41 protein-coding genes and 9 pseudogenes (1 of these 50 cut by a window edge) are annotated in these 48,905 nt (G+C 34.3%); 21 read left to right on the top strand and 29 right to left on the bottom strand.

What is annotated here, in order from left to right:
- The 9 genes and pseudogenes from wVul_RS07935 to wVul_RS10615 form a co-directional block, all read right to left on the bottom strand.
- Window positions 1-390, bottom strand: a 390-nt coding sequence (locus wVul_RS07935; protein WP_275451349.1) for a group II intron maturase-specific domain-containing protein, incomplete at its 3' end; no start/stop codon positions are given.
- Between the two features lie 218 nt (window positions 391-608).
- Window positions 609-950, bottom strand: coding sequence for a hypothetical protein (locus wVul_RS09370; protein WP_153295381.1), 342 nt, complete (start codon window positions 948-950; stop codon window positions 609-611).
- A complete protein-coding gene (locus wVul_RS09365; protein ID WP_161794179.1) occupies window positions 940-1,395 on the bottom strand; it encodes a recombinase zinc ribbon domain-containing protein in 456 nt (151 codons plus the stop codon). The genes wVul_RS09370 and wVul_RS09365 overlap by 11 nt, the downstream gene beginning before the upstream one ends.
- A gap of 61 nt (window positions 1,396-1,456) precedes the next feature.
- Window positions 1,457-1,603 carry a recombinase family protein gene (locus wVul_RS10355; RefSeq protein WP_153295385.1) on the bottom strand — a complete coding sequence of 49 codons (147 nt, stop codon included), beginning with the start codon at window positions 1,601-1,603 and terminating at the stop codon, window positions 1,457-1,459.
- Window positions 1,563-2,057 carry a recombinase family protein gene (locus tag wVul_RS09355; RefSeq protein ID WP_161794180.1) on the bottom strand — a complete coding sequence of 165 codons (495 nt, stop codon included), beginning with the start codon at window positions 2,055-2,057 and terminating at the stop codon, window positions 1,563-1,565. The genes wVul_RS10355 and wVul_RS09355 overlap by 41 nt, the downstream gene beginning before the upstream one ends.
- A 17-nt stretch (window positions 2,058-2,074) precedes the next feature.
- The gene (locus tag wVul_RS09350) at window positions 2,075-2,212 is read right to left on the bottom strand and encodes a recombinase family protein (protein WP_153295389.1); all 138 of its coding nucleotides are present in this window, start codon (window positions 2,210-2,212) and stop codon (window positions 2,075-2,077) included.
- Window positions 2,213-2,474: 262 nt separating this feature from the next.
- The gene (locus tag wVul_RS07920; RefSeq protein ID WP_202966467.1) at window positions 2,475-2,990 is read right to left on the bottom strand and encodes a reverse transcriptase domain-containing protein; all 516 of its coding nucleotides are present in this window, start codon (window positions 2,988-2,990) and stop codon (window positions 2,475-2,477) included.
- Window positions 2,991-3,450: 460 nt separating this feature from the next.
- Window positions 3,451-3,582 (bottom strand): hypothetical protein, encoded by a 132-nt coding sequence (locus tag wVul_RS10130; RefSeq protein WP_255351219.1) that lies wholly within the window; start codon window positions 3,580-3,582, stop codon window positions 3,451-3,453.
- 168 nt (window positions 3,583-3,750) lie between these two features.
- A pseudogene (locus wVul_RS10615) lies at window positions 3,751-4,399 on the bottom strand (IS110 family transposase); the annotation flags it as partial.
- 71 nt (window positions 4,400-4,470) lie between these two features.
- On the opposite strand from wVul_RS10615, the pseudogene wVul_RS07910 reads away from it, so the two are divergent.
- From wVul_RS07910 to wVul_RS09340, 6 genes and pseudogenes are all read left to right on the top strand, one after another.
- Window positions 4,471-5,158, top strand: a pseudogene (locus wVul_RS07910) (helix-turn-helix domain-containing protein).
- Between the two features lie 85 nt (window positions 5,159-5,243).
- On the top strand, window positions 5,244-6,317 hold the full coding sequence (locus wVul_RS07905) for an AI-2E family transporter (RefSeq protein ID WP_047759814.1): 1,074 nt from the start codon (window positions 5,244-5,246) through the stop codon (window positions 6,315-6,317).
- A 113-nt stretch (window positions 6,318-6,430) separates the two neighbouring features.
- Window positions 6,431-7,066: an HdaA/DnaA family protein gene (locus wVul_RS07900; protein WP_047759813.1), complete on the top strand. Its 636-nt coding sequence runs from the start codon at window positions 6,431-6,433 to the stop codon at window positions 7,064-7,066.
- 159 nt (window positions 7,067-7,225) lie between these two features.
- Window positions 7,226-7,618: pseudogene (locus tag wVul_RS10005) on the top strand (IS4 family transposase); the annotation flags it as partial.
- A gap of 371 nt (window positions 7,619-7,989) precedes the next feature.
- Window positions 7,990-8,181, top strand: a pseudogene (locus tag wVul_RS10610) (IS5 family transposase); the annotation flags it as partial.
- A 72-nt stretch (window positions 8,182-8,253) separates the two neighbouring features.
- Window positions 8,254-8,435, top strand: a pseudogene (locus tag wVul_RS09340) (transposase); the annotation flags it as partial.
- A 125-nt stretch (window positions 8,436-8,560) separates the two neighbouring features.
- On the opposite strand, the gene rsmD reads toward wVul_RS09340, so the two are convergent.
- From rsmD to wVul_RS07855, 8 genes are all read right to left on the bottom strand, one after another.
- Window positions 8,561-9,109, bottom strand: a complete 549-nt coding sequence (gene rsmD / locus wVul_RS07890; protein WP_047759812.1) for a 16S rRNA (guanine(966)-N(2))-methyltransferase RsmD — start codon at window positions 9,107-9,109, stop codon at window positions 8,561-8,563.
- A 105-nt stretch (window positions 9,110-9,214) separates the two neighbouring features.
- Window positions 9,215-9,844 (bottom strand): WD_0853 family protein, encoded by a 630-nt coding sequence (locus wVul_RS07885; RefSeq protein ID WP_047759864.1) that lies wholly within the window; start codon window positions 9,842-9,844, stop codon window positions 9,215-9,217.
- Window positions 9,834-13,055 (bottom strand): TrbL/VirB6 family protein, encoded by a 3,222-nt coding sequence (locus wVul_RS07880; RefSeq protein WP_047759811.1) that lies wholly within the window; start codon window positions 13,053-13,055, stop codon window positions 9,834-9,836. Before wVul_RS07880 ends, wVul_RS07885 begins: the two co-directional genes overlap by 11 nt.
- A gap of 91 nt (window positions 13,056-13,146) precedes the next feature.
- Window positions 13,147-16,077 carry a TrbL/VirB6 family protein gene (locus wVul_RS07875; protein ID WP_047759810.1) on the bottom strand — a complete coding sequence of 977 codons (2,931 nt, stop codon included), beginning with the start codon at window positions 16,075-16,077 and terminating at the stop codon, window positions 13,147-13,149.
- Window positions 16,074-18,485 carry a TrbL/VirB6 family protein gene (locus tag wVul_RS07870; RefSeq protein WP_047759809.1) on the bottom strand — a complete coding sequence of 804 codons (2,412 nt, stop codon included), beginning with the start codon at window positions 18,483-18,485 and terminating at the stop codon, window positions 16,074-16,076. Before wVul_RS07870 ends, wVul_RS07875 begins: the two co-directional genes overlap by 4 nt.
- A gap of 17 nt (window positions 18,486-18,502) precedes the next feature.
- Window positions 18,503-20,989 (bottom strand): TrbL/VirB6 family protein, encoded by a 2,487-nt coding sequence (locus wVul_RS07865; protein WP_047759808.1) that lies wholly within the window; start codon window positions 20,987-20,989, stop codon window positions 18,503-18,505.
- The gene (locus wVul_RS07860; protein ID WP_047759807.1) at window positions 20,982-23,387 is read right to left on the bottom strand and encodes a VirB4 family type IV secretion/conjugal transfer ATPase; all 2,406 of its coding nucleotides are present in this window, start codon (window positions 23,385-23,387) and stop codon (window positions 20,982-20,984) included. The genes wVul_RS07865 and wVul_RS07860 overlap by 8 nt, the downstream gene beginning before the upstream one ends.
- Window positions 23,388-23,396: 9 nt before the next feature.
- Window positions 23,397-23,693 carry a type IV secretion system protein VirB3 gene (locus wVul_RS07855; protein WP_047759806.1) on the bottom strand — a complete coding sequence of 99 codons (297 nt, stop codon included), beginning with the start codon at window positions 23,691-23,693 and terminating at the stop codon, window positions 23,397-23,399.
- 64 nt (window positions 23,694-23,757) lie between these two features.
- Between wVul_RS07855 and wVul_RS07850 the strand changes: the two genes are divergently transcribed.
- The gene (locus wVul_RS07850; protein WP_047759805.1) at window positions 23,758-25,335 is read left to right on the top strand and encodes a lysine--tRNA ligase; all 1,578 of its coding nucleotides are present in this window, start codon (window positions 23,758-23,760) and stop codon (window positions 25,333-25,335) included.
- 146 nt (window positions 25,336-25,481) lie between these two features.
- Here the strand turns inward: wVul_RS07850 and wVul_RS07845 are convergent, their stop codons facing one another.
- The 3 genes from wVul_RS07845 to wVul_RS07835 form a co-directional block, all read right to left on the bottom strand.
- A complete protein-coding gene (locus tag wVul_RS07845) occupies window positions 25,482-26,060 on the bottom strand; it encodes an RlmE family RNA methyltransferase (RefSeq protein WP_047759804.1) in 579 nt (192 codons plus the stop codon).
- A 76-nt stretch (window positions 26,061-26,136) separates the two neighbouring features.
- A complete protein-coding gene (locus tag wVul_RS07840; protein ID WP_047759803.1) occupies window positions 26,137-26,703 on the bottom strand; it encodes a DUF2497 domain-containing protein in 567 nt (188 codons plus the stop codon).
- A 19-nt stretch (window positions 26,704-26,722) separates the two neighbouring features.
- Window positions 26,723-27,958, bottom strand: coding sequence for a TolC family protein (locus tag wVul_RS07835; protein ID WP_047759863.1), 1,236 nt, complete (start codon window positions 27,956-27,958; stop codon window positions 26,723-26,725).
- Window positions 27,959-28,122: 164 nt separating this feature from the next.
- Between wVul_RS07835 and rplM the strand changes: the two genes are divergently transcribed.
- The 3 genes from rplM to wVul_RS07820 all read left to right on the top strand — a co-directional run bounded on the left by rplM (window position 28,123) and on the right by wVul_RS07820 (window position 29,486).
- Window positions 28,123-28,581: a 50S ribosomal protein L13 gene (rplM, locus tag wVul_RS07830; RefSeq protein ID WP_047759802.1), complete on the top strand. Its 459-nt coding sequence runs from the start codon at window positions 28,123-28,125 to the stop codon at window positions 28,579-28,581.
- Between the two features lie 10 nt (window positions 28,582-28,591).
- Window positions 28,592-29,029, top strand: a complete 438-nt coding sequence (gene rpsI / locus wVul_RS07825; protein ID WP_153295738.1) for a 30S ribosomal protein S9 — start codon at window positions 28,592-28,594, stop codon at window positions 29,027-29,029.
- Between the two features lie 145 nt (window positions 29,030-29,174).
- Window positions 29,175-29,486, top strand: a complete 312-nt coding sequence (locus wVul_RS07820) for an HU family DNA-binding protein (RefSeq protein ID WP_047759800.1) — start codon at window positions 29,175-29,177, stop codon at window positions 29,484-29,486.
- Here the strand turns inward: wVul_RS07820 and wVul_RS07815 are convergent.
- On the bottom strand, window positions 29,479-30,186 hold the full coding sequence (locus tag wVul_RS07815) for a pyridoxine 5'-phosphate synthase (RefSeq protein ID WP_047759799.1): 708 nt from the start codon (window positions 30,184-30,186) through the stop codon (window positions 29,479-29,481). The two genes, wVul_RS07820 and wVul_RS07815, sit on opposite strands and share 8 nt — an antisense overlap.
- 291 nt (window positions 30,187-30,477) lie before the next feature.
- On the opposite strand from wVul_RS07815, the pseudogene wVul_RS09995 reads away from it, so the two are divergent.
- Both wVul_RS09995 and wVul_RS07810 read left to right on the top strand, forming a co-directional pair.
- Window positions 30,478-30,775, top strand: a pseudogene (locus wVul_RS09995) (IS630-like element ISWpi11 family transposase); the annotation flags it as partial.
- 202 nt (window positions 30,776-30,977) lie between these two features.
- Window positions 30,978-32,180, top strand: a pseudogene (locus wVul_RS07810) (IS256 family transposase).
- 111 nt (window positions 32,181-32,291) lie between these two features.
- Here wVul_RS07810 and wVul_RS07805 read toward each other — a convergent pair.
- From wVul_RS07805 to wVul_RS07785, 5 genes and pseudogenes are all read right to left on the bottom strand, one after another.
- Window positions 32,292-33,026, bottom strand: a complete 735-nt coding sequence (locus wVul_RS07805; RefSeq protein WP_047759798.1) for a hypothetical protein — start codon at window positions 33,024-33,026, stop codon at window positions 32,292-32,294.
- 64 nt (window positions 33,027-33,090) lie between these two features.
- Complete coding sequence (locus tag wVul_RS07800) at window positions 33,091-33,480, bottom strand: phage tail tube protein (RefSeq protein ID WP_047759797.1); 390 nt, start codon at window positions 33,478-33,480, stop codon at window positions 33,091-33,093.
- Entirely contained in the window at window positions 33,455-33,856 is a 402-nt protein-coding gene (locus wVul_RS07795) for a hypothetical protein (RefSeq protein ID WP_047759862.1), read from the bottom strand. The genes wVul_RS07800 and wVul_RS07795 overlap by 26 nt, the downstream gene beginning before the upstream one ends.
- Before the next feature lie 309 nt (window positions 33,857-34,165).
- A pseudogene (locus tag wVul_RS07790) lies at window positions 34,166-34,697 on the bottom strand (head-tail connector protein).
- Window positions 34,698-34,801: 104 nt separating this feature from the next.
- Entirely contained in the window at window positions 34,802-35,095 is a 294-nt protein-coding gene (locus wVul_RS07785) for a hypothetical protein (protein WP_047759796.1), read from the bottom strand.
- Between the two features lie 676 nt (window positions 35,096-35,771).
- Between wVul_RS07785 and dut the strand changes: the two genes are divergently transcribed.
- From dut to uvrC, 7 genes and pseudogenes are all read left to right on the top strand, one after another.
- Window positions 35,772-36,233, top strand: coding sequence for a dUTP diphosphatase (gene dut, locus wVul_RS07780; RefSeq protein ID WP_047759795.1), 462 nt, complete (start codon window positions 35,772-35,774; stop codon window positions 36,231-36,233).
- A gap of 79 nt (window positions 36,234-36,312) precedes the next feature.
- Window positions 36,313-36,972 (top strand): hypothetical protein, encoded by a 660-nt coding sequence (locus wVul_RS07775; protein WP_047759794.1) that lies wholly within the window; start codon window positions 36,313-36,315, stop codon window positions 36,970-36,972.
- 230 nt (window positions 36,973-37,202) lie between these two features.
- A pseudogene (locus wVul_RS10345) lies at window positions 37,203-38,407 on the top strand (transposase).
- Between the two features lie 141 nt (window positions 38,408-38,548).
- Window positions 38,549-39,307, top strand: coding sequence for a hypothetical protein (locus tag wVul_RS07765; RefSeq protein ID WP_047759792.1), 759 nt, complete (start codon window positions 38,549-38,551; stop codon window positions 39,305-39,307).
- Window positions 39,308-39,351: 44 nt separating this feature from the next.
- On the top strand, window positions 39,352-40,191 hold the full coding sequence (locus wVul_RS07760) for a glycine--tRNA ligase subunit alpha (protein WP_047759791.1): 840 nt from the start codon (window positions 39,352-39,354) through the stop codon (window positions 40,189-40,191).
- Window positions 40,192-40,194: 3 nt separating this feature from the next.
- Window positions 40,195-42,303 carry a glycine--tRNA ligase subunit beta gene (gene glyS / locus wVul_RS07755; protein WP_047759790.1) on the top strand — a complete coding sequence of 703 codons (2,109 nt, stop codon included), beginning with the start codon at window positions 40,195-40,197 and terminating at the stop codon, window positions 42,301-42,303.
- Entirely contained in the window at window positions 42,287-44,113 is a 1,827-nt protein-coding gene (gene uvrC, locus wVul_RS07750) for an excinuclease ABC subunit UvrC (protein ID WP_047759789.1), read from the top strand. Before glyS ends, uvrC begins: the two co-directional genes overlap by 17 nt.
- Before the next feature lie 2 nt (window positions 44,114-44,115).
- On the opposite strand, the gene wVul_RS07745 is transcribed toward uvrC, so the two are convergent.
- Window positions 44,116-44,607 (bottom strand): Smr/MutS family protein, encoded by a 492-nt coding sequence (locus wVul_RS07745; protein WP_047759788.1) that lies wholly within the window; start codon window positions 44,605-44,607, stop codon window positions 44,116-44,118.
- 92 nt (window positions 44,608-44,699) lie between these two features.
- On the opposite strand from wVul_RS07745, the gene rlmB reads away from it, so the two are divergent.
- Window positions 44,700-45,467, top strand: a complete 768-nt coding sequence (gene rlmB / locus wVul_RS07740) for a 23S rRNA (guanosine(2251)-2'-O)-methyltransferase RlmB (RefSeq protein ID WP_047759787.1) — start codon at window positions 44,700-44,702, stop codon at window positions 45,465-45,467.
- 40 nt (window positions 45,468-45,507) lie between these two features.
- On the top strand, window positions 45,508-45,660 hold the full coding sequence (locus wVul_RS09315; RefSeq protein WP_153295718.1) for a hypothetical protein: 153 nt from the start codon (window positions 45,508-45,510) through the stop codon (window positions 45,658-45,660).
- Window positions 45,661-45,763: 103 nt separating this feature from the next.
- On the opposite strand, the gene wVul_RS07735 is transcribed toward wVul_RS09315, so the two are convergent.
- Together wVul_RS07735 and wVul_RS07730 are read right to left on the bottom strand one after the other, a co-directional pair.
- Window positions 45,764-46,549, bottom strand: a complete 786-nt coding sequence (locus wVul_RS07735; protein ID WP_153295715.1) for a hypothetical protein — start codon at window positions 46,547-46,549, stop codon at window positions 45,764-45,766.
- Between the two features lie 335 nt (window positions 46,550-46,884).
- Window positions 46,885-48,905, bottom strand: the 3' portion of a protein-coding gene (locus tag wVul_RS07730) for a peptidase M2 (RefSeq protein ID WP_047759786.1). Its footprint extends 1,381 nt past the window's final position; 2,021 of the gene's 3,402 nt are visible here — the last part of the coding sequence; the start codon falls outside the window, past its right edge; the stop codon is at window positions 46,885-46,887.

Here is a 48,905-nt window from a genome sequence, read left to right as displayed (position 1 = left end):
GATTTGGTCTACTCTTTGCGATCTTTCTAGTAACTTAGCTGCTTTGGTCTTATGCCTATTCAGCTTCTTGTACTTTGTCTGCAACCACTTTCTGAGTTTCCTATTAAACATTCTTATTATGCTATCTAGTGCAGTTATATGATGCTTCCCGTAATAGTTAAACCACCCTCTCAGGATTGGATTACATATTCGTGATATATCTTCTATTTCCAAGTTTGTTCTTCTAGCAAATTTCCAGCTTCTAATTTCTTTCTTCATCTTGTTCAGGCTTTCTTTACTTACAGTTGGAGTAAAACTTACAAACAGACTACTATCTTTTCTATTTCGTACAAGTCTTTTTCGAAATTCATATCCAAGAAATGTAAATGACACATTCTCATGATTATCCATTCGTTTTCCATCTTGACAGTAGATAATTTTGGTCTTTGTATGCTTTACTTCCAATTTGCAAATCTTCAGTCTCTGTTCAAGTTGAGTTAAAATTAGTTGTGCTTGGTACACAATGTATAACACCATCATCAGCATATCTTGCCCACTTTACACTTGGATATTCTCTTCTCATCCATGCATCAAAGCTGTAGTGCATGAATAGATTGCTTAAGATAGGACTAACTACCCCGCCAACAATGTTGCAAATTTTTCTTTTCTTCTCGATTATTTCCAGGAGAGTTTGGTAGCTCTTTTACACGAAATACCACATTTACGTCCTCAAGGTTAATTTCAATTCTCTTGACTAACGTTCTAATAATATCACGTTTAGTTAGCCAGCCTGCGTTATCAAGGTTTGATGTAATATTGGAAGAAAAGTCTTCTAAATTGGTTACAACCAAAGTTAATTCCTGTTTTAATTTCTTTTGATCGAATATCCTTTTCTTCTCCTCTTCAATTGTTTTTAAACTTTGTTTCATTGCTTTAATTCGTGGTTCAAATTCTTCTTGATTATTGAGCATAACTATCAATAAGTCTAGCAATACCACGTTTTAATTTATTTTCTTGTTTCTCTAGTAAATCGCTTTTTTGATCCCATGATGATTTTTTAAGCTCTGAAAGTCTACGCCTGTATTCTTCTAAAACCCTATTTGGATTTTTCAATAAATGCTTAACCTCTTCCCACACGGCTGTTTCTAATGCATCTGTACGAATGTGTTTATTATCACAAATTTTATTACCACCAAAACGGTAAGAATCTCTACCTATACAATGATAATAAGCATAATGATCAATTTTTTCTCCTCGCTTATTTCTTACAGGACTTCCGTAATATGCATAACGACAACGCTTACATACTTGTAGTGAATGTTTTGCTCCTCTTTCTCTTGTCCTTGCTATTTTTCTATTTTCAGCTAATTGTTCTTGAGCTATATCAAATACATCTTCGTCCACTATATTTGGCACTTTAACATAAATCCAGTTTGCTTTTTCAACAGAATAGGTAGAGTAATTATCTTTCGGTTGTTCACAAGAATGTTTCTGTGGTCTGATATGTTGTACCTACTTTTGTTTTACCAAAAGCTGCTTGTCCTTTGTAAGCAGGGTTTTTTAACATACCCCAAATCACACTTCTATCCCAGCACTTTTTTCCTGTTCGTGTTATAATAGACATAGTGTTTAGCCGACGACACACTTCCCCAACTTTCTCTTCCTACCCACAAAAATACTTTCCTAACAACATTAGCTTCTTCTTCGTTTATTTCAAATAAAGCTTGTCCTCCTCCCATATATTTATCTATATAACGATAACCATAAGGAGCTCCTCCCATTACGCTTACACAACCTTTATTAGCTGCGTAAATCTTTCCGCGACGACTTCGTTCCATAATTTTCGCTCGTTCATATTCTGCTATCATACCTTGCATTTGTAACAGTAACTGAGATTCTGGATTATTGTTAATCTCATAATTTAAGAAAACCGTTTCTGCTCCTGCTTTCTCAAATTCTTCAAATTTGATATGCATATTTCCTAGATAAGCGATCAGGTGAATGAATCTATCAATTTTACCTTCTGTTACTTTATCACGTAATTTTTCTAGATCAGGACGGACTAACACTGTAGCCATTGTCAATAAATTTATACTCACTTGTACCCATCCGTACTAATTTGCTTCTCTAAAGCTGCAACTTGACTTGCTATTGTATTTTCTTGTGCTTGTTTCCCTGAAGAAACTCTTGCATATAAACTCACTGTTACCATTTGATCCTCCTTGAATCCCATTTTTATGTTTTAAATTTTTTTGGCTTACTTGCTTTGACACGGCTTTTTCATAAGCATCTAACAAATACTTTTCTGCCAACTGGTTAGTTTCATAGCTACAGCTAATCCGTATAGCTAATCTCTTATTCCCCATGAACTTTCCTTGAAATAATATGTTCATATCATTCATTGAAACTGATGGTTAATTGATTGTTGGCACTATAAATAAATGGCACTCTTGTTTTTGGACATAGAAGTTTTCGAGAAATGCTTTTCTCTAATTTTACGTTTTTTGCAACATTGTTGGCGGGGTAATTACACCTCCCTGCGGCACTCCGCCGAGACGCTTTATCTTTGTTCCATCTTCAAGTTGCATATCTGCACTTAGCCATCTTTGTATGTATAAGATAACCCATTTGTTTGTAGTGTGTCTTCTGACTGCTTTCATCAGTAGATTGTGGTCTATGTTGTCAAACATTCCCTTGATGTCAAACTCTATTAACCAATTTTGGTATCGCTTCCTGGTTTGTCCTATGGCATCTAATGCTGATTTATTTGGCCTATAACCATATGAATCTTCATCAAATGCCTTCTCAAGTTCTGGTTCTAAAACACTTCTTACAACTTCCTGTGCTATACGATCCGAGACAGTTGGTATTCCAAGTGTCCTTGTCCCTCCATCTGCCTTAGTTATATCACAAGCCTTCACTGCAGGTGGAAAATAACTACCGGATGATAGCCTATTCCATAGCTTGTAAAGGTTCTTGCTTAAGTCTTGATCAAACTTTTCAATTATCAATACCTGCTCCTCCTCTGTTTTCTTTAACTCTTTTATAAGCCAAAAACACTAGAGATTTTGGTATGTTAAAAGGCTTTGTTCTTTCAATCATTTTCATCCTCCTTCAAGTTGAATGATTTACTAAAATCAACTAGTTCAACCCCTTTGCTCCATGGTCATTACAACCACTTCTTCACTACTACGCGCCCCAGTGATTTGCATCGCTACTCTAAAGCTTGAGGATTAGCCTCTTGCTTATCTCGCTTTTCATCAAATCGACTGGTTCCTGCAGTTCCTTATTAAAGCCCAGATCAGACTCGCGCTACCTTTATGCCGAACACCACCTACACAGTAATCAGGTTTCTTGTAAGCTCATTAAGAGGAGAACGACTCACTCCCCCTTTCGATGTTCACTTCCCATTTCGACACGTTCATCAGTGGTTCACTTACGTTCGCCTTTCTGATCCTCACCTTCCAGCTCTTACGCTGATTTTTCCTTAACGCTTATGACCCTATCTCTTAAATAGAGCCACTTAAGGTGGTTTGAAACCTGCTCCTGAAAACCGATTTCGAAGGACCTTCCTTCATCTTCAATAAAGCTTCTCACAAACATTATTCTGCTTGTTGCTGCAGCACACGATCATTGATGGAGTCATTTAGACTACCTCGGTTAGAAGATTGTACTATCAACCGTTCCAAGCTGAAGCGTTTCCCTATTACAAATTATATGTAGGAGTTACCATGAAAAAAGCAAAAAGATACTGTCTCTCATGTCAACTGATTATTTCACTAAATCACCATTAAATGGTTGATTATTTTTTAAAATACCAAAAACCACATGCATTAATTTTCTCATTAATGCGACAATTATTACCATTGGACATTTTCCTTTACTTGCTAAACGTTGGCAAAATTCTTGAAAGTGAGAATTATAACTATAGCTGGCATATAAAGAGCTTTACGAATACGCTCTGATCCTATTTTACATATTCGACTTTTTTTATTTACGGATGAACCTATGCTCAGGATTTAGACCAGCAAATTGCCTAGCATTATCAAAATTATCAACAGATGGCATTTCTGCAATAGCAGTAAGATATCCTATACCTTTTATGGTCTTGATGTTTTCTACCATATTTTTTAGGTGTGAGTAATTATTAACATGCTCATTAATTTCTTCCTCTATAGCAGAAATTTCTGTTTCTATTGTAGCAATTACCTTAAGTACAGCTTGCTTACAACGGGAATCCATATTTTTATTTTCCAAGCTGTTGTAACTTGTCGTCTTTAAGTGCTTGCAAACAACGATAGAGATCTCTTAAACGCCTAACTTCAGGAGGAGTAGGTTTCCAAAGATTAGGTTTATTGGCAATACAAAACCTGGCAATCTTGGCAGCATCTGACTCGTCTGTTTTGTTTCGAAGTACTTGTAATAGTTTAGACTTAATCTGATATTTTAAAAAAGTAAGTTATAAAATAATAAAAGAAAGGAGTGTTAGATATGAAAAACAAAAATACTAAAACCAAAGTTAGAGAGCTAGCAAAACAATTAGGAAATGTATCTCAAGCGTATGGGCTACTCAAGAGATACGTTTTATCGATTCAAGGAATTATATGAAAATGGAGGAGAAGAAGCGCTGCATGAAAGAAAAAACCACTTATGGCAAACAGAATTTCCGAAGACATAGAAAGAGCAGATCGCAACAAAATTTCCAGCATATGGAAAACAAAGAGCTGCAAATGAGCTGAGAAAAAGGGATTTCCGAAGATGGCGGTATGGCTAAGAAACGACATTGAAACGTTCAAAAAAAGACTTAAAGCCCTTGAAGCGAAGGTTGCACAAGATAGCATAATTTTAACTGAAGAGCAACTTGCAGCTTTAGAGAAAGTGAAAGAACAAAGATGGTGAAATTGAAACACTGGTTACTTGGGTTCTCAAGACACTTATTATGTAGAAGGGTATAGGGACCAGCAAACTTTCATTGATACCTATTCAAGGGAAGATCTTCAGATTGATGTCGATCATTGGTTGCGTTCTTACAATGAGAGCAGACCTCACTCAGGTAAATACTGCTATGGCTATGCAGACTTTTCTTGATAGCAAACACATTGCTTTTCAGAAAAATATTAGTAACATTAAACAAAAGCCTGATATTAGTTTTGACTACCTCAATTCTTCTGTCAGTTAATTCTTGTCTGTCAGATTAAGTTGTGTCTAGTACAACTTAGAAAAATAAATTGTATATTTTTTGGTAAATTGACTATGCTAAACACATGCAAAAACGTCATATAACTATTTGTTGTGTACTGCTTTTCATAATAGGAGCATTATTTTTGATACGTCCTATGGTTGTCCCGTGTCTCATATCTGTTTTTGTTGCACATTTGTTTAATCCGTTAGTAACCAAGTTTGAAAAATGTAGAATACCGCGTTCATGTTCCGTAATTTTTATAATACTTGCCTTATTGATAGCTTTTATATTAGCTATAACATTTGTTTTACCTATTATATATGTTCAAATTACTTTAATATTAAATTTCTTAGTGAATAAGGTACCTTCATTAAAGCTTAAAGTGATTCCTTCTGTATTAGAATTTCTTAATATAAAAACTGAAGATAGTTTATTTGATCACTTGTCTAAAAATCTAGTAGAAAATTACAGTGATTATATATCTTATTTTATAAATGCTCTTAGCATGGGCAGCAATCTTATAATTCAAGTGTTAAGTTCAAGCTTTAGCTTGATTTACATGGCATCATTAATAGCTATTACGCTTGTGGTGTTCTTCTATATGTTGCGTGATTGGCCTTTAATTGTAGAAAAAGCCAAGAAACTAATTCCCATTTCTTACAGAGAAAAAGCTGCAGATTATTTTTCCAAAGTAGATTTCATTATATCTAATTACCTAAAGGGACAGTTAAACGTATGTATAGTCATGATGATCTTTTACTCCGTGAGCCTTAGCATAATCGGGCTGAAGCATTCTGTAGCTATTGGAATTTTATCAGGAACATTAACATTTATACCCTACATAGGGCCATTATTATACACTATTATTGGGTTTCTGAGTGCCATCACTCAATTTAGTGGGTGGTTTGAAAGTGCTGCTGTCTTGCTGTTATTTAGTGTTGGACAATTAATAGACTCAAGCATATTAGTTCCTTTATTAATAGGAAAAAAAGTTCATATACATCCAACTATCATTATTTTTGGAGTTGTCATATGTACCTCATATTTTGGGTTCATAGGTATATTATTTTTTATTCCAATAATAGCAATGTTCAGTGTATTAGTAGAATATACAGTCAATAAATATTTTGAAAGTGAGCTTTATAAAAATGGCTAATTAGTTCGCGATAAAAAGAAAAATGAATCAAGGACCTCTGATACATTTGAGAAATGTAAGTGAATTTTTATGCAAAAATTATTATCAAAAAGTAACAATGCGAGAGGCTTTACGTGCAATTAAATTTATTTAACAATAATCAAGTTGATTATTGTTGGCAAAATTATATCATCTTAGACGAAAATAAGCAGGTACATAACTCGATAGTTAATGATTTATCTTGGAAATGCCTGATTCTTTTTGGACCTAAAAGCTCTGGAAAAACTCACCTTGCTCATATTTGGCAATCAATAAACGATGCAATTTTTATCGATGTGAATAATTTTGTAAGCGAGATTAGGTATAGCGATGCGTTTATTTTAGAAGATGTACAAAACATTAAAGATGAGGCAATGTTGTTACATTGTTACAATTACATAAAAGAAAATGACAAGAGACTGCTAATCACTTCTTCGATTGCGCCGAAAAAGCTTAACTTCAAACTAAAAGATTTAAGCTCTCGAATATTGTCAACTATCAGCGTAAAAATTTTACCTGCAAGCGAGGAATTATTAAGAATTATGCTAATAAAACAATTTTCAGATAAACAGTTAAAAATTGACCTAAAGGTAATTAATTATATTCTAGCAAGAATAGAACGTTCTTTCCACAGCATTAATAAAATTATAGAAAAAATAGATAATGAATCTATAAGATCAAATGTAACCATTCCTTTTATTAACACTTTATTAAAAAAAAGTGCCAAGTGATTCCTTTTTTTGTGAGGTATTTGTTATGTATATTAAAAATTTATTAATGTCCATATATTAACGCAGTTGAAACCACCATACGAGTCAAGTTAAGGAAAAAGATATGAGGAGATAGAATAATAAGTTCTCACAGATATGTTTTTAGTGAGAGAAGTAACGATGAATAAAATAACTTGCCTATCAAATAACCTCAACAAATTTTTTAATGAAATGACAATCAATTGAAACAGAAAAGGAAGAGACGGTTCATCATTCACAAAAGCTATAATTTTGGGCAATTGAAAACTGCAGTATAGATGCAATGTGCCAATTATTAAACGAAGAATTTGTGAAAACAGGGTTTAGGTTTACTAAAGAAGCAGTAGAATTTATGAAAAGATGGCTTTATTTAAAGATACCCTGCAAATTGATTGTAGAATCTTGCAGCAATTTAAAAGCATTGGATAGTAGCTCTGCCTAATACTATGAAAAATCTGTATAAAGGGTAGTTACAAAGGTTATGAGAGTAAGTCTAGAATAAAGTTGCAATTAGTTTTTGATTACTTAGGAGAGTAGAGCAGGAAAACTTCCTTCCTGGCCCCTCGCAGAACCCTACGTGAGACTCGCATCTCATAAAGCTCCCACTAGTCATTAGCCCTAAACTATTACAAAAGCTTAATACTCGAAAAAGAAAATACAGTGGCTATGGTCAAGTAAGAAAACTACATGTTGTTTTAAACGTAAATGATAAGAATAGTGGTGTTGCTGTGCCGGTCTGCAATATGTTAGAGGAAGTCAGTGATAAATATAACATTTGTTCTATTCGAGCAGATGCGGCTTATGATATAAAAAGTGTGTATAAAGAATGCAGAATATTGTGCCTATTATTCGCCCTAGCTAAAATTTGTTTAGCTATCAGAAAGAAACAAGTAGAATATGAGAATTATGAAGATGGTATTAATGAATGGAAGAAAAAAGTTAAGTATGGAGCACGGTCTTATATTGAAGTCTTTTTCTATAGGTTATTTGGGTTTGGCTTGAAAAATAAATCAGAGGTAAATCGTGTGTTAATTAAGTGCTACTTACTGAACAAATTTACTGATATAGGTATGGCTAAATTTAAATTAGCTGCGTAAATTCATTGTGATTACATGCCTATCAGTGCTATGCAACATAGCCACACCGATTTAGGAACCTGGACAAACTTTGATAATGCTACTTTTCATAAGTCTAATAAGATTTGCTAAAGGGGTTGGTGCAGAAATTTTATATCTGCCTCCGTATTCTCCAGATTTTAACAAAATTGAGCATCATTGGTTTGCTATAAAAAACAGAATCAGGAACTCTATTCACATCTTTTCGTCATGCTGTTGATTCTTCCTTCTTATAACCTTTTTGGACTATTATGGGAAGGGCTATACTTTCTCTGGAAACTTGCAGGAGCAGAATTTATGCACATAAAACCAGTTCGTGTACAAAAATAGCAATCGTGTGATAGATGTTTAGGACGGAGATTCAAGTGAGTAAAGAAAGGAAAATTATTTTTGCAATACCGTAGGTACGCTCCAAAATTATACTGAGATTTTTATTGCACTTAAAATCTTCGTTCTCCCTAATCTCCAGAATTATCAATGCATCATTATTTAACCAGCCTGAGTGAGCTAATCCTTCTAAAGTTGAATTAACTAGATTACTATTATAAGGCGGGTCTATAAAAACTATATCGCACTTTGAAATAGATCTTGGTAATCCATTAGCATTGCAACAAATTAACGTGATATCGCTCATAATTCCAAAATCTTCTGCTGTTTTTTTAGGCAGTTGCAAATTGTAATAATCTGAATCTACCATGAATGCATGTTTAGCACCTCGAGAAAGCGCTTCAAATGAAAAAGAGCCACTTCCGCAGAATAAATCAAGCACATTCAAGTTATAAATAGATTTTCTTGAAGAAAGTACACTAAATATTGCTTCTCGGACAATACCCATAGTTGGCCGTACAGCTAAATGCTTGCCTGTGGTTATTTTTCTTCCACGATATTTGCCTGCAATAACACGTAGCATATAAAACAAGCTCCAAATCAACTAATTATTTAATAATATACATTTAATGTCAACATGGCTTTAGCAGTCTAATAGAGAGAAAGTTGCTTGTGGAGAAACGCAAGATCAATCTCTTTTCTTTGATTTATTTGCTATACTGATTGCATGGGCAATCTCGTCTTGTAAATCATCATGATTGTTTTTTTCATCATGACTTAGCTCTTCAATTCTACTTTCTAACTCTAACTTAATTATAGTATTGATTTTCTCTATATTATCGAGGAAGTTTTTACATTCTTCATCACTATATTCTTCACCAGATGCTTTTCTTTCTATAAATAGATTTTTGAACCCTATTAAATTAGAACTCTGATCGGCATTCAACACAATATTTCTCTCTATAAAACTAAGATCTGATAGTAATAAACTAACCTCAAGTAGATCTTCACTTTTAATATCTGCAAGACTACTAAGATTGTCTAAGACGTTAAACACCTTAAACTCCTCTTGCGCAATTTCTTGATCTTCCTTGTCAAATTCTGACGATAGCCCTTTATCATCTATAAGTCTCTCACTCAGAGCTTTATTGAGCTTTGAAAGATTAACATCATCTTGCTTAGTGTTATGCAATAACAAATCTACTCTTGCTCTGCGTGCATTCAAAACATCATCGTAATCGTTTAACTTGATGTTACCATCTTCGTCTTGCTGCAAACCATAATATTTTAGTCCTTTAAAGTTATGATTACTTGCCATTATCATCCTTGTTATTATCCTCAGGTCCTTTTGGTTCTATACCTAATTTTCGTGCTACTTCACTTGGTTGGTTAGGCTTATTTTCTTTTAATGATTTGTCTTTTTCTGGTTCCCTCTTGCGGCCAATAGTGTAATCATGAAGCCTTTTCAAGAATTCCCTTCTATGCGTTTTTGCTCTATAAAGCAAATTATGCTGATAACCATCCTTTTCTCCCGTAGCAGGGTTAATTCCTATAGAGTCAAGACCATGCTCCCAAGTAAACTTCATAGCATCTTCTACTGTATAGCCTAAATGTGATCCTACATATCCTTTATAATATTCTAAGTATTTACCAATTCTTCTATGTGCAATATCTTCTTTATCAACTCCAAATGCCCTGTAAATTTTTTCCTCAAGCTTGTCAACATCATTTTTAGGCGATGTTGCAAACTTCGTTGCTTCAATAGTAGCACCTACAAATTTACGTGGCACATCAATAGCGTATTTCAGCACTCCTCCAACTCCTGGTATTCTACCTAGCAAATTAGCTGTACCTCCAGCTAATCTGTCTGGTACATGAGTAGCCCAACTGCCTAAAGACTCTAACTTTCCACCAGCAAAGTTCTGCCACTTCTGCTTTAATCCCTCTGTGATACCAGCTAGAGGTGATACTTGATACATACTAGATATGCTATAAACACTAAACCCACCACCAGCAATGCTTGAGCCCATCTGTTGTACGAACTCCTTCAAAGAAAACATCAAAAACGAAAGCAAGAACAGTACAAAGATCTCTCCTGCATTGATTAAATAACCTCTCTGTATGTCCCGCACCCTTTGGTAATCGCTATTTTCTTGATAGTTTTGATTTACATCATAAAAATCCTCTGATTGGCAGCTTGCACTTTGCATAATTACACCTTGTACTAAAGACTTTATTTCACTTTTTGAATTTGGTTGAATGATACCCTTTTTGTAGTTGCCTATTATTTTCTCATAATTTTTGCATTCTTCTTCATGTTGTTGAGACTGACAATAACGCCTCTTTATCTTACCATCTATCTTCTTGTCTATACTACCTATCAACAATAAGATATCAGCCTTTTCTGATGCATGTAATAAACTATTTGTTAGACGCACTAGATCTTTTTCACTTTCACTACAACCAGCGCTAACTACCATATCACTTTCCGCAATATAATGATCTGCTGGACTACCCTTAGTACCAGGAATTGGATTAAAGAAAGGATAATCTATATAACGAAAGCCTTTTTCAACATAATCTGGTGGCAGAGGAATATATCCAGCACCACCAGTGAACTTTACTGCACCACCTTCTCTGCTTAGCTTTTCTATTCCTTCTATATTCTTATCTACGTTCAATGGAGAAGCCTCCCCGATAGTATAAGGTACAAAAATTTGCCCTGGAGTCCAGCCAAAGTATTCTTTATCAATTATACAAAAACCACCAAATACCCATTTTGGAGCGCATAACTTTATTTCAAGCCATTTATTATAGCATACAGTAAAACCTAACTGTTTATAAAAGGTATTCATTATCATTGCAACAAGTAATGACAGCAGGGTAAATATCATAATTGATTGCAAACAGAAACTAATACAGAATTTTATCCAACCCTCAAATAGACTTTTCAGCGGTGAAAATAAAATAGAGATCAGGAATAGCGGCATTATAGCTATAAGAAAAGCTATGCCCATAAAACCAGAAAGGAATATTATGTAGGCATAAATACAGAGTAGAAAATATAAGACAATCCCTATAAAAATTGCCGGTATCATAAGGAGACTCGCCCACATTTGATAATGTAAAAATGCTGTAAACTTTTTCCAAACAGAGTAAGCAAAAAATTTATTGAACATATCCTCCATGAAGCTGAACAATTTAGCTTCATCTCCTTGAGCAACGTTTGAATTACTTCCGGTGTTCATGTTGGGAGCAAAATTAGTAATTATGCTTATCAATTGTTCAAGACCTTTGACAAATAAAACAAGAAAATGATCATAGAAAAATTTAAAACTTCCGGGAGATATAAGCACTACAACTAGAGTGATTTTCATCATTCTGATGAGCATATCTTGCTTAGCTTGTTGTATCATACCAAAAAGATAGAGAAGTGATGAAATCACTACAAACAGAACAAGCAAGGAAAGAACAAAATTATGAAAGCTTGTACCTTTCTTAACCATATTTTGGAACATAGTTTGTGCAGCTGCAGGATCATCAATTTTAAAATGTTCCTTGCAATTTTCGTTAATCAACAATACACATTTTAGATAGTTATAAACGTAATCAAAAAATCCAAAGGTACTTGGCTGCTGCACTCCTCCCAAAAACTCAAAAGAGTAGCCGCCTGCATTGTCTAGATAATATCTGTCTAATATCTTTACATATATTTTCCATCCCTTTTCTAATTTCACCGGGTCACAATTTCTGTCTTTTAATTTAGTGCTATCTCTATCTAAAGTAAAAAGTCCATTGTCGCCTTCTGCTGTAGAGTTATAACCTAGATGTACAGTAAGAGATTGAGGATTACGCATAGATTTCAGACTTTGATTAGGATCTGGTTCCATAGTTTGCTTACCATCCTGATCTGTAAAAGTTCTTCTGAATAGAAGGTAAGCACCATGACCGTTAGTAAACCAACATGAAGCACCACGTTTTTCTTCTCTATCATCTTCACTAATACATTTGCAATTTACAGTACAACTTGCATTAGAGTCACTTGAAATTTTCTGTGGCGCATTAGGCTTGTAATCATTACAAACTAAGTGAAAGTCAGGCAAACTATTATCGCCTTGCTTGCCTTCAAATTTGGTTACATATTTTAGCTGTTCCAAGCTTTGTAAACTATAACTACCTTTAGATTCTTTCTTGTTATTATTACTCCAAGATGTCCATGCACCATTTACTCTTACTACTAAACTATCTCCATTGGTTTCTAATCCAGTATCTTTCCACTTAACCACCTGATTATGGTGGAAACCATAATTAATTTCGCCAATATCAGAATCTATAACTTCCTGATCTTTAGGAATAAAAGCATCGTGATCTTTTGAAAAATGAGCACCAACTGCAACTGGTTCAGGACCAAAATAATCAGCAGATATACATCTTGGAAAAGGCATGTCATTCTTACTACAACCTGTGATCAGCACACAGATTACCAAAATTAGTAACCTAAACCAACATCTGCCTAAGCGTGATTGCATAGCTAAACTTTTCCCAAATACAGAATAAATCTCTAAAACCTTATACTTTAAACATCTTTTTAATTAGTTACTCTATAATATCATTCATATCTCATCCATCTTCATTTTCTTTCTCTCTTATTCTATTAGACTCCCCTTTCTGATCAGGCCGGCTTAGTGTTTCAGGTCTGCTTGATTTTTTATCAGAACTCCCTTTAGATTTCTCTTTCTTGTCTAGTTGTTTCAACTCTATCGCAGTTCGATCTTTACTCATTCCCTGTTTGATGTTCTGTATCATATTTTGAGTTTTATCATCAAGACCAACAGTTGACAGCATAGCTTGTGATGCGCTCCTAGCAACATGACCAACACTTTGAGCAACTCCATAACCAGAGCTGAACAGTGCCTGAGCTATAGTTTCTGATACAGAAACAAAAGCTTCCATTGCACTGGCAATAATAAGATATATAAATGCCTGGACTAGGTCTATAGGTAATGCTGCAAAGTGCCCACCAGCCTTTTCTCCAATACTAAGTGCAACATCAACACTAGTACTAGGACTATAACCAAGAGGTAATATTGACTTCATAAGGCACAGATCATACGATAAAAAATTTACGCTAATTAAACATTGATAGCATGCAGAAAAATTTGTGAGATTGTATAAAACTGAATACATCAATTGGTTTAAAAGAGACAAAGATGAAAATAAAATGACTGGTTGCAATGAAACATGAGCTAGCGTTTTTATCCAATTATCAAACAATCCCTTAGTTTGTTGAAATAGAATAAATATGATAAATAAAGGAGCTAATGACAATAAAAATGCTACTAAAACAGTAGATATCACATACTTGAACGTAGCACTAATAATGCATTTTAAGAACGTAAAGGTAGCTTTAAGTATCATCAAAAAAGCGATAAAACCAAAAGGACCAGAGAGCATTAACGATAAAAACTTCAACCATGTTTCTCCTGTAAATAATACTCCCGCTGTTAAATCTAAGAATGCAAATTTTTTACCTCCTTCACCTATATAGCCAGAAAAACTATCAACTAAATAAATGCTACCATCCACAAAGAGCCCAGACAAAATTGTACCAAAGAATTCCCAACTTCTATTGCTAAAAGCAAAAGCTATAAATGCTATCTTGAACACTCTTATAATAAAATCGAATTTACTTAACTGTATTGTTCCAAGCATATAGCCAACAACAGTAAATATAACGTATAGAATAAGTAAAGCTCTTACTCCTTGTAGAAGCCCCTTTCTATATCCTTCGTACGGAATTTTAATTCCATTTTCATCTCTTGCTGTTATGAAATCAAAAATCTTGTTTATAGTTGATGAAATAAAATCGTTTATTTTTCTTTTTAAAAATAAATTTACTGTATATTTGTTATCTTCATAATATTTGCCGTCTTTGTCCGTAATATCATCTCTCTCTACGTTACTTACATCAACACCAAAATATATTTTCTTAGACTCTTCGTTCCCCAAATGACTTCCATCTATTATGTAATAATTTACATCATCCTCTGTTATTTTATCCAAATTCTTTACTTTTTTGAAATCATTAGTCTTTATAGCAGATGGATCTCCTGGCGGATTATCACCCAAGTACATATACAGTTTTTTACCACTATCGAAGTTACATGATCTAGTCACTTCAACATGATATCCACCTCTATGAAGTTGGTAGTTGCCATTACTTGCTATAGCAAGCATCACATTACTACCAGGTTCTACCTCTTTATTTACTTTATAGTCATGATTTAATTTTAAGGAAAAATCCTTAAAATTATTACTTATTTTTGAGCATACCAGATCATCATTTGCTTCTTTCCTTTTTGGAAAACATTGAATAGCTTGAGCAGTATCCTGATCATCAAGATCGCCAATTTTTGCAACAAGAGCCTCAGCCCAAGAAATATCTCCTCTGCTCTCTTTGAAGTTTAATTTAGAGTTTGATATTAAATTAATGTCAATCTGCTTAGAATCTCCTTTATTTCCTTCAATCTTTTTTAGCTCATCCTCAATGCCTTTAAGGTGAGAATACATGTCACACTTATTGCCTTTATCATACTTTTTGTGTCTTACAGAAGAAACACAATTTCGTTTTCTTTCTGCACCTATCCCAAAACCCCATATACCCTTTTTATTGTAGCATATGTTCTGATAGTGACAATTAAGCTCATAAGAACTGTACTTATTTGCCTCATTATCACATCTTTCCCCACTACATAATTTATCCAGTCCTATTTTAGCTCGTCGTAAATCTAACAATGCGCCATTCATCCATGGACTTCCATTTTTAATATAATCCTTATTAAAGTGTACCTTATTATCGTATGGAGTGTAGCCGTTACCAACTAATACTTTTCTTTTCTTCATGCTTTCTTTACTAAGCTGTGGAAATTCTACTGCAGTCCTTTTACCACTTTCTCCACAAAAGAACGTTCCTCCATTGAGCATTTCTTTTATTGTAACTCTGTCTTTGTCATCTTCTTTTTCAGTTCTATAACAATTGTCATCAAAGCTGATACCTTTTCCTTCTGGATTATCATAGTCAATTGGTATCTCTCTGGGAACTAAGCTAAACCTTAATTTATCACCAGGGTTTACTTTGATTCCAGTATCCACATAACGTCTCTTACTATATGATTGACCGTTTCCGAACCCTGTGTCTCTACACACTTCTTGCTCGTTAAGACCAGAATTATTAATTAACTCGCTACTGTAATTTGGTATTGAATCATCGGTACAAAATACAGCAGGCACAAGTACTCTCTTTGGACTTTGACCTTCTTTAAGAGGACAGAAATTCGCTGATCCACCGAGAGTAAATTTGATTTTCTCATCCTGGCTAATTACTTGACCAGAGTCAATCCAATGAATTTTAACTCCTTCATCTGCTTTATAAACTGGAACATCTACGCTGACACTAGTATTTCTGCTCTGCAGACCAGGTTCAACACAATCCATCGTGCAGCCAGTAATTACAAGATATAGTATCAATAATAATGATCTTCTGCTCATCATTGATTTCCTGTGTTTGTTGGTATTTTAGGCACTGATCTTTGGGCTGGTTGTGGTATTTGAGGTCTTCGACTTGGTGTACCAGATTGCTGACCTGCTCTTCTTTGAGCGCTTTGCTCATCTAAACCTACTACTCCCATTAAGCTTTGCTGATATTGCCTTCCTGGTTCGCTTGCTACATAAACACCAAACAACGAATCAGATATTGTCGAAGATGCTGCAACTAAAGCTTTCATAGCATGTCCTAAAATAACAAAAGCCATCATAGCGGTGATATTAGGTACATACTTGGAAGCATAACCGTAAAAAATACAAGGATTAAAAATCCTTAAGTTAAGATTAAGTATACATGTAGGGCAGACCTCAAAATTAAAGACCGAATACACAATATAATCCATAACCTGGCTTATTAATGATATAAAAATTAAAAGCACTACCGGATGAATTGCAAATCTTGCTAAATTTCTGATCCAATTGTGAAACATCTGTCTGGTATATCCAAATAGAAGACAAATAATAAAAATAGGTGCCAAGGAAAGCAACAATGCAACTATTGCTATAGACGTGATAAAAGAAAATAAGGCATTAAAAATGGATAAGATTACTGTTATTAAACCCCAAATCACCAAGCAAAATGATACAATACCCAAAGGACCAGAGAATATAAGGGATACTATTAATAACACTGAGTGTGCTGATAAAAACCTATTGAGTGGTAAATCAAGAAATTCAAAAACATTTGACGTTGTACCTCTGAAATTTGCTATTTCTATTAACTGTTTTGGAGTGTTAACAAACATAGAAAATGCGTTGTTATAAAAAAAGTTCCAGCTGTTATCCTGCAATAGCTGGGTAATGATTCCTATCTTTACGCATATAATTAAAAACTCATATATAGAAATATGAGTTAACCCAAAAAAGTAGTAAAGTGTGTACAAAACTATATATAACACTAATAACGACACTATTGTAGATCTGATGGTCTTTGTTCTATTTGACGCTACAAAACTTTGATAAAGAGATTTTACAGGGCTAGTATCAGAGTGAATCGCATTAGTGTCTTTGTAGCTAGAGCCGAAAAATGCAGTTTTTACTTTTTCATCAAAAAAATTATATATCGCACTAAAAGTTTTCGTAGGTGACTCTTTAGTTGTGAGGTTAATGCTAAACTGACCTTCATTTTTGTAATCGCAACCATGGTCTCTTATTCCGTAATATATGTTGCCTGTTTTGTCTTTTAGCTTTTCTTTTAAGCTTTCCATGTACTCAGTATCATGAACTCTGTTAATATCAACAGGTATATCCCCCTGGGTTTCGTCAGGGCCATGTTCAGGGAATGTGTCAGAAACACGTATGTACAAGTCATCTTTCGGACTAGGTATTCTTGTTACTCTTATGTTGTAGCCGCCCTTGCCATTGCTATCCCCTAACCAGAAAGTTAATTTTGGTACTGGGTGGTCTTTACTTACCTTGTGGTCATAATTAGTATATGTACCACCATTTTGCAAATATTCAAAACTTTTTTCACCCTCCATATTAACTCTTAAGTGTGGAACATAAGTTTTGACTTTTGCATTCTTTAAAACATCACCAATAATCTCAGCATCTGCGAATTTACCACCAGAACTATTTAAAGCGCTAGTAATAGAATTAAACAATTCGTGTTCTGTAGTATTATATTCAACATACACACAATCTTTTTTAGTGTTAGAATTATAAAACTTGCATATACATCCACATGCTAGATTGAGAATATATGTATCTACTTTGCTCACCTGGTTGTCTGAAAGCCCGCTACAGTCTATATTTTTTCCTTGTTGTTTTACAAAGTTGATAATCTCTTTAATTTTCTCTTCATCTTGACCTGACTCTGAAGAATCGGAACTCCAATACTCTTTTCCATTCAACCACTGTGGATCACCTATAATGTACTTATTAGGACATATTTCACCTTGACAATTCTCTTGATTTAAAACATGTGCAAAATACTCCTTCTCCCCTTCACCACAACTCTCGTCAATTTTTTTATAGGTAACCGTGCCATTATCATTTTTACACATTTTACTGCCAATAACACTAAAACTTATCGAATCACCTTCTTTAAGCGCAAATGGCAATGTAACAACAATAGGGTCTTTCCCAGGTTGAACTGCAAAATCTTTATACCGCTTAGGACAAAAATTAACCTTGCTGGGCACTATGCTAATCTCTGTTACTTTTACACTACCTGAGATATAGACACCAGAATCAACCCACTTCTGCTCTGTTGACACTACATCTAGTTTCTCACGCAAGCCTGATAAATCTTCTGGCTTAATACAGTGATGTTCCCCGCACCCAGATAATAAAAAGAGTACCACAAAACTTATGCATAGCTTACCCAAGTTTTGGTTGCTCAAACGCTCAAACATCTGTTACTCACCTGCGCTCACTCTCCACCTGATTTTATAGTTTCACTAGAGGAGGATCCCTTATTAGCATCTCCACCTCCTCCAACAGATCCTCTTGCCTTGTTTACAGCTGCAGCGGCAACTTGACCAACACCACCAGCAGCAGCTTTGGCAGCAGATAAAGCTTTATTCACCATTTGCGCAGGCGTATTGCCTGAACCTAGTGCTGCTCTATGGTTACCAGCAAGCTCAGCAGCCATACCGGGAAGAACGTTTAAAAAATGGTAAAATAAAAATAGCACTAAACATAACTTCAGTAACTCTCCAAGTACAGAGTTACTAAATTCAATATACGCAAAATCAACCAGACCAAGCAGCATGCTTTTCTCCCATTTGTATTCTTGTAGCATGCACGCTAAAGTATTTGGATTGTTAGTACATCCTCCTTTTTCCAACTTAAACCAATATGTTTTCTTGCCTAATATTTCAACTTGCTCTTCCTCAAAATTTAAACCTCTATAAAAGATTTTATCACATGCTATGAACATAAAAGATAAAAATGCAAAAAGGATAACAGGGTATAAACTGTAGGTAATTAATTCTTTTACCCAACCATCAAAATATCCCTTAGTATGTTGAAATAAAACCATAGGAATGAATAAAGGCGATAAAATGATAATTACACTAAGAGCAACTAAAGATAAGATAAATACATAACACATCCACAAAATAACCATCATCATTAAAATGGCCATGAATATACAGACAAGAGCTACTAAAATTTGCCCACCAGCAAAAATAATACCTATTATTGAACCTGCTACTAACAAGACAGGAGCAGCGCCAAGCAAGACTGCTAACGCTACAACACCCCCAGTACCAATTTTGCCACCAATTCCATCAAAAGGTGCTCCTAAATAAAATAAAATCCTGCAATCAAGCCTATCCCAAGGTGCAAGATAACTGTAAGATACCTTCTTTCCTGTATGAAGAGCATATTCATAATCTGTACCTGCATTGTAATTACATATACCTTGACTCTCAGATGACGCTTTAAGCACTATTTCTGATAAACCATTTGAAAGTTTTGTCAATTCTCCGTAATAATGAGACATGGTGCTACCTGTTGTGAAATAAATCACCAAAGCGAATTTAATGATCAACATGTACATTTCTTGTGGACTGCGAACACCACCTGACATGGCTTTTATAGAGAACAGTATTAAAGCCAAAACTAGAACAGCAGTTACGGTGTTTTTTAGCTTTTTTTGTGCCACAGATAAGAAACTGCCTTTTTTATTCCCATTCTTGTCTTTCAGTAGCTCACCACTTGAATCGATACCTGCCACTAAATTGTCTAACGATTCCTTAATGCATTGCACTATCATAGAAGTTATGGGAATAGGAGATAATGATTTACTTCCTGCTTGATTATAGCAAGCTTCAGAGATATACGAGCTAAAACAGCCTTTATTGTCGTAACCTATAAAAATTTTTCCTTCTTTTTCCTTATTTCTTATAATAGTTTTATGATCTTTATTGGGATCAATTTCTATCGGCTTGTCAGGAATACTACTAGTCTTATCTTTGAAAATCATCATAGATTTTTCACACATAGGAGCAAGTGGATCAGGTGGCAATTCCGTGCACCCTATATCAATTCCTTGCGACCAAGGAGTTCCAGCTGCTCTAACTTCAGCCAATTCCACACATAACCTGCCCATTTTTCTTACTGCCCTGAATGTTGACCCATGTATGTCTTCGCTCTGTCCAGCTTTAAGCACTTTACATTCTAGATCGCCATCAACCTTCGGAGACCATGACCCACTTTCATATCCAGTGTCTTTCTCTCTGACATCAAAGTCTATATCTCCAAAAAGATTACCAAAAGTCAAAGGATTGCGATGACACACTTCTATATATTCACTATATTGCACACCATTTTTTGGCCAGTAGTAGTGTCGCCTATCAGCATTCCAGTCAGTAGAGTTTAAAATCTCCTTTTCTGTTTGTTTTCCATCTTTTCCTGATCTTTTCTGTAATGCAGAAAAATATTCGTCTTCTGTTTGATAATTTTTATCTGTAAGCACACTATAATCTGCATATTCATCTTTTAATTTAAAATTTTTATACTTTCCATCATGATCACGTGCAACTGGGTGTTTAACAAAGCTATGCTGACAAACAATAAGTGCCCCTACCGCCTTCCAAACTCCAACAACTGCAGCTATCATTCCAACAATAACAAGAGCGGTAAATAAACCAGCAGAAGAGACAATTAAAACAATGCCAGTAAATATTGCGCCAACAGCAATCACTATTCCAGCAAGTGCTGCAGCTGTTTTAAACGCTCCACAATCAGGATTAGAGGCACGACTAAAACTGCCATTGGAATGAAATCTACTAACAAATTCTGTCTTGTCAGTACCACTTACTCCATCTGCAAATACTGGATATGAAAGTAGAAAATCTATATTTAATAAAAATATCGCAATTAATAGCAATGAAAGTTTAGTTTTAAACATTTTTCACCCTTTGATAAAACACAGGCAACCATACTTTTGGATTATCTCCGACCTCTTTTAGTATATCATGTAACAGTAGAACACTTTCTGCACGTCCAGATAATACGTTGATCACATCATCCAAATCTTTTAGATCTATTCTAGCTACTACAGCATTAACCCCCTGCTTTACCAAAAAGAATCTAGTACTTGGATCTGTGTGTTTGATCAGTATGTATTCACGTTCAGTTAACATAAAAACATCTCGGTAGACACTAGTAGCTTTCAGATTTGGCAAAAAAATTTGTGTTGCTGTCTGCTGTACAAGCGTATCACTAATAGCACTTTTACTCGCATCTTCAACACTCTGAGTAGCAAAAATCACAAAAGCATTTAACTTTCTCAGCACTTTCAACCAGTCCTTTATCTTAGGTGCAAAAACTGGATTATCTATTAACGCCCATGCTTCATCAAGAACAATAATAGATCGAGTGCCATCAAGAGATATACTAATCCTATGAAATAAATAAATCAAGACTGGTCCAAGAGCAACAGGATCCTTGAGCAAGCTAGCCATTTCAAAGCCAAACACCCTTGCTTTTGAAAAATCTAGCAAATCTTCTTTATTGTCAAATATTGCAGCGTGAGAGCCATTGTCATGCCACATAGATATTGCTCCAGCTAAAGTATCAGGGCCTTTACCTCCCAAAAAAGGTACGAAACTTCTCAAGACTCTTTTTTCTTTTTCTAATTTAAAATTTCCCTCGATTGCATCATTAATTATAGCAATGTCTCCTGAAGAGAATTTATCGTTGTACACCGAGATTAAGGATTTTATCCATTCCATTAAAAATGTTCTATTATCAGGAGTATCGTCAAGTTGTAGAGGATTAAAATTTGTTTTAGTTCTTGGTTCTATTATAGTGTAGATGCCGCCAAGTGCTCTCAAAAAAATCTCTGCACCACGATCTTTATCAAAAAAGAATATTCTTGGAGAAAATTTTATCGTTTGAGCACATAAGAAATTCATTAAAACAGTCTTACCAGCACCAGTTGGCCCAATTATCATAGTATGTCCAACATCTCTTATATGAAAGTTGAAGAAAAATGGTGTGCCAGATGTTGTGTCAAAAACTGTAACAGCATCTCCCCAGTGGTTATTGAATTTTTTACCAGTAGGATAATTATGCTGAGATGCAAAGCCAGCCAAATTAAGACTACTTATCGTACCTTTTCTTACTATATAATCAAAATTACCAGGAATTTGTGCCCAAAATGCTGGTTCAAGGTTAACTCTCTCACGAACAGGATAAATACCACAATTAGAAAGCTCTGATTCTACCAACGACAAAGCATTATCTAATGATTTAGGGCTTTTCTCTATACATAGGATAGTTAAGTGATGTTCACCAAACGCAATCTTACCACTCATTGCATCATCAAGCGCATGAGAAATTTCTGCTATTTGAGAAATAGCTTTATCTGCAGATTGTATCATCCGATTTTGCTGTATCTGCATTTTTGCAATTGCCATTTGCCTATTTGTAAATTGAAAAGATTGTGTGATGATAAATTCATAAGGAAGTTGCAAAAAAGAATCGAGCATCCCTGCAGAGGTATTATTTCCATATTCCTTGATACTAACTATTCCAGCGTATTTACTCTCATTATGAGTCACAACCTGTATCATCTTACGACCAAAAAATAACCTATGTACTGGTAAGTATCTTGATATTTCAGTTTTTAGTGGAAAGAGCGTGTTTGTAACAAATCCACAATTTACAATTCTAGATAGAAACTCCATTATTTCACAAAATAGGCCGTTTGGAGTTTCTTTCACTTCAAGAATTTTAGGCGAATAATTCCTAAGGCTTGTCACTATACGATTGGTCGTTTCCTCTAGATCTTCATAGGTAGCACACATATCACTTTCCCAAGCATGTTTTGAAGTTACATGCCCGAATTTCTTTAATAAATGTGATAAAAACTCTACTCCTTTTGTGTCTGCTCTACGAATAATCGTAATGTATAGGTCATTAATAAAAGATCGCCTCGTTGCGTGTTTTTCTCTCCATTTTAGATTTACATGATTAGCAAAAAAATTTGGCAAATTCTGACTTGCAAATTCGTCAGAAAAGATATTTTTCTTACGCCTAATGGTATGAAAGTACAAACTAAATGCTGGAGATGAAATGCTTCTTAGCATCTGATTTCTGATGTTGTTCTGTATTACCAAATCTTCATCATCGGCTGTTTCAAACGCAAAGCCACTTAATTTGATAAACTTAACCAACCAATTCTGCTTTGTTATTAGGGTCGTACTATTCCAATAGCAAGAATAAGGTATAAATTCAGCAGCGTGAACCTCCCTGCTTAGAGTAGATTTATTCTTCGATTGAATAGCTCTAAATCTCAGCATCACACTACTTCAAGTAATATCATAAGTATTAGCTCCATGATAAAAACGATTTAAACATTTGGAGCATTTTCCCAATTTTACCATAAATAACTCAATAAACAACGGTTCCTTTGCAGAAGCTATATAGCCAAGTCCATGTATCCCTGGTAACATCAGGAGAATTACTCTAAGATCATTTGTATTAATGAAAATTAGCATGCAAATTAGAACGTTTAATATTGCAAACATATAACTCACACCAAAAAGCATTGCAGGTCTTGTAAGACCTTTAAATAATTGATCCGTTTGTATACTACCTGTAGACATATCTTTAACCTTCTAATAATAGCTTTAACACTAATACTACATCATTAATTAAAAATCCATTGAAATGAATAGCACTTTAGGTAAGATAATTAATTTAAATTCAATGACTACAAGCTGGCCATTTCAAGAAGCAGAAAAAATACTACAAGAATTTCCTAATAAAAAAGAGATAATATTTGAGACTGGATATGGGCCTTCAGGTTTGCCGCATATTGGTACTTTTGGGGAAGTTTTTCGTACTACAGTTGTTGCAAATGCCCTAAAAAAAATAGCTCCTGGTATAAAAACCAAAATCATTGCAGTTTCCGACGATATGGATGGTTTGCGAAAAATACCAGATAATGTACCAAATCAGGAGATGCTAAGGGAATATTTAAATAAGCCATTGACTATGATACCAGACCCATTTGGTACTCATGAAAGTTACGGTCATCATATGAATTCATTGCTGTGTAAATTCCTTGATTTATTTGATTTTGAATATGAATTTAGAAGTGCTACAGAGTGTTATAGATCTGGTGTTTACGATGAAAAGCTCTTACTCTTGCTGAAAAATTACGACAGAGTAATGGAGATAATGCTTCCGTCATTCCGAGAAGAAAGACAGCAAACCTATAGTCCATTCTTACCGATATGCCCAAAAACTTCTCAAGTTCTACAAGCTCCAGTAATTGAAAGAAATACAGATAAAGGAACAATCACATACGAAGATGCAAATGGAGAAAAAATAGAAATTCCAGTGACAAAGGGAAGATGCAAATTGCAATGGAAACCAGATTGGGGAATGAGATGGGCCGCATTTGGAGTCAATTACGAAGCTCATGGAAAGGATTTGACTCCATCTGCTGTGCTTTCAAGTCAAATGTGTAAAATACTTGGAGAAAAGCCACCGCTTTTGTTTTGCTATGAGTTATTTCTTGATAAAGAAGGAAAGAAGATATCAAAATCAAAAGGAAATGGTATTTCGATCGAGGAATGGCTAACTTATGCGCCCACAGAGGGTTTAGCGTTATACATCTTTCAGAGTCCTAAAAAAGCTAAACGTTTACATTTTAGTGTGATACCAAAATCAACTGATGAATATTTGGAGTTTGTTAAGCGTTACAATAAGAGTGAAGAAAAGGATGTAAACAGTTCTGTATGGCACATTCACCAGGGTAACGTTCCTAATATCGAAACTTCGGGTATAAACTTCTCATTGCTTTTAAACCTAGCAGCAGCCTGTAATGCTGAAAATAAAGAGATTCTTTGGGGTTTTATATCGACTTATGCATCGGACGTTACACCGAAAAATAACAAAATGCTCGATAGGCTTTCAGACTTTGCAGTTAGGTATTATCACGACTTTATCAAACCAACAAAAGCGTATAAGACTCCAAATGAAAAAGAGAAAGAAGCGTTACTAGATTTAAAGAATACCCTGCATTCTCTATCTATAATCGCTACTGCCGAAGAGATTCAATCTCAGATTTTTTCCATCGGAAAAAAACACAATTACAATAACTTACGTGATTGGTTTCAGTTTTTGTATGAAACACTACTTGGACAAAAAACCGGTCCAAGAATGGGATCTTTTATAAAGCTTTATGGAATAGATAATACAATCTCTCTTATAGAAAGTGCTACTGAACGTACACTTTAGAGTTTACCTTCTCTTTTCATTTGAGCTTTTTAGTTTTATTAATTATAAAGATTGCTTGACAAACCTCGCTACTTTCCTTATTACGGTAAGGGAGCTAGTGAAACTTGTAAAGTAATTTACCGTTTCTGTAAATATCTGGATTAATATTATATAGAAGGTTTGCTGCCAATAAAGCCTAAACTTACCAAATACATTTCTGTAGATTCAGATCTACTTGACTTTGGTTTGCAGTATCTTACTGTTTTAAACATTTTTTTTAGCTCATTGCAGAAATCTTTATCAGACTCTCCTTGAAAAATTTTTACTACGAACTTGCCATCATGATTCAAGAAATGCTTTACAAAATTGAGCGCTGCTTCACATAAAAGCATAATTCTGATATGATCTAACGATTTTAAACCGCAAGATTCGGGTGCCATATCAGATAAAATTACATCAAATTTATGATCCTTGAATTTTTCTCTTAAAATTTCAAGTCCGTTGATAATATCACACTGTATACACTCTACTCCATTAATTGAATTTATTGGTTTTATGTCAACAGCAACCACATCTACTCCTTTCTTAGATGCAACTTGTGACCATCCACCAGGAGAAGCACCAAGATCAATAATTTTTTGCCCTTCTTGGAATAATTTAAATTTATTATCTATTTCTACTAGCTTGTATGCTGAGCGTGACCTATAACCATCCTTGCTAGTTTTTCGCACATACTGATCATTCAAATGACGATGTAGCCACCTTGTTGAAGATAGTTTTCTGCCTCTAGCCGTCTTTACTCTAGTTTTTATTGCTAATATCCTACTTATTATTGACTATATCTTTGAGCTCTTTTTCAACTACTTCTTTTACCAGTGCATGTAGATATTTATTTAGCCATTCTGAGAGCTGAGGTTTTAAAAGAGATGTAACTAATTCTTCAACAGTCAGGTTCGCTTTTCTTTGTTGTTTATGCTGCAATTCGTTTTGCATTTTTCCAAGCAGCGCTTTGATCTCTTCCATATTCTCTTTTAAAATTAGATGATCGTTATTTTGCGCTTGTAAGCCGCTATTACTCGCTTTGTTATTACTCATTTGGATATTATCACACAAATGAATATCTTTTTTTTCTTCTGAATTGTAGCTATGGCCATTAAATTGGTTATTGTTGCAAACCATTTCCTCACTTTGGTCATCATTATCAATGTCCTCTTTTTCGCTATTTTCTTTTTTGCCATCTTCTCCCATGTCTTCTGGATACTCTTCCTCAAGGTATAACACATCATCACTTTCATCCTTTATTTCTGCTTTTGCGTTTTTACCCGATATAGCTTTTTTTATATCTTCTAGAATATCTTTTACAGATTGATTGCCTTGTTCATCATGCATAGTGCTAATACCATTAAATTTAGAGATTTATACTATTTATTATAAAAAGCAAATTATAAACACTGACCACATAATTGCTTTTTGCTTCGACTAAGTCTGAACGTGCTTTAAATAATGCATCTTCAGTATTCAAAAGGTCAGATGTACTCTTTAAGTTTAAGTTTACCTCTTGCTCAACTCCTTTCAATGCTAGAGCTGCTGCTTTTTCCGCTTCTTGACTTGCTTTGATAATGGCCTTTGCTGTCAGCACATTATTCCAAGCATTTACAACTGCTTGTTCTATATTTTTTACCGCTTCATAATAATCGTAGGTAGACTTTTTTGCATCTATTTTAGCTCTACTGACACCAAAAGCATTAACTCCTCTTTTAAAGATTGGAACATCAAGAATAAAAATAACATTGACATTTTTTAATAGGTTGTCTAACTTTATACCATCTTCCAAAAAATTTTTGCTTGCACTTAGATTTAAAGAAGGAAGCCACTTGGAGCTTTCAGCGATCACTTCCATTCCCGCTGCTCTTTTTTGATAAACAGCTGCTTTTAAAGATAAATTATTGGTTTTTGCTAACTGTAAACATTCATTTAGCTCTGGAACAGAAGGTAGTTTACCATTAGCTTCAAAAAGGTCATCAGCATCTTCGCCAATCAAATGATAATAAGCAATATTTGCCAACTTTAATTTACCTTTAGCATCAACCCTTTCAGATATAGAAGACGAGAATTTTGCCTCTGCTAACAAAACTTCAGCTTTGGTTATCTCTCCAAGGGAAAAGCGTTTTTTCATAGCTGACAAATGCTCTAAAGAAACACGCTCTTTATGTTCTCTGAGTTTTAATATTTCTGCCTTTTGTAAAACATTAACATATGCTTTCACAGCGCTGAGTGCTACTTCTTGCTTCGACTGTTGAAATCTCATTTTTGCTGCTTTAAGAAGATGACTTGATCGGTTGAATGTAGCAAAAGTGCCCCCACCATCTATTATCCTTTGGCTTAATATCAGGCGTTTTCCAGGTAAATTAGATTGATTATAAAGATTAAAATTACTATCAAAATTGTACTGTAAATTAATGTCAGGTAAAAAACCAGCTAATCCAGAAGATTTTAGTTGTTTTTCAGCACTTTTATATTGGTAAAACTGAGACTTTATTTTTGAGCTGTTTTTGATAGCTTTACTTATAGCCTCTTCCAGATCGATTGCATGGCAACTTATAGCACTAAAAGCGATTGCAAATATAATAATCAATCGAAACATTTTACTTTCTAACATAGTATTTAAGTTACTAACATAAATTACTTTAGTAATCAATAACTAATTTAGTAATCAATAACTAATTTAGTAATCAATAACTAATGTTGTTGACACTATTGAGAAATTTAATATATAGTAACTTACTATTGTGTATATAAGATTAAGATATGAAAACTTTTTTCTTGAAAGAGAAACAAATCAATAAAAAGTGGTTTATTATAGATGCAGAAGGGTTAGTGGTAGGTAGGCTCGCAGCGTTTATAGCAATGCTGTTACGCGGGAAGCATAAGCCTGAGTATACACCTCATATGGACTGTGGTGACAATATAATCATTGTTAATGCGGAAAAGGTGTGTTTTACTGGGAAGAAACTTAAAGATAAAATTTACTATAAGCATACAGGTTATCCTGGTGGTTTAAAGAAAACTACTCCAGATACCATTTTAAATGGTAAGTTTCCTGGACGTGTGATAAAAATGGCAGTAAAAAGAATGCTTGATGATGGTCCTATGGCACGTAGGCGGTTTGAAAATTTGTATGTTTATTCTAGTTCAGAGCATAAGCATCAAGGGCAGCAACCTGAAAAAATAGATTTTGCCTCTTTAAATCGTAAAAATAAGAAGTAATGGAGTGAAAGTGAAAATAAATAATAATGATCAGCCAAAAAAGGCAGAAGTTGATTTACTTGGTCGTTTATACGCTACAGGCCGAAGAAAAGAATCTATAGCAAGGGTATGGATAAAGCCAGGAAGTAGAAAATTTAGTGTTAATAAAAAAGATGATCTAATTTCTTATTTTAAAAGAGAAGCGGCGTGCCAAATGATTAAAGCACCATTTATAGTAACTTCTATGTTAGGTGAATATGATGTGTTTGCAACTGTAAAAGGTGGAGGGCTATCTGGCCAAGCAGGTGCCTTAGCTCATGGAATAAGCAAAGCTTTAAGTAGTATAAGTCAAGATTTACACTCTATATTACGTAACGGTGGGTTTTTAACTAGAGATTCACGTGTTGTTGAGCGTAAGAAATATGGTCAACATAAAGCTCGGAAAAAATGTCAATTTTCTAAGAGATAGTGATTTTATAGTGGTGTTTTTTGTAAATATTGTACAAATATTTGTGTAAAGTTTATGATGTCTTCTATTTTTGTAATAAATTTAGTTGACTATTGACATTAGCATAATATGCTGTTTATGTGATTTTTCAATATTAAGGTAGTTTATGAGTAAAGAAGATATAACAAAACAACTAAAAGAAGGTTGTGCTAGTCAGGGTATATGTATAACACAATCCGATTCGAATAAGTTGTATGACACGTTCATGGGAATAATCAAGAATGAGATAAACTGTAAAGGTGAAATACGTCTACATGGAATAGGTACACTCTCTACTGTTATAAGTCAGGAGAGACAATGCCGTAATCCTCAAAATGGGAAGATTATGACTGTTCCTGAAAAAACAAGGATAAAATTTAAACCAAGCAAAACTTTTTTAAGTATTGTAAGGCACAAGAAAAAAGTACCTGCTATTTAGATATTGTCATTTTCATCCTTTTGATTACACTGTGTAAGCCATAAAATATAGCCTCGCTGATTAAAGAATGGCCTATATTAAGAGCTGAGATGTGAGGTATTTCTTTTATTCTTTTAGCGTGTTTATAAGTTATGCCGTGTCCTGCGTGGCATTCTATTCCTAGCTTGTTAATGTATTCTGTAGCATTGATAATTAACTGTAGCTTTTTCTCTGATGGATTATTGCAGTAATTTCCTGTATGAATTTCTATTATATCAGGTTTCATCTTTAACTTTTCAAGATATTTTAGTTGATTAATATTTGGATCGATAAACAGTGAAACTTTTATGTCAGAGCTATGCATTTCCCCTATTATACTAGAAAGTTTGCTATATATATTAAAGATATCTAGGCCACCTTCAGTTGTTAGTTCTTCTCTTTTTTCTGGTACTATACAAATCGAATAGGGTTTTACCTTTTTTGCTATTTTGAGCATTTCTTCCGTGGCTGCGATTTCAAGATTTAGCTCGGTGCTTATGTTTTTTTTTAGGGTAAATACGTCTTCATCTCTAATATGTCTTCTATCCTCTCTTAAGTGCACGGTGATAAAATCTGCTCCAGCATCAATAGCTATTGTTGCTGCTTTTAGCGGATCTGGATAAAAAGTGCCACGCGCGTTGCGAAGTGTTGCAACGTGATCGATATTAACACCTAATTTCACAGTTTACCTTAAAAATTATTTATAGATTATACGTATCATTAGGTCTTCTGCATAGTCATTGTTTAATGCCATAGCTGGGAGACGGAGCTACTAACAAACTCTGCCAGCTATGTATTTTATTATCTTCAATCTGTGCAGATTAAACGACAAAACAACATTGAACTTCTTTCGAAACTCATTTTGCCAGCTCTAAATTGTATAGCCCTACTCATAATAGTCGAAAAAGAGTAAGATATGGATTTATAGTAGTGAAGGTAAGTAGCATATAGTTATGACTTAAGGAAAAAGGTAATGGAAGCGTTGGATGAAGGAGTTGCCAAGAGATTTAAGATCGGAAAAACAACTTTATATGAGTGGAAGAAAAGACGTGAGAAAACGGGAGATTTTCAGTCAAAAAAGCCTGGAAGAGTGGAAAAATTACCGACTGGAATGCATTTGTAAGGTGGCAAAACTCAGTCAGAGATGCTGGGGCAATATTAGTAGACAATCGAGCACTTAAAAATATAGGATTCACAAGACCTACGGATACAAAGAAAGAAATGAGGAAAAGCGAGCTCAATTTGCAAGGGTTATAGCGACAAAAGAACCTGTGTAGAGTCTGGCTATGGATATTGCTAGAAAGGACAGCCCTAAAATCTGGAATCAGCTCTTAAACATAACTTGGTCACGATTTTCATTAAAAGATAAGTACAGAAAAACTAGAGTATCTACCTTAACTTCGGGAGTGTTAAATAAACTGTGTCAAACCAAGAAATAAAAATATAATTGATATAAAAAAACGGAGGTTTGACATGAGTCAAGTAAATAAAACTACCGGATTGGTAGATTATAAAGAATTAGAAACCTGTCGTCTATACGAGAAGGAAGACCGCTAACAGGAAGAGATGACACCGTTTATAAAAAAGCTGCTTGAGGCAAGTCTGGAAGGTGAAATAGAACACCACTTGTCTGGTGAAAGCGAAGAAAATAATCGAAGAAATGGGAAAAACTTTACGTACAAGTGCAGGCTCATTTGAATTGTTAACACCAAGAGATAGGGAGGGAAGCTTTGAACCTCAAGTAGTTAGAAAAAGACAAACAAGCCTACATCCCGAACTTGAAGCAAAGGTCTTAAGCACATTTGCCAGTGGTATGGAGATATAGCGTCACATGTTGAGGAAATTTATGATCACAAAATATCTGCAGCAGAAATATCAAGTATTACCGACAAATTGCTACCGATAATCAATGAATGGCGCAGTCGCCCACTGCAATCTGTATACCCGATAGTGTTCATGGATGGCATGTTTTTTAAGGTCAAGGAGGATGGGCATTGTGTAAGTAAATGTATGTACAATATATTGGGCATAGACCAAAATGGTAAAAAAGAAGTACTGGGCTTTTATTTAGCTGAAAGCGAAGGAGCTAACTTCTGGTTGGGTGTATTAAATGACCTAAAAGAGAGAGGTATAGAGGACATTCTGATAGCTTGTGTAGATGGACTAAAAAGCTTTCCTACAGCAATAAATAATGTGTTTCCTAATGCAGAAGTACAGCTATGTATAGTGCATCAGATAAGAAATTCATTGAAATATGTATCTAGCAAAGATGTGAAAGTTTTTATGAATGATTTGAAAAAAATATATCGTGCTACAAGTAAAGAAATTGCTGAAAATTATTTGCTTGAGCTGGAAGAAAAATGGGGCGAAAAGTATCCGTTAGTTGTAAAATCTTGGCAGAATAATTGGGAAAATTTGTCCAGTTATTTCAAGTATTCAGGTCCAGTTAGAAAGTTAATTTATACTACTAATCCTATTGAGGGGCTGCATAGGCAGATCAGAAAATTTACTAAGACCAAAGGCTCATTTACCAACACAAACGCCTTGTACAAACAGGTATATTGTGCTATAAAAAAAGTAGAGCAAAAATGGGTCATGGCTTTGCCTAATTGGGCATTAACTATTTCTCAGCTTGATATTTTCTTTCCTAACAGATTGAAAATTCAGTTGAGCTAAAAATGTGGTTTGACACAGTTTATTTAACACTCCCTTAACTTCCCTGAATTCGCTCATAATCTCTTAACTTGACGCGTATGCTTTTTTTGAAATCATGCTTTTGTCGATAACCTACATAGATCGACCTTTTTGTGAATCTGGGTTTCTGCTTTCTTCAACTTGCTTTGCAAAAGACGTCTCTTGTGTGTTCATATGTTGAAGTGGTTTAGCAATTTCGCGCACAACAGCAGCAATTACGGTTAAAAATGCCTTCAACAATCCACCTAAAACTCCACCAACTGCTTCCCTGCCATATATACGAGCTTGCTTTTCGTTATCGTCAGCAGTTTCCCCTACTCTTCTTCTTGGATCCATTCTATGAGCAATAACTGAAAATAGCACTCCCCTAATTGAAGACTTCATTCGTGCTTTTGCCTTCTGAACATCTCCATCACTTGCTGCTTCATGTTTTTGCCTATTATTCATTAACTCCTTTTGTTGTTGAACACTTAAAACCTCTTCCATCAGTTGTTTCTTTCTCTTTTCCAGAACTCTTTTCTTGGATTCTGATTTATCGCGAGTGTGCTTTGTGGTTTCAAGTTCTACATCAATATCCTCAGATGCTGCCTGACTATATAAGGTTTCTATGAGCCTATCTATACTTCGCTTTACTTGCATAGTCCTTTCGTAACTATCTAAATTATCGATTCCTTCATCAATTTGACTTAAAATATCCTCAAAAGGTTTTAAATATTCTTTGCACTGCTCTTCGAGCTGATTTTCATTCTTCAAATTCCTTTCTCTTCTGTCATCGCTATTCTCTTCAATATTAGCATCGTCTTCCTCGAAAAGATCTTCATCATTCATAATTTTTTTAATTCAGTTAAAATCTTCACCAATCACTATTGTATATGAAAAAATTAAATTAACATTAATGAAAAGTGTTTACAACTTCAGCACTAGCTAAAACTACAGTGAAGCTATCAAAAGTGGCAGGGTCGTAATATCTCTCATACAGTTCAACTGAACACCTAAGCCTTATCTTCTCCTTAGCACTAAAGCTAATTTCATAATCATTATTAGAGTTTAATATTGCAGAATTACGCAATAATTCATCAGCCATTGCAGAGTTTAAAATGCCATTAATTTTTATTGTAATCTGTCTACTTCCAGCACAATCAAGCACTTTTCTCCAGCCAAAAGAGGAAATATCTTTCATCTCTTCTTTGTTATTACGCAAAGTAAACCTTAGATTTCGTATATTATTCAGCACGACGAAATTACTGTCATGACCTTTAATTTTCAGCTGTAATTTGCTCATTGCTACCTCCTTGTATTAAAATATCAAAATTAATTGTTGAATGTAAAACTTCATCATACTGATTCATAGCACAATTACTTTCCAAAATGGTCTCACTACTAATGCTCTTTACCACCAAGCTAACATGCTTTATAGCAGCAAGCATGCTGTTTATATGATAAGTATATATGTCGCATGAAAATCTTACTTTTGTAGCAAAGTTAGATAGCATATGCAGATTAATATAATTTACTATTCGCAATCTCAGATAAGGAATAGTAACCTGCTTAGGCAGGTAATCATAAATGTTAGTAATGTATTTCTTTAAATCAGAGTTTGCTTTTAATGCTGCATAAATACTATTATACAACTCATTTATAATTTGAATTTTTTCCATCTCACAGATACGGCTAAGAACATTGCAATTTGTAGGTACAACAGATGGTGTCATCCCAGTGCTTACTGTACGAACATTATCTGTCAAGAAGATGTCATCCCATGCCCAGACACTGGTTCACTTTATAATGATGTCATTCCAGTAGCCCTTTCTTGTCATCCCAGTGCTTGACACTGGGATCTAGGAAAATTTGCGAGTATAAAAGTAATGTTAAAATACAACATTTCTGATGATGGAAAAATGGATCCCAGTGTCTGGGCACTGGGATGACACCATCTGTTGTATATGCTATTGAATGACAAACAGGAGCTACAAAACAACCTTTGGTTCGCGAAACGGAGAATATACCTTCTTTACTTCAGACAAATGGCTACTTACTTCTGATTCACGATTTTTATAAAGAGCAGAAACATGCTGCATAATACCCAGCTTTATTTGTTCAGGAACGCTGTCATAACCAGCTTCGTATACAACATCAGCCCTTATCATGCTCAAATAATTGAAAAATTCAATATAGCTCCCTACATCACTAAAATAATAACTAAGTTTTCGATTTTTATCAGTAGCCAATATTATTTTGTTCACAGGACCATAGCTTAAATAGATTCTACGAGGTATATAACCTTCATATGAAACTTGCCACGTTTGCTTTACCAGTGACTTTTCCATATGCCACTGAGCATAATCAGTTGCCATAAAAATAAAACTTGAAATCAACTTATCATCTTGATCATTTTCAATGCGTAAAAAAGATTTAACCTCTTCTAAAGTAACTGGAAAAGATTTAGGCTTAGATTTACGCTGTACATTTTATGATTGGATACTTTTGTCTTGTTGACATAACAACCCTCCTTTTCTATATATAGCTAAAATAAGTAAGACTTATCTGTGAAAAAAATCTGACTTATTTTAGTTATAACTNAATACTAAATTGCAGCAGCAACTCTATCGTATGAATATATTGAGAAGAGAACGTACAAAAGCTGTTTCTCCCTTTTTATTGATCAAGTTTACTAAGCCGGATTTTAGTAGATTGATATTCTGAGAATGAATGTTATTGAAAGTGGAGTTTATCTCTTTAGCAAGCAGAATGCGAAATTTCTGCACACTTTCATATGCAATATTTTCAAGTTCATGCGCAAACTTATCTTGAGCTACAGCTGCTATATCTTTAACTTCCTCATTGAACTCTTCTAGCTTTTTTTCCTTAGCTTTAAAGTTTTTCGTAAAAGTTTTCATATTAATCAACCTCAACTATTCTTATGATTATAATGACAATAAAAAAATTACCGAAGTAAAAAATTTGTACTACGATACTTAAAACAATTGCAGCATAGTGAAGCCCAAATCGGTTCACTTTATAGCGTGAATTCAAGTAGCCCCTTTGGTGTCATCCCAGTCTGGGATCCAGACTTTAATTGTTATACTTGTAAATAAGTCTGGTAAGAATAAACGTTCATCTCAAATGCAGTATTTTTGTTGAAATAGCTCAACTGGATCCAAGTAGTCTAGGCACTGGGATGACATCGTCATAAAGTGAACCAGCTTCACACGCCACCATTTCGGTCTCTTTTAGCCACAAATGTTAAGAAATTTACCAAGCAAAAAAAAGGCAAAAGAATCCCCTAATAGTGAGTTTAATAATTTAAACTGATAATGTGCTAACAAGCGCGCTTTGGCTGAATGTAGAAAAAATAAAAAAAGCCGCTATAATTTTATGTAATCCGCCAATAAGTACCCTAAGTTTTTTACTGAATTTTTGTTATTGAGCCTGCAGGTCAAAAACAAGTTTTGAGTCATAAATACCCTTAATGTCATAATAAGGAAAGTTGGCAACATTTGTCAAGTAGTTTTCTTATCTTTTGCAGGTATAATTTACATGCTACAATTAAATTTTCATAACTGGTGAATAAAAATGCAAAGAGATAAAATTAAAGTAGAAATAAAAAAGTTATCACATGGCGAAAGCCTGCCTCTTCCCTATTATGCAACTATGCAGAGTGCTGGCATGGATCTTTATGCTGCATTGGACAATACTATTATTTTAAATCCACTTGAAAGATTACTTATTCCAACTGGAATTGTGATTGTAATACCAAACGGTTTTGAGGGGCAAGTCCGCCCACGTTCTGGACTTGCTGCAAAGCATGGAATCACTGTCTTAAATTCTCCAGGCACTATAGACTCTGATTATCGAGGTGAAGTTAAAGTTTGCCTAATCAATCTAAGTAATCAGCCATATGAGATAAAAAGAGGAGATAGAATCGCACAAATCCTTATCACTCCTGTACCTCAGGTAATTTGGAACAACACAGAAGAATTCTATGCAGAAGAAACTGACCGCAATGAAGGAGGCTTTGGCTCAAGTGGTAGATAATTTATTGTTTATAAGTTGACAATAATAATTTTTTCATATACAATATTAATATATTATTAATTTATTTTAAGAGGTAATTATGTCAATTTTTAAAAACCACCGTCACGAAATAAACATTACACTTGCAGCATTTGCTTCTCTATTTGCTGTAGGCGTAGCAGTAGTATTTTCAACACCGTATTTGCTTTCGATTCTAGAGCCAATTACAGTTTTTGCAGCTATACTACTTGGAATGAGTATTTTCGCATTTGTTGCTGCTGCTGTTACACTGGTTGGTTTAGCAATATATCCCATCATCAAAAACAATGAAATATCTGAGCCTAAAGCTCCGAGCATTGTTATTAGAAGTAATAAAGGAGATCTATTTGCGAAAGTAAAAGATGAAGATTTTGAGTATATCAAAACACACACAAAAAATAAGAATCAAGATGGCAGTGTTATCTCCGATGAGTATCGTATAGATTTTAACTTCGAAAATCACAGTTACTACATTACTGCTGCAGGTAAGGAAATGGATAACAATGATGTATTATTAAGGATAAATTCAGTAGGAAGAAAAAATGATAAAGGTGAGTATGAATTAATACATAAAGATAAAGAAAAGTTAAAAACGTTAGGTTTAGGCGCTGAAGAAAATGATGCTAAAGAACTAATCATTAGACTTTTGCCAAGATCAATTTTTAAATCACTAGAAGTTAAACACGAAGAGCCAGAAAAATTATTAAACAACCAAGTATAAAAGGGGTAGACTAAATAAGTCTGCCTTCATTTTTTTAGTGTTAATTACTTAAACTTATTATAGAAGTTGCCTAAAAATAGACGTTTACATACTTGTGAGAAGGTATCTGTTCAGGCAATGGCGTCAACTTAAGGGGAGATATTAAGGAGTAAAATACTACAAGGGACAGGACTTTTGTTTCTATTTTATTTCAATAAAAAAGTTTAAAATGTGTCTTTTTTAGGTGAGACATGCAAAAAGGAAAAAACCTTATCTTACAAATAAAAAATGCAATATACTCGAAAACTTTTCAGAAAATCCATTGTATTGAGTTTTACACGAACAAGAAAACTTCCTTTTTCGACAGTATTTTCTATAGTTAGTTAAAAAAAGTTTAGGAATAGAATGTGAACTTATGGAGCCGTTGACATGTACCTTCAAAGCAAGCTTTCTCTAAAGCAAGATATATTTCAAGAATTTAAGCATCCGAACAGCCTATCAGGATGAACCTGAATTTGGAGAGGTTATAGACTTATTGCAGTAGATGGATGAGATTACCCAACTCCGAAGAAATCATATCCGAGTTTAAACCAAATGGAACAACAGGCACCATTGGCAATTTGTTTGTTGATTTATGTATAGCTCTTTTCACAATAATCCGAACAGATCATAATAACACACTGCTGGCCTCCTGGCTTACAATAGCTATAAAGACGTTTTTACCCACGTTCGGACTATTATAAGAAGGGCTATACTTCACTGATTTGCAGTGCTCGTCTTGCCGCTTAGAATGTAGGTGAGCAAACACTGGCAAAAGAGCAATTACCCGAAGTTATTACTAAAATGCGTTTGTTAAATCAAATTATTTATCTATTATCGTGTTCAGTAAAATTCATTCAGCAGCATTATGATTTGAAAGTAAACTTTATTTTTCGCTTGCAAAAAAGAAATTATAGTAAGCTATGGGCGAATTAGATTTTGATTTTATATTAGAAAATGAAAATCTAAAAAATAAAATGAAAGGACAAAAAGTAAGAGTTATAGTGCTGACATTAGCCAATGGAGAAACAGAGTTTTTGATCGAGACTTTGGAAGATATCAGTAGAGCTTATCTATTAAGGTGGCGCATAGAGGAGTGCTATAAACGACTCAAAGTAGGATAGAGAATTTTTCTGGGATAAATTTAGAGACAAGAATTTTGGGCAAATGTGCAATATTCATATGTGTGATGCACAAGGGCCTTGGAACCCAGATCAAATTGCTGAGTATCGTTTAAATTTTTCAGTTTTATTTGGTGTGATGAGGCAGAAACTTTATCAAGTGCTTGTTGCACCAAAAAACTTTCAAGACCTTTTTAAGTATACGCGCTAAAGTTAAGATCCGACCGGGAAGATTGTATAGCCGCACTAAAGCAGATAAGCCTAAACGACATCATATCTTTAGGAGAATTTGCTAATGTATTCTCTTAAGTTAACGCCATTGTCTGTTCAGATACGGTCATTTTTAACTATTTGCCTTTTTTCTATGCAAGAAGTGTATTGATAAGTCCATTACAATTCAGTATTGTGAAAAATATAAGTCAAGTGTTAGTTAGGACATGGGGATTTTTTTTCAATTTTTGGGTAAGGTGCTAGGCAAGGTTTTTCCTGCCAAAATAGTAAGCTCTTTTTTAGGAGTAGGATATTTACCGGTTTGGCAGCATTATTGGTCTTCTTTTCTAATATTATTTATTACCGACATTATATTAATGCTTACATACGGAGGTGATTTTATACTATATAAAATGCCGAATTCAGGCATAGTTGTAGCTGCTATTTTTACCAAGCTAGCAATAGTTATGTTAGTGCTGCAATTAGTTGGCATATCTATTTTTCATACTCAAGATCCTTCAGCCAGCAGTGATGAGAATATAGTAATACAAATAGCATCAGGACAGGTGATGACTGTTGCGCTTTCGATGCCGGCAATAATGTCAATTTATTATATTGTAAGTAAATTCTATTTAAGTATATGCAAGGCAATACTTCAATGTCCATTTTGGTTTAATGATCTTATGCATTTGTTCTTTTTCTTTATAATACCTTATTTATTTTTTAATATTGTAGAAGTAATAAAACCATGGCCGATAAGTACGATACAGCTTAGTTATAACAATGCAATATCAATCACATTTGAAGGGATTTTTCATGTGTTTTATGCAGTGATTTTATTGTACTTGACTGCATTTATATTCTGCGATCTGACTATGCATGATGCGATTGTTTTAAACAAAAGCATATTTGAGTATGTAAAAGAAAGTTCAATAGCCTTGAGTGACTATTTTCATGGCACTATTAAAAAAATAAGTATAGAATAGTACTTATTTGCTTATGTATTCAGTTTAAAAGATATACAGTTTGCGTGAATCTACAGGATATAATAAAGGGATTACAAGATTTTTGGGCAGATGAAGGGTGTACTATACTTCATCCATATACGTCTGAAGTTGGAGCTGGAACACTACATCCCGCAACAATCATGTCAGCGATTGACGAAAAATCAACAAAAATTGCATATCTGCAACCAGTAATAAGACCTGCAGACGGACGCTATGGCGACAACCCTAATCGCTTATATCAGCATCATCAATACCAAGTTATAATAAAACCATCTGGCAGCAATTTGCAAGATGTTTACTTAAATAGCTTAAAAGCTCTTGGTGTATCGACAAAAGAATATGATATTAAGTTTATTGAAGATGATTGGGAAAACCCAAGTGTTGGTGCATCCGGTCTTGGCTGGGAAGTTACATGCAACGGAATGGAAGTAACACAACTTACTTATATACAGCAAGTGGGAAGTATTGACTGCAGAATAATTCCCGGTGAAGTAGCATATGGGTTAGAGCGTTTAGCAATGTGCATACAGGGTGTAGATAATGTTTACGACATAATGTGGAATGATAGTGGTGTAACTTACGGAGATATTTTCAAACAAAGAGAGTATGAGTTTTCTTACCTGGCACTTGATTATTATGATACTAAAGTAGTACAACGGCAGTTTGAGGACACAGAAAAACTGTGTAAATTCCTTATCGAAAAAGAATTGCCAGTAGCAGCTTATGACCAATGTATTAAAACTAGCCATCTACTTAATCTACTTGATGCAAGAGGTGTGCTTGGTGTAAATGAACGTACAGCCTATATTGGTAGAGTGAGAGAGTTAACAAAAAAATGCTGTGAATTATATAGAGCGAAGTAGAATATGTTGTCACAATTATTGTTTGAATGTCTTTCAGAAGAAATTCCATCAAGAATGCAGAATTCATCTGCAGCTCAGGTTAAGAGCTATATCATTAATGCTTTTAGTAAAAATAATGTGAAATTTGCATCTATAGAAGTTTATGTGACTGCACGTCGCATTGCTCTTTTTATTGATGGAATAAGTGCTTTGGAGCTAAAAGATTCTAACAATGAGATTAAAGGACCAAGAGTTAATGCACCGAAAAGTGCTATCGAAGGTTTTTTGAGAAAAAATCGGAAAGGTGAAGAAGATTTACTCATTCGCAAAGTAAACGATGAAGATTTTTACTTCATTAAGAGAGAAAGCTGCTTATTTAACATCAGCGGGTTTCTCAAAAATCAACTGGAGGAAATGCTAAAAAACTTTTCTTGGCCAAAGAGTATGAGATGGAGTGAAAGAAAAGAGAGATGGGTTAGACCAATTAAAAATATTCTATGTATTTTAAATGACGAAATAATACCCATATCTTTTGCAGGGGTTACAGCATGCAACGTGACGTATGGTCATAGGTTTCTTTCAGGTGATGCAGTACTTACTGTTAGAACACCCAAAGACTATTTTGAATTGTTAGAAAAAAATAATGTCATTCTCCAGTTGGACAAAAGAAAGCAATTTATACTAGATCAGATTAATAAGTTTACAAAAGAGGAGAACTTACAACTTGAAAAAAATGATTATTTACTTAATGAATTGGCAGGGCTTATAGAGTGGCCAATAGTATTATTTGGTAAAATAAAATCATCAGAGTTACCGAAGGAAGTAATACTTAGTATAATTAACATGCAGCAAAAGTATCTTGCTTTAAGTAATGGACAGAAAATTTCACATTTTGTTACTGTTGTAAATGTTAACAATAATGAAGTTGTCAAAGGTCATGAAAGAATATTAGAAGCACGTCTTGCTGATGCCCAATTTTTGATGTCTCAAGACAAAAAGGAAAACCTAGATTACTATGTCAAAAAATTGAGCTCTATTTCATTTCATGCTTCGCTCGGTAGCGTAGAAGAAAAAGTGAAGCGTATTATTACTCTGTCAAAGTATGTAGCGATAGTTATTCCACATGCTTCACTAATTAAAGTTGAACGTGCTGCATATTTAGCAAAGGCAGATCTTGCAACGTTGATAGTAAAAGAATTTCCGGGATTGCAAGGAATAATGAGTGGATATTACGCTTCTTACTTTCAAGAAGATAAAGAAGTAGTAGAAGCTATAACTGAGCACTATAAGCCAATCGGATCGGAACAAGAATGCCCTAAATCTCCTACTGCGATTGCTGTAGCTATTGTAGACAAAATGGATAGTTTGGTTGGTTTAATTGCAGCAGGTGAGAAAATCTCTGGTTCGTATGATCAGTTTGGTTTGCGGAGAATGACAATTGGTATAATTAGAACAATACTTGAAAATAATTTGCATATTCCAATTAGGCTACTGATAGATAAGTCAGTATCTTTATGTTCAAGACTTCTCTTTAATAAAAATACAACACCAGTTGATAAGCCAAATGAAAAACAAATTTCAGAGCTAGTATTTAAATTTTGCTTAGAGAGGTTCAAGGTTATTTTAAAAAATAGAAATATAAGGCAAGATATTGTAGATTCAATAATATATAAAATCGATATTAATGATCTGCTGACAGCAGAAAAGCAAACTGTTATACTGGATCGTTATCTTAGTACGCCAGAAGGTGAACAGGTTCTAAGCACTTATAAAAGAGCCAGTAACATGATGAGCAAAGTGAGAAAAAGTGATGGCACTACTTATAATGCATCTTACAGTAAGAAGTTTTTGATTGAAAATGAGGAGATTGCGCTATCAAATTGTGCTATAGCTGCTTGTAAAAACATAAAACAAGCGATAGAAAATAACGACTTTAATACAGCGCTTGATGAACTTGCTCGTTTTGCTCCATTTATCAATCAATTTATGGACAGTGTAAAGATTAACTGTGATTCTAATGAGCTTAGAATAAACAGGTTATCTTTGCTTGCAAATGTTGTTTCTAGCTTTCATTTAGTAGCAGAGTTTAACCTTATACAGGTTAAACAATTGATAAATGCTCAGGCAATATAAGGAACAAATCAAATCATCTCCACAATCCTGTGGCGTTTATAAGATGGTTGGAGATAAGAATAAGGTTTTATACATTGGTAAAGCAAAAAACTTGAAGTCGAGGTTATCCGACTACCTTCAATTCGAAAACCTTTCTGAACGAATCAGAGTAATGATCTCACAGGTTATTAAGGTTGAAATATTCATCACTGAGAATGAAATCGAAGCATTGCTTCTTGAAGCACAGTTAATAAAATCGTTAAAACCATCTTATAATATTTTGCTTAGGGATGGAAAATCTTATCCTTATATAACAATTTCTAAGCATGATTATCCAAGAATAGCAAAATATAGAGGTAAGTTTAAGAAGAATGAGTTTCATTACTACGGCCCTTTTCCATCTGCTGCTGCTGTTAAGAACACTATATTATCATTGCAAAAAGCTTTTCTCTTAAGAGTATGTTCAGATCAATATTTCTCTTCAACAAAAAGACCATGTCTTGAGTATCAAGTTAAGCGCTGTTCAGCACCATGCGTAGATAAAATTACAAAAGATGATTACTGCAAACCAGTAAAACAAGCACAAGATACTCTGCTAGGAAGGAATAAAGAAGTGCAAAGACAGCTATTTTCTACAATGGAAAAGTGCAGTAGGGAGATGAATTACGAGCTTGCTGCTGTCTATAGAGATCGATTGAAATTTCTTCAGCAAATTCAAATGCAGCCAATGGATTTTTCTTTTGAAGAAGATGCAGATTTCTTTAGCGTTGTACGTGAGGCAGACTTAGCATGCATTGGTGTACTATCTTTCAGAGATAAAAGTAACTATGGAAGCATTCCTTACTTCATTGAGAATTGTAGTGATCATCCAAATGATGAAATTTTATCCACCTTTTTGGTCAATTTGTATAATCCAGTTAGCACACCACCAGCACAAATTTACGTTCCCGATTTTATTAAGGATAAGGAAATTATAGAACAAGCACTTTATGCTCTTACTCAAAAATCAATAAAAGTTTTGTATGCGAAAAATAGTAAAGAGCGTGATTTGTTGAATTTTATTTACAATAATTCTAAGCATAGCCTAGAGCAGAAGCTTACTGATTATAGAAATAACCTAGAAAAGCTCGAAGAGCTTAGGAAGATTTTCTCGTTACCAAATATTCCAAAGCGTATCGAGGTTTATGATAATAGCCATATATCTGGAAATCAACAAGTTGGTGTGATGATTGTTGCAGGGCAGGAAGGTTTTTTAAAAAGTGAATACAAAAAATTTACTATAAAAGAAGAAATTTCAGGTGATGACTATAAAATGATGAGAGAAGTGCTGATTAGACGTTTCTCTGGCAATATAAAAGATATAATCCCTGATTTTTTACTGATTGATGGCGGTCCAGGACATGTTTCCATAGTGCATAATGTGTTGGAAATATTGAATATAAAAGTTCCTTTTGCTTGTATGGCGAAGGGTCATGATCGTAATGCAGGAAATGAAAGATTTTATGTGCCGGACAGAGAAGAATTTACTCTAGCAAGTGACAGCAAGGTCATGCTTTATTTACAATTACTGCGTAATGAAGCCCACCGCTTTGCAATAACTTCGCATAGAAAAAAACGTGATAAACAGTTTTTTGCTTCACAATTAAGCAAAATATCCGGCGTTGGCAATAAAAGAAAGAAGGCACTCATGTCTCATTTTGGTTCGGTAGAAAACATAAGCAAAGCTTCTCTAGCTGAAATTCAAAACGTACCTGGAATTAGTAAAGGTTTAGCAGAAATCATTCTTAAACACGTAAATTATAAGAGAGGTGCTCCTAAAGAGATACTCTGAAATCAACTTTTATTTCTTCTTAATAAGACATAAAAAGCCCCTTTGCCACCATGTTTTTTTGTGGCTTGCTGGTAGTATAAGATCATATGCCGAGCTTTTGTATCATTCAACCACTTATTTAAGCTATTCTTTATAGTGTCTATTTTATCTATGCTATTACCATGCCCCGTAATTATCAATAAGCACCTATTCCCTGCTTGATAATTTTTAACAATAAAATCTATCAATTTACAATAAGCATTATCTATACTATAGCCATGTAAGTCGAGTTTATCGCTTATAAAATATTTGCCCCTATCGATCTTTAATTTTGTATTGTAGTCAAGACAAAATGATGAATTACCATTATCGGTATTAAGAAAATTTCCTTGTAAGCCGGAGGTACCTTTATCAATCATAGATTTTATATTTACTTTATGATCAACTTTCAAAGTAACTTTTCCACATTCTATTGGCTTAACATTTTTTTGCCAATCTAACTCATCATCTGACATAAACGCATTAATTGAATTGCATAATTTTACAACAATATATAAACACAGTAAAATATTGCTTATTCTATAAAAACCAGATTTTCAATAATACGATGAAATCATCAAAAGCTAATGAAAACTGTTGGCTATACGGAAAGCACACTTGCATGTCAGCATTAAGAAATAAAAATAGACAGTGTATAGAATTGTTAGTAACAGGAAACTTCTACAGAGAATGTGAGAAAGAAATTAGACAATGTGCAGATAGTAAGGGCATTAAAGCTCAGCTAGTAGAGAACAAAATATTCAATGATATTTTACCCAAGGGTGTAAATCATCAAGGAATTGCTTTAAAAGTTGCTCCTATTTTTCACAGCTTAAATATCGAAGAAATAGCTGAAAGATCAGGTGAAAACTCTACTATAGTCATTTTAGATCAAATTACTGATACATACAATATAGGTTCGATTTTAAGAACCTCAGCTTGTTTCAACATTGATGCACTGGTTTTACCACATCACCATTCACCGAGTGAAAATGCATCTATCGCAAAAGCAGCAAGTGGAGCATTAGATATTGTCCCTCTAATATACGTGACAAACATAGTAAAAACTATGGAGTCTCTCAAAAAGATAGGCTACTGGTGTTATGGGTTTGATTGCAATGCTAAGGAAAATATAGATGAAATAAAGAACTTTTGGAAAAAAAGAGTAATTATTTTTGGCTCTGAAGAGAAAGGAATGCGGAGATTAGTTAAAGAAAGTTGTGATTATCTTTTAAAAATCCCAATGTCAAACGTAATTGATAGTCTAAATGTTTCAAATGCAGCAGCAATAGGACTATATTCCATCTACATTAAAACAAAAATAACTGCAAATTAGTTGCAATAAAAAATAGACTTCTTGCCTTTTATCAAGACCGTTGGAATCTAGAAAAAAGGTTGTCATTCTAGCTTCACATGCACAGCTGGAAGATGTCATGCCAGTGTCCAGACACTGGCATCCAGTTAAATTTGCGAGTATAAAAGTAATGTTAAAAGATAACGTTTCTGATGATCCAGTGCCGGAGCACTGACCGTTTGCTACGCAAATTGCCAAAATATTCGTACAGCTGTTTATCACATGCTGGAATGACAACAGTGAATGACATCGCGAGATGTCATTCACTGGCACTTAGATTAAAAATCCCAAGAAAGTGGTGTATTTGGATCTGTTGGAATTTCAAAAGATGGTTGTGACACTATCTCTTTTATCTCATTTTTAAGCCATTTGCTACCATCTTCTCCAGCTTCTTCAATAGCTTTCTTGAAACTGCTCTCTAGTACAGTTTTAGCAGCTGCAGCTGCCTGAGGACTACCATTTAGAGTTTCTGCTATTGTGGTTAACTTAGTTAACTCAGCGTTTAAGTCAGCAGGCATCTTATCAGTCTTAGCCTTTATATCAGCAACGTCAGCAGTTTTAGCCAAAGGAGCTACTAGTGGAGCCAATTCAGCAGATTTAGCCAAAGGAGTTACTAATGGAGCTAATTCAGCGGTTTTAGCCAGTGGAGCTAGTTCAGCAGATTTTGCTAATTTACCTAACTCAGCATCTAAGTCAGCAGGCATCTTATCAGTCTTAGCCTTTATATCAGCAACATCAGCAGTAAAGGAGTCAGTCTTAGTTTTTATTGCAGCAACCTTATCTCCTAAATTAGCAGCATTTGTAGCAGTTTCTATTGTAGTTAGCTTACCTAATAATCCGCCAACTGCACCATTAGTCATGAAGTTTTTTGCTATAGCGCTATAATCTACTTCACCACCACTATTAGGTTCATACTTAAAAATGTTGAAAGTATTAGTACCATTTTCCACACCAAAGGTATACTTATTACCTGTATTATCTTCATAAATTATAGTGTAAATATCAGCTAAATCTGTTGCGTCAGTTTGTCTATCTACTTGTTTAAAACTTAAACTAGCCACCATATAACTCTCCGTTAATTACAAAAACCATAGAGTGCATGAAAATAATATAAATTCCGTAAATACTAGATTTTGCATGAGATTTACTTGAGGTCTTTTGCTTTAGAATTCTTCTCTTGTGATCTAAGTATATAGCAGACGATGTCATCCTAGTAGCCCCTTCGGTGTCATTCCAGTGCGTGACACTGGGATGACATCTTCTTACAGATAATGTTCGTACAGCTGCGCGCGTGATGCTGGAATCCAGCCTTTATCACTTGGTTGAAATTACTTTTTCTGGATTCCAGTGTCTGGGCATTGGAATAACAAAAAGAGGGCAGTACCCTCCTTGTAGTGTATTAGATGTAGGTCGAGTTATGATCGTGATAAACATGATCGCTTGTGCAATCAAACATTGTCGCAAAACCATTCTCTAGATAGAGATTGTATTCATGATGTTGGTCTGATAACTCAATGTTATCTTGCATTTCTAAGTTGAAATGACTTGAATCTGACAGCAATTCGTAATTCGGATTATCTATTTTACTAATGCTGCTTATTACTTTGCCATTACCACTTGATATAGCCAAACTATAGCTATCACCATCCTTCATTATTTTGATGGATACCTTATCCTCAGGTAACACTATAAGCTTTTTCGTATCACTATCGTGAATTACAAATTTGCCATCTTTAAAGTAATACTTGTCTTCGGGCAAAGCACCAACCTTATAATCTGATGTATGCAGTTTGTTCCAAAACTTTAACACAGAGCCTTTATCTTCTCCTTCTGCTCTATCATACAAGGCTTTCACATCATTGTAATCTATGGTTACATTTGCCTTGTGCTTTCCTTCTAAGTCTCGATCATAGTTCTTTTCTATTTTCAAGATTGTGTCTTTTAATACCTGCTCTTTCTCCTCCACTGAAGCTGACCTTTTTGCCCTTGTTGGAATTTGTGGCTGATCAGACTGCATTTCACTATTGTCGTTTCTCTCTTCAGCAACAATATTAGTAGTACTATGGCTCATGTTAACTTCTGTCTTAGCTTCACTTACTTGCCCTTTTGGACTTTCGGTTTGTTTCTCTTTTGTGAATATTCTCTGATAGTCCGTGTAGCCTCTATTAGTATCACCGATATCGCCATCACCTTGATCGAAAGTTATTTTTTTACTTCCATTCCCCATGTCCTCAATTTCAACTTGAGGAGAAACAGATGCGAGGAAATCATTATAACTGTAGTTATAATCAGCAGAAAAGAATATTTTTCCTTTGAAGTTATGGAAATTATTAGATAACATTCCAATTTCTTCATCAGTATCACCATCAAATAGTTTTACTTTAGTGAAATATGCTTGATCTTTTATTCTAACTATTTCGCCACTTGAGTTTCTTTGTATGTGGTAATCATTTGGGTCGTACTTTATAGCAAAAAGTTTGCCAGAGCCATATTTCTCTAAGTTTATAAGGCCCACATTTACATGTTTATGGGAATAATCTCTCTTCTCATATTCATGTGCAAATATTGGATCTATATATCTATATTCATCTGGTATGCCATTATACTCTCTCCCTTCAGAATCAGATGGTGCTAACTTATATTGTCCATCCTTTTGCACTAACTTTAGATGAGTAACTTTTTCAGGTAACTGATAGCGCACATTTTTTCCGTGATCATGAATGAACAAGTTACTTCCATTTGTAATTTCACCTCTTTCATTTTTCACCTCTTCGGTAATATAAAAGCCCATATTTTTGAATGCATGTAGATTTTCGCCTCCTTGCTTTACAACCGCTTCGTATACATCGTCGTTTGTCCTATCTGTCCCCTTATTATCCAGTAATTTTCCTTTTTCCACGATTACTCCATTTGCCTTTTGCTCATCAGAATATTGTGCATGCTCTGAATCCTGATGATTCAAAATTTTAGTACCTCTAAGGAGTAGAGAATCTAAATCTTTTTGGATGTGTCCAGTGCTAGGATGCAACAATTCATTTTCATGCAAATGTGCTTCATCAAAGTATTCATCACGTTCAACTGTTCTGCCGTCTATTAAAGAAGCTTTATAATGACCATTTTCTTTCGTAATCGCCATATAAGCACCACCATCATATTGAGTATTTAAGTTGTGCAGTATATCCTCAAAAACGAAAATTTCTTTAGTTTGGCCTTCAACTTGCTTGAAAAATCCTGATTCGCTCGATAATTCTCCAAGCTTTGTATCTCCATCTTGTATGGATAGCGCACCCATATTCCCGTGACCATGGGCTTTTATAGAGAAAATCTTACCTTCTTGTAGATCAATATGATTTGTACTCCTTATTAAGTTTGGATCGATATTGATCATCTCTTCTAACATCTTTTCTACATCGATGTTCT

Source organism: Wolbachia endosymbiont of Armadillidium vulgare str. wVulC (assembly GCF_001027565.1).
Classification (GTDB): domain Bacteria; phylum Pseudomonadota; class Alphaproteobacteria; order Rickettsiales; family Anaplasmataceae; genus Wolbachia.
Note: the sequence above shows the minus strand (reverse complement) of the source record. Positions and strands in the feature narration are given on the sequence as shown.

What these genes read in the sequence shown, in the direction of transcription:
- wVul_RS09370 (WP_153295381.1), bottom strand. Translation starts at nt 950, where the DNA reads ATGCTCAATAATCAAGAAGAATTTGAACCACGAATTAAAGCAATGAAA.
- wVul_RS10355 (WP_153295385.1), bottom strand. Translation starts at nt 1,603, where the DNA reads ATGTCTATTATAACACGAACAGGAAAAAAGTGCTGGGATAGAAGTGTG.
- wVul_RS09355 (WP_161794180.1), bottom strand. Translation starts at nt 2,057, where the DNA reads ATGGCTACAGTGTTAGTCCGTCCTGATCTAGAAAAATTACGTGATAAA.
- wVul_RS09350 (WP_153295389.1), bottom strand. Translation starts at nt 2,212, where the DNA reads ATGGGATTCAAGGAGGATCAAATGGTAACAGTGAGTTTATATGCAAGA.
- wVul_RS10130 (WP_255351219.1), bottom strand. Translation starts at nt 3,582, where the DNA reads ATGTTTGTGAGAAGCTTTATTGAAGATGAAGGAAGGTCCTTCGAAATC.
- wVul_RS07905 (WP_047759814.1), top strand. Translation starts at nt 5,244, where the DNA reads ATGCAAAAACGTCATATAACTATTTGTTGTGTACTGCTTTTCATAATA.
- rsmD (WP_047759812.1), bottom strand. Translation starts at nt 9,109, where the DNA reads ATGCTACGTGTTATTGCAGGCAAATATCGTGGAAGAAAAATAACCACA.
- wVul_RS07885 (WP_047759864.1), bottom strand. Translation starts at nt 9,844, where the DNA reads ATGGCAAGTAATCATAACTTTAAAGGACTAAAATATTATGGTTTGCAG.
- wVul_RS07880 (WP_047759811.1), bottom strand. Translation starts at nt 13,055, where the DNA reads ATGCAATCACGCTTAGGCAGATGTTGGTTTAGGTTACTAATTTTGGTA.
- wVul_RS07875 (WP_047759810.1), bottom strand. Translation starts at nt 16,077, where the DNA reads ATGATGAGCAGAAGATCATTATTATTGATACTATATCTTGTAATTACT.
- wVul_RS07870 (WP_047759809.1), bottom strand. Translation starts at nt 18,485, where the DNA reads ATGTTTGAGCGTTTGAGCAACCAAAACTTGGGTAAGCTATGCATAAGT.
- wVul_RS07865 (WP_047759808.1), bottom strand. Translation starts at nt 20,989, where the DNA reads ATGTTTAAAACTAAACTTTCATTGCTATTAATTGCGATATTTTTATTA.
- wVul_RS07860 (WP_047759807.1), bottom strand. Translation starts at nt 23,387, where the DNA reads ATGCTGAGATTTAGAGCTATTCAATCGAAGAATAAATCTACTCTAAGC.
- wVul_RS07855 (WP_047759806.1), bottom strand. Translation starts at nt 23,693, where the DNA reads ATGTCTACAGGTAGTATACAAACGGATCAATTATTTAAAGGTCTTACA.
- wVul_RS07850 (WP_047759805.1), top strand. Translation starts at nt 23,758, where the DNA reads ATGAATAGCACTTTAGGTAAGATAATTAATTTAAATTCAATGACTACA.
- wVul_RS07840 (WP_047759803.1), bottom strand. Translation starts at nt 26,703, where the DNA reads ATGCATGATGAACAAGGCAATCAATCTGTAAAAGATATTCTAGAAGAT.
- wVul_RS07835 (WP_047759863.1), bottom strand. Translation starts at nt 27,958, where the DNA reads ATGTTTCGATTGATTATTATATTTGCAATCGCTTTTAGTGCTATAAGT.
- rplM (WP_047759802.1), top strand. Translation starts at nt 28,123, where the DNA reads ATGAAAACTTTTTTCTTGAAAGAGAAACAAATCAATAAAAAGTGGTTT.
- wVul_RS07820 (WP_047759800.1), top strand. Translation starts at nt 29,175, where the DNA reads ATGAGTAAAGAAGATATAACAAAACAACTAAAAGAAGGTTGTGCTAGT.
- wVul_RS07805 (WP_047759798.1), bottom strand. Translation starts at nt 33,026, where the DNA reads ATGAATGATGAAGATCTTTTCGAGGAAGACGATGCTAATATTGAAGAG.
- wVul_RS07800 (WP_047759797.1), bottom strand. Translation starts at nt 33,480, where the DNA reads ATGAGCAAATTACAGCTGAAAATTAAAGGTCATGACAGTAATTTCGTC.
- wVul_RS07795 (WP_047759862.1), bottom strand. Translation starts at nt 33,856, where the DNA reads ATGGAAAAAATTCAAATTATAAATGAGTTGTATAATAGTATTTATGCA.
- wVul_RS07785 (WP_047759796.1), bottom strand. Translation starts at nt 35,095, where the DNA reads ATGAAAACTTTTACGAAAAACTTTAAAGCTAAGGAAAAAAAGCTAGAA.
- dut (WP_047759795.1), top strand. Translation starts at nt 35,772, where the DNA reads ATGCAAAGAGATAAAATTAAAGTAGAAATAAAAAAGTTATCACATGGC.
- wVul_RS07775 (WP_047759794.1), top strand. Translation starts at nt 36,313, where the DNA reads ATGTCAATTTTTAAAAACCACCGTCACGAAATAAACATTACACTTGCA.
- wVul_RS07765 (WP_047759792.1), top strand. Translation starts at nt 38,549, where the DNA reads ATGGGGATTTTTTTTCAATTTTTGGGTAAGGTGCTAGGCAAGGTTTTT.
- glyS (WP_047759790.1), top strand. Translation starts at nt 40,195, where the DNA reads ATGTTGTCACAATTATTGTTTGAATGTCTTTCAGAAGAAATTCCATCA.
- uvrC (WP_047759789.1), top strand. Translation starts at nt 42,287, where the DNA reads ATGCTCAGGCAATATAAGGAACAAATCAAATCATCTCCACAATCCTGT.
- wVul_RS07745 (WP_047759788.1), bottom strand. Translation starts at nt 44,607, where the DNA reads ATGTCAGATGATGAGTTAGATTGGCAAAAAAATGTTAAGCCAATAGAA.
- rlmB (WP_047759787.1), top strand. Translation starts at nt 44,700, where the DNA reads ATGAAATCATCAAAAGCTAATGAAAACTGTTGGCTATACGGAAAGCAC.
- wVul_RS07735 (WP_153295715.1), bottom strand. Translation starts at nt 46,549, where the DNA reads ATGGTGGCTAGTTTAAGTTTTAAACAAGTAGATAGACAAACTGACGCA.